The 57,671-nt window shown below is 43.2% G+C and carries 41 protein-coding genes (2 of these 41 cut by a window edge); 28 read left to right on the top strand and 13 right to left on the bottom strand.

Annotated features, from left to right (window positions below):
* From KXD93_RS23890 to KXD93_RS23870, 5 genes are all read left to right on the top strand, one after another.
* Window positions 1-492 carry the 3' end of a hypothetical protein gene (locus KXD93_RS23890; protein ID WP_258139922.1) on the top strand. It extends 1,014 nt beyond the left edge of the window, so the window shows 492 of its 1,506 coding nt (coding positions 1,015-1,506); its start codon lies off the left edge, out of view; the stop codon is at window positions 490-492.
* Between the two features lie 142 nt (window positions 493-634).
* Entirely contained in the window at window positions 635-1,087 is a 453-nt protein-coding gene (locus KXD93_RS23885; RefSeq protein ID WP_258139921.1) for a 3-oxoacyl-ACP synthase, read from the top strand.
* Window positions 1,088-1,217: 130 nt separating this feature from the next.
* Window positions 1,218-1,619: an RNA-binding regulator gene (rbp, locus tag KXD93_RS23880; protein ID WP_258139920.1), complete on the top strand. Its 402-nt coding sequence runs from the start codon at window positions 1,218-1,220 to the stop codon at window positions 1,617-1,619.
* A 431-nt stretch (window positions 1,620-2,050) separates the two neighbouring features.
* A complete protein-coding gene (locus KXD93_RS23875) occupies window positions 2,051-3,223 on the top strand; it encodes a DUF5009 domain-containing protein (RefSeq protein WP_258139913.1) in 1,173 nt (390 codons plus the stop codon).
* A 507-nt stretch (window positions 3,224-3,730) separates the two neighbouring features.
* On the top strand, window positions 3,731-5,902 hold the full coding sequence (locus tag KXD93_RS23870; RefSeq protein WP_258139912.1) for a carbohydrate binding family 9 domain-containing protein: 2,172 nt from the start codon (window positions 3,731-3,733) through the stop codon (window positions 5,900-5,902).
* 181 nt (window positions 5,903-6,083) lie between these two features.
* Here KXD93_RS23870 and KXD93_RS23865 read toward each other — a convergent pair whose 3' ends face one another.
* Window positions 6,084-6,926 carry a ThuA domain-containing protein gene (locus KXD93_RS23865; RefSeq protein ID WP_258139911.1) on the bottom strand — a complete coding sequence of 281 codons (843 nt, stop codon included), beginning with the start codon at window positions 6,924-6,926 and terminating at the stop codon, window positions 6,084-6,086.
* A gap of 380 nt (window positions 6,927-7,306) precedes the next feature.
* Here KXD93_RS23865 and KXD93_RS23860 point away from each other — a divergent pair, with 380 nt between their 5' ends.
* The 11 genes from KXD93_RS23860 (at window position 7,307) to KXD93_RS23810 (ending at window position 28,571) form a co-directional block, all read left to right on the top strand.
* Window positions 7,307-10,030: a TonB-dependent receptor gene (locus KXD93_RS23860; RefSeq protein WP_258139910.1), complete on the top strand. Its 2,724-nt coding sequence runs from the start codon at window positions 7,307-7,309 to the stop codon at window positions 10,028-10,030.
* A 13-nt stretch (window positions 10,031-10,043) separates the two neighbouring features.
* On the top strand, window positions 10,044-11,252 hold the full coding sequence (locus tag KXD93_RS23855) for a right-handed parallel beta-helix repeat-containing protein (protein ID WP_258139909.1): 1,209 nt from the start codon (window positions 10,044-10,046) through the stop codon (window positions 11,250-11,252).
* Window positions 11,253-11,352: 100 nt separating this feature from the next.
* Window positions 11,353-14,070 (top strand): bifunctional YncE family protein/alkaline phosphatase family protein, encoded by a 2,718-nt coding sequence (locus KXD93_RS23850; protein ID WP_258139908.1) that lies wholly within the window; start codon window positions 11,353-11,355, stop codon window positions 14,068-14,070.
* Window positions 14,071-14,119: 49 nt separating this feature from the next.
* On the top strand, window positions 14,120-15,130 hold the full coding sequence (locus KXD93_RS23845; protein WP_258139907.1) for a YncE family protein: 1,011 nt from the start codon (window positions 14,120-14,122) through the stop codon (window positions 15,128-15,130).
* A gap of 315 nt (window positions 15,131-15,445) precedes the next feature.
* Window positions 15,446-17,617, top strand: a complete 2,172-nt coding sequence (locus tag KXD93_RS23840; protein ID WP_258139906.1) for a DUF5703 domain-containing protein — start codon at window positions 15,446-15,448, stop codon at window positions 17,615-17,617.
* Complete coding sequence (locus tag KXD93_RS23835; RefSeq protein WP_258139905.1) at window positions 17,614-19,002, top strand: GDSL-type esterase/lipase family protein; 1,389 nt, start codon at window positions 17,614-17,616, stop codon at window positions 19,000-19,002. The genes KXD93_RS23840 and KXD93_RS23835 overlap by 4 nt, the downstream gene beginning before the upstream one ends.
* A gap of 328 nt (window positions 19,003-19,330) precedes the next feature.
* Window positions 19,331-21,886, top strand: a complete 2,556-nt coding sequence (locus KXD93_RS23830) for a Kelch repeat-containing protein (RefSeq protein ID WP_258139904.1) — start codon at window positions 19,331-19,333, stop codon at window positions 21,884-21,886.
* A 104-nt stretch (window positions 21,887-21,990) separates the two neighbouring features.
* Complete coding sequence (locus KXD93_RS23825) at window positions 21,991-24,237, top strand: GH92 family glycosyl hydrolase (RefSeq protein WP_258139903.1); 2,247 nt, start codon at window positions 21,991-21,993, stop codon at window positions 24,235-24,237.
* A 37-nt stretch (window positions 24,238-24,274) separates the two neighbouring features.
* Entirely contained in the window at window positions 24,275-25,540 is a 1,266-nt protein-coding gene (locus KXD93_RS23820) for a glycoside hydrolase family 99 protein (protein WP_258139902.1), read from the top strand.
* Window positions 25,537-26,106: a DUF5110 domain-containing protein gene (locus tag KXD93_RS23815; RefSeq protein WP_308726306.1), complete on the top strand. Its 570-nt coding sequence runs from the start codon at window positions 25,537-25,539 to the stop codon at window positions 26,104-26,106. Before KXD93_RS23820 ends, KXD93_RS23815 begins: the two co-directional genes overlap by 4 nt.
* Before the next feature lie 203 nt (window positions 26,107-26,309).
* On the top strand, window positions 26,310-28,571 hold the full coding sequence (locus KXD93_RS23810) for a glycoside hydrolase family 3 N-terminal domain-containing protein (protein ID WP_258139901.1): 2,262 nt from the start codon (window positions 26,310-26,312) through the stop codon (window positions 28,569-28,571).
* 528 nt (window positions 28,572-29,099) lie between these two features.
* Here the strand turns inward: KXD93_RS23810 and KXD93_RS23805 are convergent.
* From KXD93_RS23805 to KXD93_RS23775, 7 genes are all read right to left on the bottom strand, one after another.
* Entirely contained in the window at window positions 29,100-30,401 is a 1,302-nt protein-coding gene (locus tag KXD93_RS23805) for a glycoside hydrolase family 99 protein (protein ID WP_258139900.1), read from the bottom strand.
* Window positions 30,402-30,462: 61 nt separating this feature from the next.
* Complete coding sequence (locus KXD93_RS23800) at window positions 30,463-31,461, bottom strand: family 43 glycosylhydrolase (protein ID WP_258139899.1); 999 nt, start codon at window positions 31,459-31,461, stop codon at window positions 30,463-30,465.
* A gap of 21 nt (window positions 31,462-31,482) precedes the next feature.
* A complete protein-coding gene (locus tag KXD93_RS23795; protein ID WP_258139898.1) occupies window positions 31,483-32,490 on the bottom strand; it encodes a family 43 glycosylhydrolase in 1,008 nt (335 codons plus the stop codon).
* Window positions 32,491-32,573: 83 nt separating this feature from the next.
* Complete coding sequence (locus KXD93_RS23790; protein ID WP_258139897.1) at window positions 32,574-33,722, bottom strand: hypothetical protein; 1,149 nt, start codon at window positions 33,720-33,722, stop codon at window positions 32,574-32,576.
* A gap of 20 nt (window positions 33,723-33,742) precedes the next feature.
* Entirely contained in the window at window positions 33,743-34,447 is a 705-nt protein-coding gene (locus KXD93_RS23785; RefSeq protein WP_258139896.1) for a DUF3823 domain-containing protein, read from the bottom strand.
* Window positions 34,448-34,474: 27 nt separating this feature from the next.
* Window positions 34,475-36,325 (bottom strand): RagB/SusD family nutrient uptake outer membrane protein, encoded by a 1,851-nt coding sequence (locus KXD93_RS23780; protein WP_258139894.1) that lies wholly within the window; start codon window positions 36,323-36,325, stop codon window positions 34,475-34,477.
* A gap of 11 nt (window positions 36,326-36,336) precedes the next feature.
* Window positions 36,337-39,471 (bottom strand): SusC/RagA family TonB-linked outer membrane protein, encoded by a 3,135-nt coding sequence (locus tag KXD93_RS23775; protein WP_258139893.1) that lies wholly within the window; start codon window positions 39,469-39,471, stop codon window positions 36,337-36,339.
* Between the two features lie 662 nt (window positions 39,472-40,133).
* On the opposite strand from KXD93_RS23775, the gene KXD93_RS23770 reads away from it, so the two are divergent.
* The gene (locus tag KXD93_RS23770; RefSeq protein WP_258139892.1) at window positions 40,134-41,369 is read left to right on the top strand and encodes a dicarboxylate/amino acid:cation symporter; all 1,236 of its coding nucleotides are present in this window, start codon (window positions 40,134-40,136) and stop codon (window positions 41,367-41,369) included.
* A 72-nt stretch (window positions 41,370-41,441) separates the two neighbouring features.
* Here the strand turns inward: KXD93_RS23770 and KXD93_RS23765 are convergent, their stop codons facing one another.
* Both KXD93_RS23765 and KXD93_RS23760 read right to left on the bottom strand, forming a co-directional pair.
* On the bottom strand, window positions 41,442-42,965 hold the full coding sequence (locus KXD93_RS23765; RefSeq protein ID WP_258139891.1) for an IPT/TIG domain-containing protein: 1,524 nt from the start codon (window positions 42,963-42,965) through the stop codon (window positions 41,442-41,444).
* Window positions 42,966-43,066: 101 nt separating this feature from the next.
* Window positions 43,067-43,420 (bottom strand): hypothetical protein, encoded by a 354-nt coding sequence (locus KXD93_RS23760; protein WP_258139890.1) that lies wholly within the window; start codon window positions 43,418-43,420, stop codon window positions 43,067-43,069.
* Window positions 43,421-43,718: 298 nt separating this feature from the next.
* Here KXD93_RS23760 and KXD93_RS23755 point away from each other — a divergent pair, with 298 nt between their 5' ends.
* The 6 genes from KXD93_RS23755 to KXD93_RS23730 all read left to right on the top strand — a co-directional run bounded on the left by KXD93_RS23755 (window position 43,719) and on the right by KXD93_RS23730 (window position 47,815).
* Complete coding sequence (locus tag KXD93_RS23755) at window positions 43,719-44,150, top strand: QcrA and Rieske domain-containing protein (RefSeq protein WP_258139889.1); 432 nt, start codon at window positions 43,719-43,721, stop codon at window positions 44,148-44,150.
* A gap of 20 nt (window positions 44,151-44,170) precedes the next feature.
* The gene (locus KXD93_RS23750) at window positions 44,171-44,608 is read left to right on the top strand and encodes a thioredoxin family protein (RefSeq protein ID WP_258139888.1); all 438 of its coding nucleotides are present in this window, start codon (window positions 44,171-44,173) and stop codon (window positions 44,606-44,608) included.
* Complete coding sequence (locus KXD93_RS23745; RefSeq protein WP_258139887.1) at window positions 44,595-45,551, top strand: FAD:protein FMN transferase; 957 nt, start codon at window positions 44,595-44,597, stop codon at window positions 45,549-45,551. Before KXD93_RS23750 ends, KXD93_RS23745 begins: the two co-directional genes overlap by 14 nt.
* Window positions 45,552-45,555: 4 nt before the next feature.
* On the top strand, window positions 45,556-45,783 hold the full coding sequence (locus KXD93_RS23740; protein ID WP_258139886.1) for a DUF4266 domain-containing protein: 228 nt from the start codon (window positions 45,556-45,558) through the stop codon (window positions 45,781-45,783).
* An 18-nt stretch (window positions 45,784-45,801) separates the two neighbouring features.
* Window positions 45,802-47,022: a DUF3570 domain-containing protein gene (locus tag KXD93_RS23735; protein WP_258139885.1), complete on the top strand. Its 1,221-nt coding sequence runs from the start codon at window positions 45,802-45,804 to the stop codon at window positions 47,020-47,022.
* Between the two features lie 103 nt (window positions 47,023-47,125).
* On the top strand, window positions 47,126-47,815 hold the full coding sequence (locus tag KXD93_RS23730) for a VIT1/CCC1 transporter family protein (protein WP_258139884.1): 690 nt from the start codon (window positions 47,126-47,128) through the stop codon (window positions 47,813-47,815).
* 30 nt (window positions 47,816-47,845) lie between these two features.
* Here KXD93_RS23730 and KXD93_RS23725 read toward each other — a convergent pair whose 3' ends face one another.
* The 3 genes from KXD93_RS23725 to KXD93_RS23715 are packed head-to-tail and all read right to left on the bottom strand — an operon-like array spanning window position 47,846 to window position 49,785.
* Window positions 47,846-48,625, bottom strand: coding sequence for a hypothetical protein (locus KXD93_RS23725; RefSeq protein ID WP_258139883.1), 780 nt, complete (start codon window positions 48,623-48,625; stop codon window positions 47,846-47,848).
* A complete protein-coding gene (locus tag KXD93_RS23720) occupies window positions 48,612-49,289 on the bottom strand; it encodes a cytochrome b/b6 domain-containing protein (RefSeq protein WP_258139882.1) in 678 nt (225 codons plus the stop codon). Before KXD93_RS23720 ends, KXD93_RS23725 begins: the two co-directional genes overlap by 14 nt.
* 10 nt (window positions 49,290-49,299) lie before the next feature.
* Window positions 49,300-49,785 (bottom strand): VIT1/CCC1 transporter family protein, encoded by a 486-nt coding sequence (locus tag KXD93_RS23715; protein WP_258139881.1) that lies wholly within the window; start codon window positions 49,783-49,785, stop codon window positions 49,300-49,302.
* 123 nt (window positions 49,786-49,908) lie between these two features.
* Between KXD93_RS23715 and KXD93_RS23710 the strand changes: the two genes are divergently transcribed.
* From KXD93_RS23710 to KXD93_RS23690, 5 genes are all read left to right on the top strand, one after another.
* Entirely contained in the window at window positions 49,909-50,586 is a 678-nt protein-coding gene (locus KXD93_RS23710; protein WP_258139879.1) for a response regulator transcription factor, read from the top strand.
* Entirely contained in the window at window positions 50,583-51,830 is a 1,248-nt protein-coding gene (locus tag KXD93_RS23705; RefSeq protein WP_258139878.1) for a sensor histidine kinase, read from the top strand. The genes KXD93_RS23710 and KXD93_RS23705 overlap by 4 nt, the downstream gene beginning before the upstream one ends.
* A 404-nt stretch (window positions 51,831-52,234) precedes the next feature.
* A complete protein-coding gene (locus KXD93_RS23700; protein WP_258139877.1) occupies window positions 52,235-52,825 on the top strand; it encodes an RNA polymerase sigma factor in 591 nt (196 codons plus the stop codon).
* Window positions 52,826-53,073: 248 nt separating this feature from the next.
* A complete protein-coding gene (locus tag KXD93_RS23695) occupies window positions 53,074-54,210 on the top strand; it encodes a FecR family protein (RefSeq protein WP_258139876.1) in 1,137 nt (378 codons plus the stop codon).
* A 197-nt stretch (window positions 54,211-54,407) separates the two neighbouring features.
* On the top strand, window positions 54,408-57,671 hold the 5' portion of the coding sequence (locus KXD93_RS23690; protein ID WP_258139875.1) for a TonB-dependent receptor. 42 nt of this gene lie beyond the right edge of the window; only the first 3,264 of its 3,306 coding nucleotides appear in the window; it begins with the start codon at window positions 54,408-54,410; its stop codon lies beyond the right edge, outside the window.

Below are 57,671 nucleotides of genomic sequence, written 5' to 3'. Positions count from 1 at the left end.
TCTAAGCCGGAGGACGTCGAGGATTTACGAATATGCCTGGCAATGTTTTTAGCCTTGTGCAATGAGCGGGGAAGTTTAAAACAGCTGACTTTACTGACGCGCACCGATGCCTGGTATGAAAAAAAAATGGGCATGTTATGGACCATTCGAAAGAACTTGATGGAAATTTTGGTCCACGCACAGTTCTCTAACATCGAGCTTGCCATGTCCCGACTAAACAGCTTCCGACGCAGGTATAAGAAGTATCTGCTGAAAACTTCCGAAGAACGCGTGCTGTTGTTTTTGAGGATGGTTGAAAAATACCTGTTGAAACCCGATGTGGTTTTTGAAACGGCGTATAGAAAAGCGGTTTTAAACCTGGCAGGCAGGGACGAGAATAACGATATCTTCACTTTGAGTTTTATTGCCTGGCTGATAGCACGCTGGGAGAAAAAAACCGCTTATAAAGTCGTGCTAACACTCATACATGATGACAGCTATGCGCTGCAATAACTCACAATAGTTTTGGGGACAATATGCTTGCAATTCTTCGAACGCTGCCTGTAACTGAAGAGCACCGTGTTGCAGTGACTTTTCGTCTAAAACAGCTATCTTTCGCACTTTACTGACTTTTCCGACTTTCGGACCCCATCAAATGATCGAACTAAAAAAAGAATTATACAACCAGTGCCTTAACTACGTGCAAAAAAGCATGGAGGCGGCGCAGCTGGCCATTAACGAGGCCCAAAAGGCATCTACTGATGATACCAAGAGCAGCGCCGGTGATAAATACGAAACCGGCCGCGAAATGATGCAGCAGGAAACCGACCGGAATATGAAGCAATTAAATGAAGCCAATAAATTAAAAGTTGCGCTAAACAAAATAAGTCCCAATACTGTTGCTGATAATGTTGATACCGGGAGTGTGGTTATAACCAACAGCGGTAACTTTTATGTTGCTGTTAGCGCAGGAATTTTAACTGTTAAGGATGAGAAGTATTTTGCAATATCGCCGGGTTCGCCAATTGGAATTAAGCTTATGGGACAGAAAGCCGGTGCTGAAGTTAAGTTGAACGACAAATTATATCACATAAAAGCTGTAATTTAATGTATTTTTAAAAATAAGTTTCGTGTATTTGTAAATAGTTGCATTAAGTATAAAATATCTATTACTATATTTGATGTCAATAATAAGGTGGTGAGCAAAAGTAGACTTGCCCGTAATAAATTAAATTTTGATGAACATATTCGTAGGAAGTCTTCCTTTCTCATTAGAGGAAGCCGATTTAAGAGAGCTTTTCGAAGCCTATGGTGAAGTTAGCACCGTAAAATTAATTAGTGACAGAGAAACCGGCAGAAGCAAGGGTTTCGGCTTTGTAGAAATGTCAGATGATGAGGCCGCTCAAAAAGCGATCACAGGCTTAAACGGCGCTGATGTTAAAGGCAGATCAATTGCGGTTAGCCAGGCAGAAGAAAAGAAACGTGACGACCGCAGAAGCGGCGGCGGCGGTGGTTATGGCGGCAACCGCGGTGGCGGTGGTGGCTATGGCGGCGGCGGAAGCCGTGGTGGAAGTGGCGGCGGTGGCGGCTACTCTCGCGACAACAACCGTGGCGGTGGCGGCGGTGGCAGCCGTTGGTAATATAAAATATTGTAAAAGGCCTTACCTGCATGGTAAGGCCTTTTGCACTTGATCTATTATCTACCCTTGTAAAAACGCAAACCCAGGTTTGCAGCGCTTTTAGTCCGATAGGCCTTTCAGTGGCTTGCCCATGATTTTTGCGTACTTATCTATCGCCAGTAATTCTACCGGGATGTTTTTTCCTTTAATATTATCGGGTACATTTATCAACCTGTATGCCAAATTGGTAATTAGCCGGTAACTCTCGCTTTGTGCATCGCGTATCCCGCACTACAAATCCACTACTTGAATTTCCTGTTTACCTGATACTTCGGTAATGTTTTTTAAAAAGATCTCCATCTTTTGCAATTATAACATAAACGATACATAAATATTTGAATCATACCGCTTATATTTAAATCACTATTTTAAAGCTGATTAAAACCTGAGCAATGTTCCAAATAAAACGTCTTCATTCAATTGATGTGCTGCGCGCCATTAATATGTTCTTCATGATTTTTGTGAACGATCTTAGCGGCGTTAGCCATGTGCCCAAATGGATCGATCACGTAAAGGCCAATGAAGACGGAATGCACTTTGCTGATACCGTATTTCCATTATTTCTTTTTATAGCAGGCTTGTCAATCCCGCTGGCTATCGGCAGGCGCATTGATAAGGGAAATTCCTTTAAGTCAATTGCGGTTTATATATTGTTGCGGTCGTTCGCATTAATAGTAATGGGCTTTTTCCATGTAAACATGGAAGATTACAGCAAGGAGGCACTGCTGCCTCTGCCGGTTTGGGAATTGCTGCTGACAATCAGCTTCTTTTTAATATGGCTTGATTACCCCGAAACTATGGCTAAAACAAAACGCTACGTGTTGATGGGCATCGGCATTGTAACCCTGATCGTTCTCGGGATTTTATACAAAGGCAACGCCGAAGAGGGTGGAACGCGCTGGCTGGATCCGGCATGGTGGGGCATTCTCGGCCTAATAGGTTGGGCATACCTGGTATGTGCGGGAATATACCTGTTGGTAAAGGGCAATTTTACAGGTCTTGTTATTGCACTGGTTTTGCTGGTAGCCATAAATCTTATCGTTCATGGCAGGGTATTCCATCTGCGGATCCCGATAATTAAGGATGGGTCATGTGCGTCCTTAATGATGTTTGGGGTGGTAGTATCATTGCTGTATGCGAAAATAATAGCTAAGGGAAGTTATAAATGGCTGTGGCAGGTATTTACTGTGGCCGGCATTGCTTTAATTGGCCTTGGTTTTTTTGTACGCCCATATACCCAGGGGATCTCCAAAATTCATTCGACGCCTGCATGGATCTTTATATGTGCAGGTATCGGCATTTTATTATTTGAACTGCTGATATGGCTGGTTGATGTGAAAGGAAAGGAAAGCTGGTTTAAAATTATTAAACCGGCAGGCACCAGCACATTGACCTGTTATTTGATACCGTATTTAATGGTTGGCTTCTTTTCGCTAATCAACTTTAATTACCCGGATTTCTTTAACACAGGCGCTGGCGGTATTTTCCGGTCGATCGCTATTGCGTTTATAACCATTTTTATTACGGGCTTCCTTGAGAGGCGGCGGCTCAGGCTTAAGATATAACACATCCGTTATACATCAGGATTTACGATACAATACGTGATTTAAAATTTAAGGGTTTACAAAGCGCCTCCTGATAAGGGGCTTTTTGTGGTAGCGACGTAGACTGCCGCAGAGAGCTTCTACGTACAGAAAAAAAAGGCTATAAAACAAAAAAAGAGGAAGCGGGCGCTCTCTCTTTTTTGTAGTAACTGACCTCATTATTTATCATAAAGAACTAGTTGGTTAGAACGAAAATAATAATTACACAAATATATATTCTATGGGAATACAAGACTAATTTTTTAACACATTTTAACACGTTTTTTTCAAAAAAAGTTCAATAAATACCAACATAGGCTTATTTGTTAACATTTTAGACATTTTCGGGGCGATTTTAGGGTTTTTTGACCCCTTATTGTACCAGAATAAAGGGCGAATAACCAATTTTAATCCAAAGTAATCCAAACATAGATTATATTAGAACAAAAATAAGCGCAAACAGCGCCATAATTATTAAAACCACCGGCTTTGAAGTTTAGACCTTTACTTGCAATTTGTTTATTATTTTGCCTGAATCTTTTAGCTCAAAAGAAAAACAGCCAGTTTAAATATCATATTCACAGGTTAACTTCTGCTGTTAAAATAGACGGGATTATGGATGAACCTGCATGGCAGGATGTAGAGGTTGCCGGCAACTTTAGGATGGTGCTGCCGATGGATACGAGTTTTGCGAAAGTTAAAACAGAAGTGAGGATGGCTTATGACGATAAGAACGTTTATATCCTTGCCATATGTTATAAAGCCTTTCCCGGCCAGAGTATGGTAGAATCGCTAAAACGGGATTTTTCTTTTCTAAAGAATGACAACTTCATTTTCTTTATGGACACCTATAATGACCAAACGAATGGCTATTCATTTGGTTCGAATGCTGTAGGAGCGGAGTGGGATGGCACCATGTACGAGGGAGGCAAGGTTGATCTTAGCTGGACTAACAAATGGGTTTCGGCGGTAAAGGACTATCCTGATAAATATATTTTTGAGGCATCTATTCCCTTTAAATCCATCAGGTATAAAAAGGGGATTTCGGAATGGGGTATAAATTTCAGCAGGAATGATCTGCGTACCACCGAAAAATCAAGCTGGACGCCTGTGCCACGGCAATTCCCTACGGCATCATTAGCTTATACAGGTACGTTGGTTTGGGATACGCCACCGCCCGATCCCGGGCCGAATATTGCTATCGTACCATACTTGCTAACAGGGGTGACCAAAGATTACGCGAATCATAAAAATGCCGTCTTCCACGTTGAAGCAGGAGGCGACGCCAAGATAGCCATCTCGTCAGCCCTGAACCTCGATCTTACCGTGCATCCGGATTTTTCGCAGGTAGATGCCGATAAGCAGGTAACTAATTTAAGTCGTTATGAGTTGTTCTATCCGGAAACCCGGCAGTTCTTCCTGGAGAACGGCGACCAGTTCAATAACTTCGGTTATGCATCCATCAGGCCATTTTTTTCACGGCGGATAGGTTTAACATCCACGATTATTGGCGGGGCAAGATTAAGCGGGAAGCTTGATCAAAACTGGCGTATTAGCATAATGGACATGCAAACCAACAGTAACCAGGAAACAGGTGTCCCTGCTCAAAACTTCACCATGATTGCCTTACAGCGAAAAATCTTCGCCCGTTCCAATATTGGTTTCCTGTTTGTGAATAAACAATCCTTTAATTACCCGCCATCAGCGTCGGCAACTCCGGCAGATACCAAATACAACAGCAACTTTGGATTGGAGTATAACATCGCCTCGTCCGACAATTTATTAACGGGTAAGGTGCTGGCGCTAAAGTCATTCAGTCCTGATAAAAAGGGGCACGACTTTACACAAGCTGGCAACCTGCAATTCGCCAATAAGTACTGGGCCGTTGGGGGGCAGTATGAGGTGGTGGGTGCAAACTATAACGCTGGCGTTGGCTATGTGCCGCGGCAAGGGTATATCAAGCTTAATCCATACATCGGGTACCTGTTTTTTCCTACCCATGGCGCTATCCTGAGCCATGGTCCGCAGCTTAACCTTACTGATTATTATGATGGCTCGTTTAACCCAACAGACAACCGGGCCTTCCTTTCGTACCTGATAACGTTCAGGAACAAAAGCACTTTAACCGGCCTTGTGGAGCGCGATTATGTAAAGCTGCTGCAGCCTTACGATCCTACTAATTACACCGGGAGCCTGTTACCCGTAGGATTACAGAGTACCTGGCACAATGTCGAAATATCATACTTCTCAATCCCTCAAAGATTGTTTACCTATGATTTTACGCTTGATTATGGCGGTTATTACGACAATGGCAAAAAAATAAGTGTGGCAAATGATGTTGGTTATCGTTTTCAGCCCTATGTAAATATCCAGGTAAATACCACCTATAACAACCTGCAGTTGCCGCAGCCATGGGGAAATAAAGCGTTCTGGCTGGTTGGCCCCCGGGTTGATGTTACAATGACCAATAAGTTTTTCCTGACCGGCTTTTTCCAATATAACCAGCAAGGCAAAAACATTAACATAAATACCCGCCTGCAATGGCGCTACCGCCCCGCATCCGATTTCTTTATTGTTTACACCGATAACTACCTGCCGCGCCCGCTCTTCGTCAAAAACAGGGGATTAGTGTTCAAGTTTACCTATTGGCTGAATAACTGAAGTTAGTTGATTAGAGACTAGTTAATTAGAGACCAGAGATTAGTTGACCGGAACTTAATAAAGAAAAACACTTCCCCCCGGGCTGTGTCCTCACAGCACGCCGCTGAAAGGTAAACGACTAATAAAGTTCTAATATAGCGCGCCAGCTTCCGAAGCTAACTAATCTCTGATTAACTGATCTCTAATCTCTAACCCCACCCAACCACATCAGCGCATCCAAAACCATCTTTGCTTCCATAGGGCTGCTGAAGGTATAAGAGAGGGTTTTGTCGGTATTGTCGTATTTGTGCTCATAGTCCATATCGTTATGGCCCATGTTGAAGTATACCATTTTGTATTTGGTATTGGTCCACACAACGGGATAATAGCCACTGTGCCAGATCTCACTTTGCTTTGGTCCGGTGCCAAGCGGGTAACTGGCAGAATCTATTGAGGCCAGGATCCTGATATCCGGATTTTTGCGCAGGTCATATTCCCAGCGGTACCATTCGTTTGGCGAGGTTTTGAATGTTTTGGGCAGATGCTTTGTTGCCGGGAATTTTGTGTCGACATCCAAAATAGCAGGCGATGGCCGCCAGATGTTGCTTACATACTGACCTGAGCCAAGGAATTCCTTATGATACCAGTCCCAATCCTGGTTATACTTTGAAGGCGTAAGCGCAAAGGCCGAGAAATGGAAGCCCATCCAGGCGCCGCCATTTTTCATGTAATTTTCAAATGCCTTTCGTTGAGCCGGGTCATCGGGCCTGGTATCTAAAAACAGGACCACCTGGTAATGCGATAAAAACTCCGGGTTCAGGTTGCTCCAGTTTTTGGTGGAATCATAAGCGAAATTATACTTAGTGGCCATCTTCGGGAACCAGGCATTAGCTTCGTGCACAAAGCTGATGTGTGCCTTATCTTCCTGGGCCGTGTAAAAGGCTATTACTTTGAATTTAGGCTTGGTGCTTTGGGCACACAGGCTGGTAACGCAAAGTAATATTGAACATATAGAAACGAATGAAGCGGTTATCCTGCGGTTCATAAGTAATGGTTTTTTATTTGGTTTATATTGATCAGCTTAAAATTAGAAACAAAATTTGTTAATAAAACGCCTGGTAGCTACTCATCGCTTGAATATGCTGGGATGTAGAGCGTTTGTAGTGATCCCGCAAGCCTGATTGCGCGTGAAAAAGAGTGTAGTTTTAAAGACAGACAAAAAATGCCCCAATAAAAATTCTGAAAATCTCTTTTCCGTCCGTTAAGTTATTGTTGCATAAATATGTAATTAAGCTTGTGTATTAGGGGGGTAAAAAGCTGTATTGTTAAGTTTTAATTATCAATGAGTTAACAATTATTTTATTCTTATTTTATTCAGTATTTCTCCAATATTGACATGATGCTTTGTGAAAAATCACATGTTATATGAGCATTAAAAATTACTTATTTATACTCTTTATCTTCCTTTCGTCCGTTGCCGCGGCTCAAACCGCGACCCTGAAGGGACAGATCATAGATGGGCAAACCAAGGAACCATTAAGCGGCGCGTTTGTCCATTTTGATGGTAAGAATGGTGGCTCCGTAACAGATGCCTTTGGCCACTATTCAATATCCGGCATCGCCCCCGGAACATACAAGCTTAAGGTAAAGTATGTGGGATTTACTGAATACGAGGGAAAAATAACCTTTACCGCAGGCCAGTCTGCAATGCTAAACGTTAGCCTGCTCGAAAAAACTGAATCGCTTAAAGCCGTAAAGGTTTATGGAGCAGCCAATGCCGAATCGGAGGCATCGTCCCGTAAATCGGAAAAGAATGCGGATAATATCACCAACGTGTTATCTGCACAGGCAATGCAGCGTTCACCGGACATCAATGCTGCGAATGCTTTGGCGCGGGTTTCTGCAATAACCATTCAACGTAATAGCGGCTCGGATGAAGCGTACGCTATTATAAGAGGGCTTGAGCCGCGTTATAACAATACATTGGTTAACGGGGTTAAGGTTACCAGTCCAGATCCTGTATCAAGGTTTATCTCGCTTAGCATTGTTCCGTCCGACTTATTAGAACGGGTAGAAGTAAGCAAAACCCTTACTCCCGAAATGGAAGGTGATGCGATTGGCGGAACGGTAAACCTTGTTTTTAAGGATGCACCGGAATATGAATATTTTAAAGCCAATGGCTCAATAGGTTATAGTGCTATATTTTTTAACCGCAAGTTTGATGATTTTCAACAGGGAGCAGTGCAAAGTAAGAGCCCAACCCAACGGTTCGGCCCCAACTATGTTGCTACCCCAGGCTATTTTTCACGATCGAACCTGGACTTTACTAAAAAAAATGCACCGCCCACCTCGCTTTTAGGTTTTACTTATGGCCGCAGGTTTTTAAACAATAAATTGGGTTTTATTATTGCTGATAGTTACCAAAACCAGTTTTATGGTACAAACTCCCAGTTCAATGTAGCGGAGCCGGATATTCATGTAAGCAATTTTCAACCGGTCATATCAGATGTTGCTAACCGCGCCTATTCTACACAGCAGTTAAATAACGGGTTATCCGGTCACTTGGATTATAAGATCGACGAAAATAACAAGATCAGTCTTGATAACGTGTTTCTTTATACCCGGTTGGCGCAAACCCGCCTAAGCATCGACACTTCTATTTTAGGTGGTAACGGGGGCAGAAAAGGCCCGGGCACGGGAACTGTTTATAATGATGACCGATCATTTATCCAAAACCAGTATTTAGAGAACCTGAAGCTAAACGGCAAACATGTTATTATTGACAAACATTTACTTTTTGATTGGTCGGGTGTTTATTCAAACGCTATGCAGCAAGCTCCGGACAGGGCCGATCTTTCTATCAACCACTTGATCAATCCTGACTTTACCAGGACGGTGGATTACTACGATAATATCACCAGGATCTGGGAAAAAAGCGGCAACAAAGACTTGAGCGCCATGGCAAACCTGGGATACAAAACCGGCCTGGGCGACAATAGTTCACTGGAGATTAAAGCAGGTGGCCTGTACAGGCACAGTACCCGTTATAACCATCAGAACGAATACATATTAAAAGCCGCGCCAACGGCCAACGGTGGGAAAAGCGCCTTCACCGATATTTATTCAAGTGATTTTATAGTATATAACCAAACCGGTACCGACCAAAGCGACGCCACCAACTACACTGCGTATGAAAATATAACAGCGGGTTATGGTGAATTTAAACTCACCGTAGACAAACTGGACGTTGTAGGCGGTGTGCGTGTTGAAGGCACGGAACAAGGCTATCATACCAACCCGGTGGTGTTAAGTATTTATAGCGATGCCAAAAAAACTTATACCGATCTGTTACCAAGCTTGCAGCTGAAATATAAGCTGACAGAAAAATCAAACTTGAGAGCATCTTATTTTAAGTCGATAGCGCGTCCTGCCTTATTTGAGTTGGTGCCTACGCCAACCTTCGGGCAAAGTACGGATGTTACCGGTAATCCAAATGTGCAACATACCGAAGCCAATAACTACGATTTACGTTACGAGTTATATCCTGAAAAGGAAGAACAAATATTTGTAGGTGCCTTTTATAAAGACATCAAAAACCCGATCGAGTTTGCCTTAAATGATTCGAACAACGGGCAATTGAATACCTCGCCCCAGAATTTTGGCACAGCAAAGGTAGCAGGTGCCGAAATTGTTTACAGCAAATATTTCGGAAACCTGGGCGTATCTGGTAACTATACTTACACTTATTCGAATATTAAATCGCCAAAGGATGTACCTGAAGCGGGTTCGGTAGATGGTAAACCGGTAATTAAATACCAAAGCCGGCCATTGCAGGGACAAACCGGGGATGTGTTTAACCTGTCACTCTTGTACAAAAATGATAAACAAAAGGCCTTTGTACAGTTAGCCTATACTTATACCAGCAAAACGTTATCGCTTGTTTATCCAAACTATGGTTATGACTACTACACGCAGCCGCAATCGTTCTTAGCGCTTTCGGCCGAAAAGCAGGTAACCAAACATTTTGTGCTTACCACCAAGGTTAATAATATTTTAAATACGCCAACAACTGTTAAGATCAATAACCTTATACAGTCGAAGGATCTTTATAACGTCAGCTTCAATTTGGGTTTCCGTTATTCACTATAATAAATTTAAAAAGATGAAAGCAAAATATATTTATATACTATTAGCGGGTTCGTTGTTAGCGCTGACACTCAATTCCTGTAAGAAGGGTGAACTTACCACGTTCGATAAAATAAAGATCCCCACAGCAAATCCGCTTGCTGCCGGCAATATCAGCGGGTTTGTAAAGGGTACCTTGTTAAGCGGTAAAACCTATACCGTGACTGCAGACCTTACCGTAAAGAAGGGTGATACCTTGTCATCGCAGCCTGGCGCAATTGTAATGGTTAAAAACAACGCACAGATAACTGTACAAGGCGTGCTGCAGCTAATAGGTACAAAGGATCAGCCGGTTTATTTTAATTCAGACAGCAACAAACCGGGTACCTGGGGCGGTTTTCAATGTGATACGGCCCAGGCAATTACCATAAAGTGGACGCATGTAGATAACACAGGCGGTCCTGACAAATCAGGTAGCGCAAGGGGAACACTGAAGGTAAAAAAGGCAATTAATGTTGATATTGAGGACTCATGGTTTACCAACGGCCAGGACGACTTGATGGCGCTGGGTAATGGCGCCAAAGTGACAATTTTAAGAAATACCATCAGTTCATCAGGTAGTACCGATGGCGAAGGGATCAACCTTAAAACAGGTGTAACGGGTACCGTTGCCTATAACGTAGTGTTTAGCCAGGCAGGATCAGGTATAAAGCTGGAGACAAGCTCAAGTATCCCATTTCCGCAAACTGAAGTTTATGTTTATAACAATACCCTTGTTTCTAATGGATGGAGAAGAGGTTCTGCCGAGCCCGGCCGCGGTGTTTCGGTAGGTGTGAACGCAATTGGGCACATCTATAATAACATTTTCGTTAATGATTATCATGGGATAGAGTTATTTGACGATGGCGACCTGGTGCATACCACCTATGGAAATAACCTTTTTTATGCTACCGTTGATACCTATGCAGATTTGGTGGATCCTAATTTGAAAATTGATATCAGGAGTAACTTTTACCCCGCATCAGGGTTAGGTAAACCACAGCCTACCGATCTTATTTCGACAAAAATAGGTAACTATGATCCGCTTTTTGTCCAGTTCGACGGTACCGTTGCTGCACCCAATGGCTTTCCAAATACTAATAACTTCAGGTTGCAAAGCGGATCGCCGGCTTTTGGTACCGGAAATGCCAAATATAACCAGGATATCGGCGCTTACACTACCGACGGAAAAGGTAATCAACATTGAGCATCAGCAAATAAATAACATTTAATTGTTACCTGAATATGCTTCATTATTAACAAGCAGTTTAATGATGAAGCATATATTTGGCAAATAATTATTGCCCATGTATAAAAGCACAAAACTTCCCTTCTTTTTTATCGCATTAAACATTATGGCATTAGCTGCCTGCCATACTGCCAAAAACAATAAGGCTGATACGGATAACGAACAGCTAAACATGCATAGCGCTTATGACGACAGCACCCTGAATAATAAAATTTTGCCGGTATTAATGCCATATAACAGGGTAATAGACCCGGTTGGTAAAGTAATAACATTTGGTGATCCTGCTGATGAAAACCATAGCATGGATGTTAAACTGATTCCCGGGACAACATCAATAGCTGTAGAAGACAGGTTTGGTATTGCTATAATAGATACGGTAAAACAAAAGGTAGCCGCACGATGGGCTTATAACAGCGATGCTAAGTACAGCGGGTTAATGAGCACCTACTCAGGGCTGAAAGTTTTAAAATCAGATCAAAAGACTTATATTTTTTGGAGCGCGGCAATAGCAAAAGGGCGTCAGTCTCATTCATACGTGTTCCAGGCGGCGCTGAATGGCGAAAAATTGAACATCATAAACGCTTTTGAATTTAAACCGGAAAGCCCGGCCCCGCTGGCCCTGCCAAACGAAGTTGCAATAAATAATGAACACGGCATCGATTATTTATATGTTGTTTTAAATGGTAATAACCAGCTGGTTAAGATTAACCTTAGCGATGGTAAAACAGTTTGGACAAAGCAAACAGGTGTTGCGCCATATGGGATAACCATAGTTAAAGACAAAATTTTTGTAACCAATTGGGCCGGCAAGCAACCCAAAGACACTTTAACCCGCGAAACCGCTGGTGTGCCTTATGGCAGCACATATATTGATCCAAAAACCGGCGCTACCGCATCAGGAACGGTGTCTGTTTATGGTTTGGATGGTTGGGTGATTAAAGAAATACCGGTGGGACTGCATCCCAACGCCATTATAAACAGTGCGGACGAACAATTTGTATATGTAGCCAATGGCAATAGCGATATGGTTTCGGTTATTTCAACCGGCAGCCTGCAAAACGTTGATGCCATTTCTGTTAAACTGATGCCGGGCAAAAAAAGCTTTATTGGCGATACACCAAATGCGCTGGCAATTAATAATACAGGAACAACATTGTATGTTGCCAACGGTCTTGATAATGCGGTAGCTGTTGTAAAATTAGGATCAAAAGCAGCGGCAAAAGGTTTTGGGAAAAGCGAGGTGCAAGGATTTATCCCAACCGAAGCCTATCCTGGTGGTTTAGCGTTGGACGGCAATACCCTTTTTGTTACCAATTTGGAAGGCGAAGGATCGCGGGTTAGCAGTAAAGAGCTTAAAAAGGGTGATGAGTCTTTTAAAGGCGATGTTGACGCCTATAACTCACACCATCAAAAGGCAACAGTTTCTATTATTCAAATACCGGATGGTAAAGGATTACAGGAATATACCGACCGGGTAAAAAAACTAAATCTAACCTTCAGGCAGGAGATTGCACAATTACTGCCGCGTAAAAACATTGCGCCAAAACCAATGCCCGAACGGATAGGGGAGCCGTCGGTATTTAATCACGTACTTTATATTATAAAGGAAAACCGCACTTACGATCAGGTTTTAGGTGATATGCCCGAAGGCAACGGCATGAAATCGCTTTGTATTTATGGCGACAGTATTACGCCAAACCAACATAGCTTAGCCCGCAACTTTTTGTTGCTTGATAACTATTATGCCTCAGGTAAATGTTCGGCCGAAGGGCACCAATGGACCGATGCCGCCATGGTTACTGATTATGTTGAAAAGAGTGTGAGGGCATGGTTCCGCAGTTACCCGCACGTACAGGAAGACGCGCTGGTTTATGACAGCAATGGCTTTATATGGAACAATGCTGCCGATCATGGCAAGACGGTGAGGATTTATGGAGAAGCCTGTATACCACACTTTGATGATAAATTAACATGGACGGATATTTACAATAATTACAAAGCAGGCAAGCCGTTTAGTTTTACCAACACCAGCACCATATCAAGGGTGCGCCCAATGCTTTCGCAAAACTTTCCGGGATCCGACGAGCACCGCATTACGGAGCAAGTGCGGGCAAGTGCGTTTATTAATGAGCTGAAGGAATATGAAGATAAGCCAGGGGATCAGTTGCCGCAATTAATGGTGATGGCCTTATCCGCCGATCATACAGTGGGCACCCGGCCTGGTTTTCCAAGCCCAAATGCGATGGTAGCTGATAATGACCTTGCGCTTGGCCGTATTGTTGAAGCCGTCAGCAAAAGCCGTTTCTGGAAAAACACAGTGATCTTTGTTACCGAGGACGACTCGCAGGCTGGTTGGGACCATGTTTCGGCTTATCGCACTACAGGCTTTATAATAAGTCCGTACAGTGTATTAAAAAGAAATGTAAGTACTAATTATAACCAAACCTGCGTTGTTCGGTCAATTGAACAAATATTGGGGATCCCGCCTATGAACATTATGGATGCTACAGCATTGCCGATGTTTAGTTGTTTCACCAATAAACCATCCGCCCAAACCTACAGCGCCTTAAATAATCGGGTTCCGATTAATGACGTTAACCCCAAATTATCATCACTAAAGGGGGCAGCCTTACATTATGCCAAGCTTTCATTAAGGCCCGAATATGACCATATAGATGGCGGCAATGATGATGTAATGAACCGGATCCTCTGGTTTGCCGCAAAAGGGAAAAAGAAGTATCCGGCTAATTTGGCTGGTAAGGATACTGATGACTAAACTAATTATAAAACCACTTTAAATAACACACTACTAAATTTATAAACACATGAAAAAGACTTTTTTTGCATTGACGGGTATTATTGCCTTGTTAAGCTTAACTGCTGTTAAGCTATTGGCCCAGGGCAACCAATATGTAATAGATAAAACTATTCCGCTGCCCGGCGAGGGCGGCTACGATTATGCCTTTATCGACCAGGTAAATCATGTGCTTTACGCATCGCATGGTACCGCAGTTAACGTGGTTGATCTGCAAACCGAAAAGGTTATTGGCACCATCAGCGGCATGAAGGGCGTTCACGGCATTGCGGTTGTTAATGATCTTAACCGCGGTTTTATCAGCGACGGTAAGGGAAACGCCGCTGTGGCCTTTGACATTAAAACTTTAAAGGTGATTAAAACAATACCAATAACGGGAACAGATGCTGACGGCATTATCTATGATCCGTTTTCTAAAAAGATCTTTGTTTTTGAAGGAGATGGCCATGCAGTTGTAATTGTTGATCCGAGGGAATTGAAACAAGTAAATAAAATAGAATTAGGAGGAGCCCCGGAATTTGCGGTTGCGGACGGGAACGGCTTAGTTTATAACAACCTGGAAGATAAGAGCAGCCTGAATGTGATTGATTCTAAGGCTATGAAAGTGATTAAAAATTACCCGCTTACACCTTGCGGGGGGCCAACAGGCTTGGCACTCGACAAAAAGAACAATCGCTTATTTACGGTTTGCCGTGAAAATAAGGGTATGAGTGTGGTTGATATCAACACCGGCAAGGTTGTACAAACCTTACCAATTGGAGCTGGGGTTGATGCTGTAATTTACGATGCGGCAAATAAAATAGTTATAGCTTCGAACGGTGACGGTACTGCCAGTATATTTAAACAAGATACCCCTGACACTTATAGTCTGCTGCAAACTTTAACTACCCAATATCGCGCAAAAACTATGGCGATGGATCAATCAACCCATAAGCTGTATTTCCCGGTTGCCGACTTTCAAAAGGGAACCAAAACTCAAATTGCCGGAACTTTTAAATTATTGGTTTACAAGCCGGAGTAATTCATAACTAAAATAATATTAAACGGAGTGTTTTTGCTGGGGATACTGAATTGCAAAGGCGAAGTGTTGTACGAAAACGAGCTCACAAAATAACTGGCGGGTGGTTAAACGCCGAACCTGCTAACATCTGATAAAAAGCCATCTCAATAGGATGGCTTTTTGTGTATACGCTTTAGATTATTCGAACAGTACCATTTAATATTTTTGACAATGCTTTGGTTAACTATTTTTTAATGAATTATTAAGCAAAGTGGGTTTATTTGTGCTACCAATAGATGGTATCGCTACATTCGAACAACCATCTGCATAAACTAAATGAAAAGAAAAAACTTCCAATTATCAGGCTTTCTGTTGCTTTTAATAGTAGCATCTTCGGGCTACGCGCAGCAGTCTGTCAAGCCAAAACTTCAATCCAATACCCCCCTTGACGCATATAATGTAACCTGGGATACTCCCGGCCCTAGCTCAGCACAATCCATGCCTTTGGGAAATGGCGATATCGGCCTTAATGTTTGGGTTGAGAAAAATGGCGACCTGGTTTTCTACATAAGTAAAACCGATGCCTGGGGCGGTGAACCTGAATCGCAGAAAGACCCTTGGATGAAACAAGGCGGCATCCTGATGAAGCTGGGTGCGGTGCGGATTTCGGTAGATAAAAATCCGTTGATTACAAGCACTGTCTTTAAACAAGAACTCAAACTCAGCAATGGCGAAATAAAAGTACAGGAGGGGGAGGGACTCGATGCAGTTAGTTTTCGTGTTTGGGTCGACGCTAATCATCCCGTCATTCGTGTGGAAACCAAAAGCGCAAATGCAAAAAAAATAAGCGTAAAACTTGAAAATTGGCGGGCAGGTTTAGAGGATACAATATTGGCCAATCAAAAAGCACAGATAGCCTGGTATCATCATAATGCTTCTACCGCAGATCCCCACTTGGCAAACCTCACTTTCGGTGCAATTATAAAGGGCGGTGGATTGGTGAATAAGGATAAATCAACATTGCAATCAGTTAAGGGCGTTACCTCACAGCTGATTTCTATTTATCCCTTAACCAAAGTTTCAGCAAACGGGAAGGAGTGGCTCTCAAAATTGGAACCACGGGTTAATAAAATTGAAAAAATCAAACTGGAACAAACCCGCCTTGCGCATCAGCAATGGTGGCGACAATTCTGGCGACGCAGCCGCGTATTTGTATCTGGCGATGAACAGGCAAAACGAGTTACCCAAGGCTACCTGTTACAACGCTTTGTTACAGCGTGTGCAGGGCGGGGTGCATATCCAATTAAATTCAACGGGTCCATTTTTGTAATCGATAATCCTGCAAAAAATGAAAATGCCGATTTCAGAGCCTGGGGCGGGCAGTACTGGTTCCAGAACACCCGCGCCATGTATTGGCCGCGACTTATGGCCGGCGATTTTGATATGATGTTGCCGATGTTTAACATGTACGCTAAAATCCTGCCTGCAAATGAGGCGCAGGTTCAGCAGTTTTATCACCATGGCGGCGCTTATTTTGCCGAGACCGCACCGTTTTGGGGTGGGCTTAATTACATGGGACCGGAGGTTAAACAAAACTATACTAACCACTACTTTACCCCAATACTGGAGTTAAGTATGATGATGCTCGACTATTATGAGTACACCGGCAATGCTTCATTTGCCAAGAAAACCCTGGTACCGGTAGCCACAGCCGGGTTACAGTTTTTCGATCAGCATTTTAAACGTGACGATACAGGGAAGCTTTTGCTTGATCCTGATAACGCTATCGAAATGTTTTGGAAGGTGCATAACCCCGCACCTGATATCGCCGGTTTACATGCTGTGCTTAGCCGGATGCTAAAATTGCCCGCAAGCCTGGTTGATGAAAAAACAAGATCCGGCTGGCAAAAGTTTTATAACGAGTTGCCGCCTTTGCCGATGGCGGATAATAATGGTAAAACGGTACTTTTACCGTATACCGGTCCGCAAACTGCGAAATCATTCAATAGCGAAAACCCGGAATTGTACGCGATCTATCCATTCCGCCTGTACGGTTTGGGCAAACCAAACCTGGAGGTGGCCATCAATACTTTTAATGCCAGGAAACAGCGTTCGAAGGGTTGCTGGGTACAAGATCCCATCCAGGCGGCTATGATAGGTGATGCTAATACAACAAAAGAATACGTTAGCTATACACTCACCCGTAAAGACCCTAATTTAAAATTCCCTGCATTTTGGGACAAGGGAAATGATTATGCGCCCGATGAAGACAATGGCGGCAACGGCGAAAATGGCCTGCAGCAAATGCTGATGCAGGTTGATGGCAAAAAAATAATGCTTTTACCGGCCTGGCCCGCGGGTTGGGATGCTGATTTTAAACTTAATGCCCCTTATAACACAACTGTAGAAGGTAAGGTTGAAAAGGGAAAGCTTCTCAACCTGAAAGTGACACCCGCCAGCCGCATGGCTGATGTTGTAAATCTGACTAAAAATAATCAAGCCAAATGAAGCTCATTTTAAGTGTAATTCTAAGTTTATGTATTGCCATACCTGTAAATGCTGTAACCAGGATAACCTGTATTGGAGCAAGTATAACCTACGGCGCTACACTTAATGATCCGGCAACGCAATCATACCCGGCGCAGCTGCAAAAGTTGTTGGGTAAAAATTATGTGGTTAGTAATTTTGGTGTGAGCAGCGCCACCATGTTGCGCAAGGGTGATCTGAGCTATTGGAATACACAAGCCTATCAGCAGGCATTACAAAGCCGCCCTGATGTTGTGTTTATTGATCTTGGAGGTAACGACAGCAAGTTGATAAACCGGGTTCATTTAAATGAATATGAGCGGGACTATCATGATATGATCCGGTCTTTTGCACAATTACCATCGCACCCGCGGATAGTATTACTGTTGCCTATCCCGGCATTTTTAACTGATACCAGCCAGATCAATGATAAAGTAATTGTTAATGATATTATCCCCCGCGTAAGGCAGGTAGCCTATGACGAGCACCTGGAGGTTATTGATATGCATTCCATGTTTGTTAATCACCAGGCATGGATGCCGGATAACATTCATCCTGATCTGCAGGGAACTACGATGACCGCTAAAAGATTACATGATGTTATTGTTCAGCCCAGAGATACTGCATTTGATATTTTCAGTAAGATAAAACAACCTTTTAAAACGAGTTCCTTTTATGGCTACCCATGCGCTGAATTTGCATTTGATGGCAGGGATTGTAAGGTGGTAAAACCTAAGTGGAGCGTAAAGGGACATCCATGGGTATGGCGGGCGCGTTTTTGGGGGCATGAGCCGCAAGCGGATATCGCCCTCCTGGAGCGCGGCTTTCACATTGTTTATTGTGATGTTGCCGAATTGCTGGGTAACGATGAAGCCATAGGCCATTGGAACAGCTTTTATAAGATGCTTAACAATGCCGGTTTAGGTAAAAAAGCTGTGCTAGAAGGAATGAGCAGGGGAGGGATCTATATTTATAACTGGGCAGCAGTTAACCCGGATAAGGTAGCCTGTATTTATGCAGATAACGCCCTGATGGATTTAAAATATTGGCCCGATTCGGTAGTTTTAAAACAGGATTTTCATTTGAAAAACCTCGGCGACTTTGCTGCATTAAAAGCGAGCCCTATAGATAAAGTACCCCAAATTGTTAAGGGCGGCTACCCTATGCTGCACCTGATGGCTGAGCAGGATGAGGCAGTTGATCCCGAAAAGAATACGCTTTTGTTCGAGCAAAAGGTAAAAGCGCTTAACGGATCCATATTGGTTATCCATAAGCCCGGCTTTAAACACCATCCGCATAGCTTTCCAAATCCGGCGCCAATAGTTGAGTTTATTTTGAAGGCCACCTGTGTCGATTATTTGGAATAGCCCCGGTTTCACATCCCGAAATTATTACTTGCCCAATGTTATGACGTTCAGAATGCTGCACAGTTTTTGATGGTGCAATCATGGTGGTTTAAAAGAGACCCACTCAATCGGGTTAAATTAATATTACTATTTGCTAAATTAATACAGTTTCCATTTATTCTGCATTAATGGCATACAACGTCTTATCTCACATATTATCTTTGAATGTAACCTGTTTTATTGTAATTTAGCCATCATATCGCCTAAAAACGATTGTTGTTTTTTACCTAATTATAAACTATACAGTTCGGGGTACTTAAGTTTTAATGCTTAGTGTGTACTTATCAACATGAGATTCTTTTTATCCAGGATAGCCGCGGTTATTTTATTAAATATCCAGTTCATATTGCCTGCCAATGCGCAATCATACGGGCTTGGATTTTATAGCCACGAAGTTGTACAGGATAAACGCACCACCCTTGATCTTAGTCTCAACAATGTTGCCCAAAAGGATAACCTTGAGCTGTCATTCGATTTATCATTCATTCCTAATCACGAAATCTATTTCGGCTATATCTTCAGGCTTATTGGCGATGATAAACAAAATATCGACCTGGTATATGACAACCAGGCTAATACTAAGCACTTCAAGATAATTATAGGAGAGAGCCTTTCAAAAGTATCGTTCAACATTGATGATAAACGTTTGTTCAATGACTGGAACAAACTGCGGTTACTCATTGACTATAAAAAAGATAAGATCACCGTGATTTCAGGTCGGGAATCGTTTTCTGAATCGGGGGTTCACCTGCAACAAAGCAAGAATTATAAATTGCTTTTCGGCGCAAACTCGTATCGTCAGTATCAAACAACCGATCTTCCTCCTTTGAAAATAAGGGATGTAAATATATTGCAAAATGGTAGTTTGTTGGCTAACTGGCCCTTAAACGAATGGGATGGTAACGTTGCCAACGAAACTGTAAGTCAAAATAACGGAACGGTAACCAACCCGTTATGGATAAAATCGCGCCATCGCAACTGGCAATTGGAACGGGAGTTTACCGTGCCCGGCGATGTGAGTGTGGCGTTTGATGCAGCAAACGAAGTGGTTTACATTGTCTCCCAAGATTCGTTGGTAACCTTTTTAGTGAATAAAAAACCGCAGTTAAAAAGCGTGGCCTATAATTCAGGCAGGCAAACCTTAGTGCCCGGCGACCAGGCATTGTTCAACAGTAATAAGCTCTACTATATTTACATAGATCAAAAGGCTATTGCTACTTATGATATTACCGGCGGCAGATGGGACAAGGCTTTTAAAAATCCCTCTACTGACAACGGCCACCTGAACAAGTTTTTCAGCAAGGCCGATAGTTCCATTTATACCATAGGTGGTTATGGACAATTGGTATATAAAGATAGTGTTAAACGTTATGACGTTGCCACCGGTACCTGGCAAAAGGTAAAGGTTAAGGGCGATACCTTTACCCCGCGTTACCTCGCAGGCTTAGGCACAACCGCAACAGGAGATACCGCTTACATCATTGGTGGTTACGGCAGCGCATCCGGTCAGCAAATAGTGAATCCGCGAAATATTTACGATATGATGCGGTTTACAGTTAAGGATAAATCGTTTAAAAAACTGTTTACCATAAATACGACCAGTGAGGATTTTGTATTTGCTAATTCTATAGTGATCAATCAAAAGCAAAAATCATACTATGGCCTTATTTTTCCGCAGCATAAATTTAATTCGAGCCTGCAGCTTATAGAGGGTTCGCTGAATAAGTCTGATTATCATTTGGTAGGAGATACCATCCCCTATAAATTTCATGACATTCATTCGTTTGCCGATATGTGTTACTTCCCACATAGCAAGAAATTCCTGGCGGTTACGCTGTTCAGGGAAAATGAGCAAACCAGGATAAAGATCTACTCGTTGTTAAGTCCGCCTGAACCGTTGACAAGCAAGATATTTGAGAACGCGCCCGCCAATATCCTTGTATGGATAATGATTATTTGCATTGTCGCATTATTAATTGCATTGTATTTCCTTCTTTATCGTCGCCATAAAAAGGCAAAAACAGCCGGGCAATTTATTAAGCTGGGTGAAGAATTGCAAACTACGACTCACTACGATGTTACGCAGGCAGGGGATCAGGAGGGCGATCATACCAAACATAACAATAAGAACACCATATTTTTATTTGGTGATCTGCAATTATTCACGCCAGAGGGAAATGAAATCACCAAATATTTTACACCGTTATTGAGGGAGCTTTTCCTGGTAATTGTATTGTACTCGATAAAGCTGGACAGGGGAGTAAGCTCCGAGAAGCTGAACGAGATCCTTTGGTTTGATAAGTCGGAGAAGAGTGCCCGCAACAACCGTTCGGTAAATATTGCTAAGTTAAAATCGCTGCTTGATAAAATGGGTGGTTGTCATTTATCAAAGGATACCGGCTATTGGAAGATTGAGATCGATTACAACAGCATCTTTGTCGATTACCATACCTACCTCAATATCGTATCGAACAAAAATAAACTGAATAAGCAAAAAATTATCCAGCTTACCCATATCACACAAAGGGGTAACTTTTTATCGAATATCGAGTACGAATGGCTGGACGCCTTTAAGTCTGAGGTATCGAACGAGATCATCGATTCCTATATTCAATTTGCAAACAGTGTTGAAATAGCTGAAGACCCGGAATTTTTGATCAAACTGGCCAATGATATTTTCTACTTCGACCCGGTTAACGAAGAGGCGATGATCATAAAATGCAAAGCGCTATCGCATATAGGCAAACACTCGCTGGCAAAAAACACATTTGAAAGCTTTAACAAGGAGTATAAAGTGATTTACGGCGAGGCGTTTAACCGCGATTTCAATTCAATTCTTGAATAAATCTGTTACAAACGTTATTTTTCTTCCCTGTTAATCAAATATTAATAGTTCATTAAGGTTTGTGGGCAAATTTGAGGCTATAAACCAATTATAAAACTTAACAGATGGTTATGAACATTACCCGGTTAATAAGGCCGGTTATTTTATCGGCTTTTTGCGGTATTACTGCAATAAATGCCTGTTATGCCCAGGCCGACACAAGCAACCTGCAATATATTGATCCGCGCATCGGTAACGTTGGGCAATTGCTGGAGCCCACCCGGCCAACCATGCACCTGCCTAACCAAATGGTCAGGATGTATCCAAAACGGGCTGATTATATTGACGACCAGATCTCCAGCTTTCCGCTCAATATGGTATCGCACAGGCTGGGGGAAGTTTTCGCCATAAAACCGGACGATAAGCCCGTTGCTCCTGATTCATGGAAAAAGAAGATGCCGTATGATAACGATCTGGAGATTACCCGGCCATGGTATTACTCAACCTATTTAATTGATAAGGATATTACCGTTGAGTTTGCTCCCGGCAAAAAGGTGGGCGACTATAAATTCTCATTCCCCGCTAAAACGGCTACCAAAAGCATACTTTTTAGTGTTTATAACGATGGTGACGCCAAATGGAACTTTACCGGTGGTAATGCGCTTACCGGTATGGAAACCTACCATGATGATATTAAAATTTACGTTTACGGGCAGTTTAATGCAAAGGGAACTGCCGGTGTAATTAAGGATGGCGCATTATCTACCCAAACATCGGTTGAAGGTAAAGGCGTGCACTCATTTATCACATTTTCTGCAGATGCGCCGGATAATATCGAGTTTAAATACGCTATCTCGTATGTAAGCCCAGAGCAAGCCAAACAAAACTTTAAGGACGAGTTTACAGGTGTTGATTTTACCGCTTTAACTCAGGCCGGAAAAGCTGCCTGGGAGAAAGTTGTAAACCAGATAAAGATTGAAGGCGGTACCGAGGCACAACGCCGCTCATTTTATACCGCTTTGTACCGCAGTAACGAGCGAATGGTAAACATTAATGAAGACGGGCATTATTATAGCGGTTACGATAAAAAGATCCATGACAGCACAAGGCCGTTTTATGTTGATGATTGGGTTTGGGATACTTATTTAGCCCTGCACCCGCTGAGATCAATATTAAACCCCGCTATGGAATCGGACATGCTGAATTCTTATGTGAATATGTATGAGCAAAGTGGCTGGATGCCAACGTTCCCGGTTTTATTTGGCGATAATCCTTGTATGAACGGCTTTCACTCCACCGTTATGTTTTTGGATGATTACCGCAAGGGCATCCGGGGCTTTGATGTAGATAAGGCCTATAAAGGGATCCTGAAAAATGCTACGCAGGCCACCATGCTGCCATGGGAGAATGGCCCGAAGTGCGAACTGGATGATTTTTACTATAAAAATGGCTTTTTCCCAGCCCTGCAAAAAGGCGAAAAGGAAACGGTGAGCCTGGTGCATTCGTTCGAGAAAAGACAAGCTGTAGCTGTAACACTTGGCGGCAGCTATGACGATTGGGCTGTTGGTCAATTGGCGGAAGAATTGAAGAAGTCAGCCGATGCGGCAACATTTGCCAAACGAGGGGCCAATTACAAAAACCTTTGGAACCCGGATAGAAAAATGTTCATTCCCAAGGATAAGGACGGCAACTGGATCAACATCGACCCCAAATTTGACGGAGGCATGGGCGGTCGCGATTATTACGATGAAAACAACGGCTGGACCTACCTATGGCAGGTGCAGGAGGATATCCCGGGGCTGATCAATTTAATGGGTGGTAACGACGGCTTACAGGCAAAACTTGATCAAACATTCCGCGAGAGTCTTGACCGCAGCAAATATGAATTCTGGGCCAAATTTCCTGATGCTACCGGTTTGGTTGGTCAATACTCCATGGGTAACGAGCCAAGCTTCCATATCCCTTACCTTTATAACTACGCAGGTGCACCGTGGAAAACCCAAAAACGTATCCGCTTTTTGTTAGATGTTTGGTACAAGGATACCATCTTTGGCATTCCGGGTGATGAAGATGGCGGAGGTATGTCGGCCTTTGTGGTGTTCTCTTCCATGGGTTTTTACCCGATTACGCCAGGCAAGCCTGTTTATACGATCGGCAGCCCGGTATTTAGCAAGGTTACCATCAACCTGCCAAATGGTAAACAGTTTAAGCTGATAGCCAACAATTGTTCGGTAGTTAACAAATACATCCAGAGCGCAAAATTTAACGGGCAGGTTTTAAATAAACCATGGTTTACACATGAGCAATTGGTGTCCGGAGGTTTGCTCGAACTGGAAATGGGCCCAAAACCTAATAAAAGCTGGGGAATCTGATCTAACCAAAAAACAAAGCACACATAAATTTATCCTGATGAAAAAACAAGTTTTTAGCATCTTGCTGCTACTGCTATGCGCTGTTGCATACGGTCAGCGTAAGCACAGCAAAACGTCTGCGTTTAAAAGTTATAAGGGATTGGTAATGGCGGGTTACCAGGGCTGGTTCAATGCGCCGGATGATGGCGCAGGCAGAGGATGGAATCATTACCTGTCGCACGGCAGGTTTGAACCGGGCAGCACCAACGTCGATATCTGGCCTGATGTGAGCGAATATAAAAAGACCTATAAATCGCCATTTAAACTGGCAGACGGCAGTGACGCCTTGCTATACAGTTCATACGACGCTTCATCAACTGACCTTCACTTTAAATGGATGCAGCAATACGGCATCGATGGCGTATTTGTACAGCGCTTTATTGGCGATGTGCAGCGCGGGCACGGTCGTCTTCACAACGACGCGGTTTTGGGTAATGCGCTAAAATCGGCACAAAAGTACCACAGGGCCATTTCATTGATGTATGACCTTTCCGGTATGGGTGCAGGTGGTGATTCGCTGGTTATTAAGGACTGGAAGCATTTGATTGACAGTATGAAGTTAACAAATCGTGGTAACAAACAAACCTGGCTGTATCACCGTGGCAAACCATTAGTTGCGGTATGGGGAGTTGGGTTTAACGACCACCGTAAATACGGCCTCGCCGAAGCGGAAAGAATAATCGATTTTTTAAAGAACGACCCGGTTTATGGCGGCTGTGCTGTATTGCTTGGCGTACCAACCTACTGGCGCGATTTCGGGAGTGACACTGAAAAGGACCCGCACCTGCTTGATCTTTTAAAGAAGGTAGATATAATTCACCCATGGTTTGTAGGGCGGTTTGATGAAACAAGATACCCTGCGTTCCAGGAAAGGATAGGCGACGATATAGCTTGGTGTAAAGATTATAAAGTTGATTATGTGCCAACAGTTTTCCCCGGCTTCAGCTGGCATAACATGAATCCGCGTGCCCCGCAAAACCAAATCCCGCGTAACCGCGGCCATTTCTATTGGAAACAAATTGCAGGCGCTATAAAGGCAGGTGCAGATATGTTGTACGTAGCAATGTTTGATGAGGTTGATGAGGGTACAGCTATTCTTAAGGCTTCAAAAAATCCGCCGGTAGGTTTAAGTCATTTTGTTACTTATGAGGATGATATTCCCAACGACTATTATTTGTATCTAACCGGATGTGCGGGTAAAATGCTGAGGAAACAGGTTCCCTTTACGGAAACTGTACCTGCTCCAATTAATCATACCAAATAAAGAAGTGTTCAAAGGCTTTAATTGGGGGAGTATACGAGCACCAGCGCGAAACAGCTGTGGATAAACGCGTATTTATACTGACACGATCTGCCTTTGCCGGGCAACAACGGAATGCGACAACTGTTTGGTCGGGCGATATTGTTTCTGATAAAATAAAAGGCGGGCAGTTTATTAAAAAGGAAAGCCCTGTTGATATTATGCCCTTATACGTAAAGGCAGGCGCTATAATTCCGATGGGGCCTTTTCAGCAATATACCGGTGAAAAAGATCTGAAAAACATTGAATTGAGAGTATACCCGGGCGCTGATGGAACATTTACGCTTCACGAGGACGAAAATGATAATTATAACTACGAAAAAGGTGTTTATTCGACCACCAAATTTACCTGGAATGATAAAGCGAGAACACTCACCATCGATTCCCGTAAGGGAAAGTATCCCGATATGTTAACCAGCCGGACGTTTAACGTAGTACTGGTTAATTCAAATCATGGTGTTGGCGGGGAGATAGCAAAAGCTGACAAAATAATCAGTTATAACGGATTGAAAAAGGCAGTGCAATTTTAATAGATCTAACTCAATTGTGCAGTAATTTCTCAGCATTAACCATTAAAAAAGCAATTAAAAGCTCCTTTTTATATAGATTTTAAGAGATTAATGTTTTATTAATCTCTTATTAGTTATCCCGTATAGTTTAGCCCTATAAACAATTATAGCCTGGTGCCGGGTCGGCTGGCACCGCATTAAATTAACTTATCATATTAAATTGTATGCAGAAAAAGAACGCCTCAATTTTGGCTCTCTTAACAATATCGTTTTGTTCATTTAACAACCCGAAACCACCTGTAAAACTTCCTTATAAGGATGCTAAACTGCCCATAGAAAAACGTGTCGCCGACCTTTTAAGCAGGATGACTGTTGAGGAAAAGATCAGGCAGCTGGATATGTATTGGGGCCACGAAGTCGCCAATATGCGCGGACACGAGGCGGAGTCAATGTCTGACAGCGCAAAAATTAACATCGGCAAGCACGGCATCGGCTCGGTGCATGATCTTTATCCATTGACTGCGGCAATCACCAACCAGATCCAGCGATACGCCCTCGAAAAAACGCGTCTTGGTATCCCGGTATTATTTATTGAAGAGGGCCTGCATGGTTATGAGGGGCTGGGCAGCACTACATTTCCTACACCGATGGCATTAGCCGGCGCGTGGGACACTACTATTGTGCACAAGGCTGGTAGGATAGCTGCAACCGAAGTGCGCGCACACGGCGTTAATATGATCTTAGGCCCGGTGCTTTGCTTACCCCGCGACCCACGCTGGGGACGCGTAGAGGAAACGTATGGCGAGGACCCTTACCTGGCCGCCGCCAATGGCGTAGCAATGGTAAAGGGTATGCAAGGCAACAAACTAAGTGACCCTGATGCGGTATTGGCCGAACCCAAGCACTTCGCTGTTCATGGTATTCCCGAAGCAGGCAGCAATATGGCCCCTGTAAATATGGGTGTAAGGGAAGCGCGTTCATCATTTTTATATGTGTTTGAAAAGGCTGTTAAAGAGGGCGGAGCAATGGGGATGATGGCCGCCTACAGCGAAATTGACGGTATTCCATGTGTAGACAATCATTGGTTGCTTACGGATGTGCTGCGTAAGGAGTGGGGTTTTAAGGGTTTCGTTTTGTCTGATTTAGGCGCAATAAAGATGTCCCTGAATAGTCATCGCGTAGCATCAGACCCCGTTGACGCTCTTGCACAAACTATTAATGCAGGGCTGGATATGCAGTTCTATGATTTTCCGCATCCGCAGTTTTTAACGGCTATGACCACGGCTCTAAAAAGTAAACAACTATCATTAGCCAGTCTTAATAGGGCAGTGTCAGACGTGTTGAGGGTTAAGTTTATGCTGGGCTTGTTTGATCACCCGTATATAGAGGAAGGCCTTCTAAAAAAGGTAAACCGTACCGATGCAAGTCGCGCAGTTGCGTTACAGGCCGCCCAGGAGGGGATCAGTTTGTTGAAAAACGAAAATTCAGTTCTACCGTTGGGGCCGAATGTACACAAAGTTGCCGTAATCGGTCCGTTAGCGCAAAGCACGTATTTGGGTGGATATGCTAATAAACAGGGCAGGGGAGTTGCTATAGTTGATGCCCTTAAACAAAGGGCAGGCGATAAGCTGGATGTTAAATTTGAAACAGGCTATTCATCAGATACATCCTCATCCGCACAATCGGAGAATCTTCAAAAAGCTGTCAATACAGTTAATGGTTCAGACGTTGCCATAGTTGTTTTAGGCGAGGATATCAATGAAGTGGGCGAAGGAAAAGATCGTTCCAGTCTCGACCTTAATGCGCAGCAAATACGTCTCATCCAGGCGGTGTACAAAACGGGTAAACCTACGGTAGTGGTACTGTTTAATGGCAGACCCCTGTGCATAAACTGGGTAGCCAAAAAAATCCCTGCTATTGTGGAGTCGTGGTTTTTGGGCGATATGGGCGGCCTGGCTGTTGCCGATGTATTGCTGGGAAACGTTAACCCGTCCGGCAAGCTGCCGATGACTTTTCCGAGGTCAGTTGGGCAGTTACCATACTATTATAACCATAAACCCACCTCAAGACACGTATACGTGGATCAGGATACATCTGCACTCTTCCCGTTCGGGCATGGCTTAAGCTATACCACGTTTCAGTATTCGGGTTTAAATATCAGTCCGGCAAATATCCCTGTTAACGGCTCCGTTAATGTGAGCGTAAGCATAAAGAACACCGGCAAGGTCGAGGGTACCGAAGTAGTTCAGCTTTACCTGCGCGATGTTATCTCCAGCGTTACAACCCCGGTAAAATCGTTAAAGGGATTTAAACGCATCAGCCTTAAACCAGGTGAAAGCGGGATAGTAAACTTTAAGCTTGATAATAAGGAATTAATGCTTTGGAACCGCCAAATGAAGGAGGTTGTTGAACCCGGTGAGTTTAAAGTTATGGTGGGTAGCTCGTCCGAAGATATAAGGGCGAGAGGGAGTTTTTACGTGAAATAATTTTGATGTGCGGATGCGTGAATATGCGGATGTGCGTATTGAAGACGTTGAAAATATCCAGGTGTAAATAAGTTGATCTGGTTTTTAGTTAATGTTATCGATTGCAGATAACTTTGTATGTCCGGGATGAGATCCGGACATACTTTTTTGTTGTTATTTACAAAATTGTCATTGCGAGCGTAGCGCGGCAACCTCGTCGCGAGCAGGGCGGATATGCAAGGCTACCAGGTTGCTTCGTCGTTCCTCTCCGCAATGACAAGTTTATATAAATGTATGATGGGATCTCACCCTGAGCCTGTCGAACGGCGAGCTGCGCAGAGGCCTATTCGCGTGCCAAGCATGGAGCAGAGGCCTTTGCCCGCATACTTCGAGTACCTCAGTATGACATCCCGCCCTTGTCATTTCACCCTTGCAATCCAGCGGATTTTATAACTCTCAATAACAATATTTGAGTAGGGGTTAAACAAAGAAGCGGATTGATCTCCCGATCAACCCGCTTCTTAAATGTATAAGGGTTTGATTTGTTGTTTATAGCGTTGGTTTTGTCGGCCTTGTAGCTGTAAGCGGGATTATACCCTTAAACATTTTAGCACCATCGCCGGTCAATCTCAAATAATAATCGGACGAGCAAGCTGTGCCATCTTCATCAAGTGACATGAAATTTGGGCCAGGTACTCCGTCTGTTATAATTCTTGGTCCTGATGGTACAAATGCCTGGCTTTCGGCTGTTTTAACTATTTGATTACCCTCGTTAAATTCATCATACATAGAGATATAAAGGCCTTGGGCGCCTGCCTTGGTCATGTTGTAAAATTGCCGCCACATAAAATCGCCATGTGCCCTTTGGCGGGCACTCAGGTCGCCTGGTAATATACAGGGTTGATAGTCAATGCCATAACTGCGGCAATATGATTCATCGGCCTTATTTGTATTTGTATAATAGCCATCAGACTCATTGGCATTGCCAATTCTCCCCACCATCCATGGCGAAAGCATGTCAAAAGTTTTATATGTGGTTAAGAAATCGGGTCTTGAATCACTATTCTGATCGCGCCAATGTGTTGGCACACCACCGATAACATAACATCCTTTGCTTTGAAACCATTTGATCACAGCGGTACAAGTTTCGGAAGTGAAATTGTGGTTATCATCGCTAAAACCAAAGCCCCAGATACATACTACCGGTTTACCATTTTGTTTGGCATACTGCGCAGATGAAGTAAGCGCCGACATTTTGCTTGTCCAGTCAGCTTCCATTTCGGTAGCCATGTTTGCCCAGCCGCTTACATCGTACATAATGTAAAATTTAACACTATTTTTTTCGGCGGCTATTTTTACTTTAGCAGCCATAGCGTCTCGTATAGGGCCTTCCAGGCCGCTGGGATTAAAGCGTTGCAGGGCAGCGCCGTCAATGCCATAATCCTTCATCCATTTAAACTGAATATCAACGGTTTGATCGCTAAATGACGAAAATACAGTTGCCGGCTGCCCGTTATTTAAATTGGGATATTTTGTTGGGAAAGTGCTGGTATACTCGCGGACATCGGGCCACGCGCTAATTCCGGTATTAGTTGGCGACGGCTGCTGCTCCCAGGTTTGGGTCCAATGCCAATACAGGTTAATCGGCGATCCGTCACCTATTGCTGCAAACCAGCCCTGGTAACCAACTATCACCTTGCCAACCACATCACCAACCGGCGACTGCTTGCGAACCACCACGGTATCTGTCTTGGTCGGCGCAGGGTTAGGATTACTTTTCTTTGAACAACTGCTCATCACTCCGGGGAGCAGCGCTATTAGTAACAACGCATTCATCTTTCTTATTCTCATGGTCTTTGGTATTGCAATGCTAATGTTTAATCTGTTTATTTATATGTTTTTATGGTGATTTTTATTTCTTTTGGCCGATAAGATCTGTCTGGATAATTTTCCTGATGGTGCCGTCAGCATTATAATAAAGCTTGTTTACGCAGATGGAGCGCAGCCAATCGTTATGTGAAAGCGAACTGTTATGATAAAATGCATACCATTGGCCCTTAAATTCAACTATTGAGCCATGGTCGGTTGCGCTGTCAGTCGGATCGATATATACGCCCTGGTAAGTCCAGGGGCCCAGGGGGCTTTTGCTGGTAGCGTACTTCATGCGATTGCCCTTGCCCGCTTCGTTAAAATTGTCGGCGTACGACAGGTAGTAAATGCCATTCCGTTTGTGTACCCAGGTAGCTTCATGAAAATCATTGAGGCCCTGCATGGTTTGCATCGCTCCGTCAATTTCCATCATATTATCCTTTAGCTTGCCGCCTTTGCAGATGTTGCCACCGCCGTAATAGAAGTAAGCCTGCCCGTCGTCATCAACAAATACGCAGGGATCAATTAATGATTCCAGACCCGGGATGTATCCCTGTGATTTAAAGCCGCTTGCAGGGCTCTTGCTGGTTGCCACGCCTATCTTCCAGGTATTGTTCCAATCGGTTCCGCTTGGGTGAGGGAAATAGAAATAGTAGGTGCCGTTTTTATAAGCACAATCGGGCGCCCACATAAAACCGCCTTCAATTCTTCCCCATGATACGTCGCTGGCTTGCAAAATCTGGCCTTCATCCCGCCAGGTTACCATATCATCAGTCGAGTAAACATGGTATTTGTCCATCAGGTCGCAGCCGCGGGGTGGGTCTACGTCGTGTGATGGGTATACATACAAGCGTCCATCGGCCCAAACATGCGCCGATGGATCTGCTGTATAGATCTGCGAAACAAAGGGGTTTTTAAACCCGTCGCCGTTGGCGTTCTCAATAACCGGGGTAGGGGTATTGGTACTGCCACTCTTTTTTGAGCACCCGGTAACAGCAATTAAGGCAGTAATGAGCGTGATATTAATAATTAGTTTGTTCATAAGCAGATAGGGGTAATTGGCCTAGTTATTTTTTATAAATCCGCTTGGAACAACCTTTTTAATGGTTCCGTCGGCATTGTAGTATAACTTATCAAAACAAATGGATCTTAACCAATCCTGGTTTGATAGTGCGCTGTTGTGGTAAAATGCATACCACTGCCCTTTGAATTTTACGATGGAGCCGTGGTTGGTATAGCTGTCTGTAGGATCCATGTAGATACCTTTATAGGTCCATGGGCCCAGCGGGCTTGTGCTGGTTGCATAGCGCATTTGATTGTGCTTGCCGTTAACGTCATGGTTGTCTGAATACGACAGGTAGTAAACGCCATTTCGCTTGTGTACCCAGCTGGCTTCGTGAAAGTCTTCCAGGCCTTCCATTTTCTTCATTTCGCCATCAATCTCAACCATATTATCCTTTAGCTTGCCGCCTTTGCAGGTGCCGCCGCCGCCATAATAAAAGTAAGCCTGGCCGTCATCGTCAACAAAAACACAAGGATCTATTAGTGATTCCAGCCCTTTGATATATCCCTGCGATTTAAAGCCGCTTGCCGGGCTCTTGCTCGTAGCAACGCCAATTTTCCAGGTGCTGTTCCATGCAGTTCCGCTTGGGTGGGGGAAGTAGAAATAATAGGTGCCGTTTTTGTAGGCACAATCAGGCGCCCACATAAAACCGCCTTCGGGGCGGCCCCATTCAACCTGGCTGGCACGCAATATTTCGCCTTCGTCTTTCCAGTGTACCATGTCGTCGGTTGAGTAAACGTGGTATTGGTCCATCAGGTCGCAGCCGCGTGGCGGGGCAACATCATGGGATGGATAAACATAAAGCCGCCCATCCTTCCAAACGTGCGCCGACGGGTCGGCAGTGTATATATCCCTTACAAAGGGATTGCCAACGGGTGCATCTTCAACCGGTTTATCCTGAGCGAAGCTTGCCGTTACAGATAGTATACCTAAGCATGCTCCCGCTGCACGCAGATATACCAGCATTCTTTTACCGGTTAATATTTTTAACAAATCATATATGTTCATTATTCAGTTTTTAGTGTAAAATGGCAGAGAGACTTGCTCTCCGCCATTTTGATTGTTTAAATTAATAGGGTTAAGGGAAAAAATTATTTCACAGCAACTTCCAAATCATCAATGCCATAGGTTTGAGTTGCCGTTGTCTTGGTGACGTTGTAGAAGATCCTCATAAAATTCATCTTTCTTAAATTAATTTGATCATTATCGGTGTATCCGTATGCATCGGTCATTTTCAGCTTTAAGTGGTTCCAGCCATTGTGAACTGTTGGGAGAATGCCATCCAGGCCCCAGCCCAGGTGGAAATCATCCGGATTGTTGGCACTGCTAATTTGTATCTGGCCGCCTGCTGATATCAGCGTAACATCCTGAATAAACCACCAGAATTCTAAATAGCCGACATCTTTTGTTGCCTTTGTATCAACAAAAGCAGGGGTAGCAGTGGCTGGGATGGAATATTGAAACTGCATAAAGTCTCCCCCCGCATTAACTGTCCCCTGGATATAGCCGGTACCTTGTTTTGGGGCAGTTGCTACTAACGACCCTCCGTTTACAACGTTCCAGTTATCTAATTTATCGCAGCTACTAATCATAACAGGAGCCGCCACATCAACCCTCATATCATCAATGCCATAGGTTTGAGCTGAAGTTACGTTAGCTTTGGTGTTGTAGAAGATCCTCATATAATTTATAGCCTTTAAATTAACGAGATTTGCATCTGTCAACCCGTATGCATCTATAAATCTCAGCTGCATGTGGTTCCAGCCAGCGTGCACTGTGTCGAGAATTGAAGACAACCCCCAACCAAGACGGAAATTATCCGGATTGTTGTCACTGCTCATTTGTATCTGGCCACCCGGGTCTATCTGGGAAACATCCTGAATATACCACCAGAATTTTAATTCGCCGGTTCCTAAGGCCTGTTTTGTGTCAACAGGGGTAGTGAGCGCGAGCTGAAACTGCATAAAATTTCCCCCCACTGCAATGGTTCCCTGAACATAGCCCTTTCCTTCCTTAGCGGCGGTTGTAATTTCTGTTCCTCCATTTACTATGTTCCAGCCATCTAACTGATCAGCATTACTGAGCACGGCCGAAGTATCAATTATCGGTTTAGTTGTATCCGGAGGCGGTGGTTTCAGCATGGAGGTATCTCTGGACTTATATTGCACTTTTTTACAGCTAAAAACTGTTATTGCTATTATGAAGATGGAACAAGCCATCATTATTTTAATGAATTTCATTTCCTTTTATTTAAGATTAATTACTTAGGAACATCTATCTCTATTATGTCCGAAAAATTGGAGCTGTTGTAACTATCGCTTAAACGTACCCCAACGCGTACAAAAAATGTACGGCCCGGTATAAGATTAGGCACCGTTAAGGTCCTCGATTTTTCGGATGCGCTCATATCAATAAAGTCTTTATTAATGGTTACCGCGTTTACATCAGAGAAATCCCTTATAGAAGCGCCTGCACCTACCAGTTTGGTTGTATTAACATAAGGCTGCGTATCCTTAATAGTAGGTAAACCTGCTACTATCGGTGCATCAATATCATACGTCAGGTTTAGCGTTGTGCCGGTTAAAGTGGCGGTAAAGTTTTTGATCACGATATAAGGCGTTACGGTAAAATCATGCTTGGTACCCTGAGCGATGTTTACAGTTATCGTATCATAAATCGGCCAAAAAGCGCCTCCTGTAGGTATAACCCTGTAGCCTCCTTTAAACAGCTTGGTATCCTCAAAAGTCCCGTCGAATTTACTTGGGATGGTTTGTGGAGAAGTCCAGCCAATTTGTTGAAGCTTTATCTGGGTACTGCCTGATGACGTAGGTAAATTGCCACCTGCAGTTGAAATTATATTCCCCTGGAAAGAGGCATTTGGTCCATCATAATTATCTGTTTTTGTACAGGCAGAAATTGCCAGTATAGCCATGCCCGCCAAAATTATGCTAATCAGTTTTTTCATATCTTTAATTTTTATTTTTTTAAATTCTTAATAACCAGGATTATTAGGCAGCAAGTTGGGGTTTTTTGAAATTTCTCCACCCGGAATTGGTTCGTAATAACTTTGTTTCGAGAAAGTATATTCACGGTTAAACAGTTCGGGTTCGGCAAGGAAAATGTATTTATTCTCATCAAATACATAATATGGCATCAATCCTTTAAAATGCGCTTTGTCCAATACCTGATCTGCGGTGCGCCATCTCTTTATATCCCAGTAATACTGGTTTTCAAAGGCAAGTTCCATGCGTCTTTCATTTCTAACTTTAGTTAGGTCGATAGAACCGTAAAGTGTAGCTCCGGCCCTGTCCCTTATCAGGTTGATATCGGCCAGTGCATCGCCGGTATTGCCTAATTCAACAGCAGCTTCGGCACGGTTCAACAATACTTCCGCATAACGAAGGTCTATCCAGGGCTGTACGCTCGAGTTCAGACCAACTGTAGCCTGTACTCTGTTGTAATCAACATACTTGCGTACATAAAAGCCTGTACGCGTTAATTCATCACCGCCGGTCCAGGGGCCTGTAAAGCCAATAACCTGCTTACCCTGGTACAAGGTTTTTGTATCACCTGAAAGTATGTATGAACGCGAATTAGGTTGTTTTGCTACTTCAGCAGCGGCAGTTCCGCTAAATGACGGATAGATACCTCTTTGCATATCAAAAGTAAGCCCTCTTAAAGTTGCGCCGGGGAAATAAATGGTAGCCAGTAACCTTGGCTCCAGCCCCTGCTGTATGTCTGCACGGTTATCAAATCGCTTAGGTGTACCATCGGAGTTGGTTACCTGTAAATTACCCCAAAGCTGTACCAAATCTAAAGTTGGGTATGAACGCGAAAGTGCATCAGCTGTAAAGTAGCGCGGCGACATGGTAGCATCCCAGCTGTGGGCTGTGTTGTTAGCTTTAGAATACTGTTTTATAAATATATTCTCAGGGCTGCCGGGTTTCAGGAACAGGTCAACATAATTCTGTACCTTATCTCCCGGAGTTGCATTATAAAGCGAGTACACACCATCGAGTAATTTTGCAGCGTCATAAGCTGCCTGGAAGTATCCTGTGGCTGCTGAGGCGGGGATGCCTGCAAAACCTGATGAACGTGCTTCTCCGTCAACAAAATTTGCTGAACCATATTTGGCAACACACGCAGCATATAACATTGCCCGCGATTTTAACGCCGCTGCAACATACTTGTTAGCCCTGCCAGCATCGCTGGTTGCCGGCATCATTTTGTAACCCAGGTCAAGCTCAGCGCCGATAAAATCCCATACCGCCTGTTCCTTATCGCGATGTACCTGCAATGTTGCCAATGGTGCGCCGGGATCCTGCGGAACAGTTATAATGGGTACGCCCCCATAACGCTTGGCCATTCCAAAATAATAGTATGCCCTTAAAAAGTGGGCCTCGCCCAAAAGAGCATCTACACCTGTTTGGGTTAGCTGTGTAGTATGCTTAGGTAGCTCGGCTATCATTATGTTAACATTCCTGATATCGCCGTATGGCCAGAAGCCAAAGCCTCCGCCAATATTAAAACCACTCCAGGGGCCAACCTCTTCACCTATAGCGCCGGCTTCGTTAAAAAACTCCGTCCAATCATTGCCTCCGTGTAAAAAGCCATAACCACCACCTGAACCAGAACCGTCAGCGCTGCTGGGTAAGTATTTAAAATCCTCAATGGGTAAATCCTGGTACAGCGTTGCTAAAAACGATTGGATGCCCGCCTGGCTGTTAAATATAACATCAGACGTGAAGATATTCTTTGGCGGAACATTCAACTTTTGGCAGGAGGTTATAGAAACTCCTGCTGTGAGCGATATTGCTATAATTAATTTATGTATACTTTTCATATGTCAATAATTTAAAAGGAAACGTTAGCTCCCAGGTTAAAGGTCCTGTTTTCAGGGTATGTGTAGCCTGCGAAGGCAGTACTAAAATTGCTATTATCTGAATTGGTCCCCTGGTGTTCAGGGTCGTAGTTCTTCAGCCCGGTGAATGTTAACAGGTTGTAGCTGCTTACATATACCCTGAATTTTTTAACGCCTATATGTTTTAAAACTGAAGGGGATAAAGAATAACCTAATTCAAGTGTTTTTACACGCAGGTAACTGGCATTCTGGATAGCTTTTGTGCCTTGCGCGTCTGGCGAGCCCATTGCAGGGTAAAATCCCGGTACCCATTGGGTGTTGGGGTCAAAAACATTGGCGGCAGGATCTACGGTATGCCAGCTGTCAAGGAAACGGGTTAACGCGCTTCTGCCATACATCAACGGCGATGCAAATTGTTCGCCGTATTGTACGTAAACACCGGCTGCGCCTTGTAAAAGCATGTTCATGTCAAACCTTTTATAACTTAAGGCAATGGTGAAGCCATAGTTATACAACGGAATATCGGTAGTTGCAATAGGGTGGCTATCCTTTGAATCTATTACCCCATCACCGTTCCAGTCCTTATAGTAATAATCACCGGGGATCACATTGTTATTGCCTCCGCCTGTGTTTACACCATAGTTATATATTTGCTTGTAGCTGGTAAATTGCCCGGCGTATTCAGGACCCCACCAAATGTTCGAATACCTGTTATTTTGATTGTTTACCCAGTTTTCGTATTCGTTGCCTGCACGGCCGCTAAGAACCTTCAAGTTTTTCAATCGGGTTGTGCCTATGTTACCGGTAAGGTTTACGCCCAGTTGGCCAAATGTGTTCCTGTAAGATAAGCTGAAGTCCAGGCCTTGCACCCTGTCGCTGTTATAGTTGATCTGTGGCGTAGGAGCACCCACAGTGCCTGGTAGAACTGTGGATGGCGTGGCTACCAACCCTGTCCTGTCGTTTCTGAAAACCTCAACAGTTCCGTCTAATTTTCCATTAAACAGGCCGAAATCAAGGGCTATATTTTTTATGGTACTTACCGGCCATGTTAAACCCGGGTTGCCAAGTTTTGGTGCTGAGCCGTTCACAGGAGCAGTCCCGAAAATATAAGAGTTTACCGGGTAGGTATAGCCGGTAACATAATTAAATGCATTACCAGCCTCGTCCCCAAGCTGACCATAAGAAGCCCTGATCTTTAGGTTGGAGAGGATACCTGGAGAGATCAGGTTGCTGAAAAATTTTTCTTTGGTTAAAACCCAGCCTATTGATGCACCCGGGAAAAAGCCAAATTGATCGGGACCCGGCTGATACAGATTAGTGCCATCACGGCGAAAGCTGAATTCAGCAAGATACTTTCCTTTATAATCGTAGTTCAATCGTCCAATAATACTCCTGTGCGCAACATCCCCTAAGCCATTAGGATCCTGACCACCAAACATATTTGCATTTTGCAGGCCTCCAAATAAATAGTCTATAGGTATATTAGTGTCGCGGTAAGCATTGAAATTATCAGAGGTTTCATGGCTTTGCTCATAGGTAACCATGGCAGTTACGTTATGATCCTGGAAAAAAGTATGTGCGTAATTTAATGTTACCTGGCTATTAGTGTTAAAATGCGTGGCATATTGACGCGTTATACCCGAAGGTGAATTTACCGGACTTGGGATATACGTATCGTCGGCTGCGCTGTAAGTGTATAAATTATAGGTGCTTTTTACCTGATTATAGTCATAAACCCCGTAATCAATATTAAACAAAGCCCTGGCAGTTAGTCCGGGTACCCCGGGTATGTCATATGTTAGGTTTAACTGGCTTGTAAAGCTTTTATTCTTGGCCACCTTAAACCCTACCTTACTGTCATCAGTGATGATAGCAGGGTTCATGTTATCGGGCATTACATTAGGGTATAATGGATTGTTATTAGCATAGATCTGGTTTATAGGGATCTGGTTCCAGGTGTACTTATAGACTGTCCACTCGTCGGTATAAGGCTGGTTTTTCTGATCCATCCAGCCCGATGTTAATACCTGAGCTTTTAACCCTTTGACTATGTTAACTGTAACGTTCGAGCGGAAATTATACTTATTGTAGTTTAAATCGCCGGTTTTAAAAACGCCGTCCTGTTTCTGGTAACCAAAGTTGAAGAAATAGCTGATTTTTTCATTTCCGCCATCAATATTTAAATTATGGCTGATTTGATCGGCTGTTTTCCTGAAAACAAGACCTATCCAATCGGCAGATTTGTTAGTTCCTTTGAGCCATGGCAGCATGTCTGCATAAGAATATACCGGGGTTATGTTGCTAACAAAATTATTTTGGAAATCGCGTTTAGCCTTCTCATTAGTCAGCAGCATATAATCTACAGCGCCTACGCCCTGGGGCATTCCCAAAAATGTTTGCACCGCATCGTTAACTGAATAATTGATATTAACTTGTCCGTTTTTTGATCCTTTTTTAGTTGTTACCAAAATGGCGCCGCCGGCAGCCCTTATACCGTATATGGCTGCTGCGCCATCTTTCAACACAGAGATACTTTCAATTTCATTTGGATCCATCCTGCCTAATGTTGACTGGTCTCCGCCAATTATGCCATCAATTACAATTGCCGGCGCGGTTTGAAAACCTCTTACATTCAAGTCATTGGCATAAGATCCCGGTTCGGCAGTTGTTTGAACAATACGGATACCCGGTATTTTACCGGTTAGCATGTTTACAACGCTTTCGTTTTTCGTTGTAACGATCTCTTTATTTTGCAGCGTTGCTATAGAGCCGGTTACAGTTGCCCTTTTTTGCACACCATAACCCACAACTACTACCTCCTCAAGGCCTTTACTTGAAGGCTTTAAGGCAATTGTGCCCCCTTTTATGTCTTTAACGGCAATTTCACGGGTTTCAAAACTCAGGTACGATATCTGCAAAATAGCGTTGGGACCGGGTACTATAAGCTGAAATTTTCCGCTTATGTCTGTAATGACACCGGTGGTTGTGCCTTTAATTTTTACACTTACCCCCGGAAGTGTTGACCCATCGGTTAAGTCTATTACTTTTCCGCTGATCGGAGTTTGTTGGGCTAACAAACTAAGCGGGAAAAGAAAGAAAAGTACAAGTAAGTATTTTATTTTTTTCATATTGTCTTTCTGTTAATTTTTGAGTTTAATTGGTTTGGTTTACCATGTTAGGATAATAAATAGCGCGTGCAGCAGCATACTTACGGCGGGTTAGGATCGTAATTGTTCATGACCATGTTTTGAATGATTTAAAAAATAGCCTGGTGATTAATAAGGGTCAACAGGAGTTATAATTGGTTTATAATAATGACACAAAAGAAGAGTCGTTCATTAATAAAAAATAAATAATAGATTAATTTTAGCTGTAAAAACGCCAAAAAAGGCCACTTTTCAATTATTTCTGCAATCGATTGCAGATTTCTTCAAAAACAGCAAAAATTGTTGCCCGAAAAGAGGGCAAGGGGAAGACCTCTTTTTAAAACTGATTTTAATGGCGTCTTTTAAAAAGTGGTGCGCAGTTTATTAAATAGCAGTGGCTATGTACGGATCGAAATCGGACTAATAACATGGTTGCTTGTAGTAAGGGTTTTTGTTTGGGCTAAAATATAAAAATGAAGGGTATGTTGGGTAGTGGTCAAAAAGACGCATATGAGGTTTCCGGATAAGTTATTTGAGTGGCCAGGCCTGGTTCGTGCCATCGGCGTGTATTATTGGCAGAAAAGTAGTATAACCTGCCGATATTTTTCCGTCAATATAACTATCTTACCGGCGGAGACTAACAAATGAATAGCTGGTTAAAAAATTATAGCGGGATGATCTGGCTGATAACCGGGATCATAATAGGCAGTATTGCTGGCATTGTATTTGGCAAACGAGCCGAAGTGCTTAAGCCAATAGGCGATATTTTTCTCAACCTGCTGTTTGTAGCCGTAATTCCGCTGGTTTTTTTCGCTATATCCTCGGCAATAGCCAACCTTCATGGCGAGCAGAAGCTCAGCAGGATCATGACCATTTTATCGCTTGTGTTTTTATCAACCGTAATTATTGCGGCTTTGGTTACAATTGTTGCATTCTGGTTATTCCCGGTGCATCAGCAAATTGTATTATCAAGCGAAGTAATTGATCAGCAGGTAAATAAAAGTCTTTCGGGAGATCAAATAACCCAGCTGTTTACCACCGGAGAGTTCTACCAACTGCTTTCGCGCAAGAACATGCTGGCCATGATCATATTTGCCATCCTTACCGGTTTTGGCGCTTTGCGGGCTGGGGAAAAAGGGGTAGCATTCAGCAGCTTCCTGAATTCAGGGAATGAAGTGTTTAAAAATGTATTTGTACTGATCATGAAGCTTGGGCCGGTTGGCCTGGGGGCCTATTTTGCCTACCAGGTTGCCGTATTTGGTCCATCGTTATTCGGCACGTATGCCCATACCATGGGGATCGGTTACGGGGTGAGCATTTTTTACTATGCTGTATTTTTTAGCATTTACGCGTTTATAGCCGGAGGAATTAAAGGTGTAAGGAAATATTGGAGAAATAATATTGTACCGTCATTCACGGCGGTGGGGACTTGCAGCAGTATTGCAACCATACCTGCAAACCTTGAGGCTGCAAAGGCAATGGGCATTTCTGCAACAATCGCAGGCATTGCCATTCCGCTCGGCGGCACCCTGCATAAGGATGGTTCGAGCATTTCATCTATCCTGAAAATGGCCGTGGTGTTTTCTATGTTCGGCAAAAGCTTTAATAGTCCCGAAGTTATCTTGCTTGCTCTCGGCATGACGGTGCTGGTAAGCGTAGTGGAGGGGGGCATCCCCAACGGAGGTTACGTAGGTGAGCTGCTGTTTATCTCTGCCTACGGCTTCCCGCCCGAGGCGCTGCCTCCTGCGATAATTATTGGTACACTAATAGATCCTGTGGCAACGCTGCTAAATGCAACGGGTGATACCGTTGCTGCTATGTTAATTAATAGGTTTGCTGATAGGGAGGGGTGGAATAATGGACGTGAGGCTTTAGGTTGATTTATCCATTTTTCGAGCGTGCATATGCCAAATAGCTTCTGCCCGCCGTTGACTCTCGGACCAGTTGAGTTATTATTGTAAAACAATTTTTCTAACAGCTACACCATCAGCTACATATAGTACATTCCTTTTCGGATCCATACATATCCCTAAGGGATGATTAAATTGTGCTAATTTCCCAACACCATTTTCGCTGCCCTGCGTACTTCCTGCAAATGTGTAAACTCGTGCATAATCAGTTGTAACTTTTCGTATCAGGTAGTTATTAGAATCGGCAATATAAATATTACCACGATTATCGGGCACCATCCCTGTAGGAAAGTTAAATCGCCCTGATGCGCCAATGCCATCAGAATATCCTGCTTGTCCACCGGCAAACAATGTGCAATAACCGTCAGTGGCGGCAATTTGAGCAATCATATTGTTCCCGTTATCCGCTACATACACTACGCCCTGGGCATCAACGCAAACAGCTTGCGGATGATTAAACTGAGTAGTTCCCGGACTTGTATACAAAAGACCCTGGATTGAACCCGAATAGGTGTTGACTAAGCCGGCTGGAGTGATTTTTCGAATCTTGTTATTGCCCTGGTCTGCCACAAATAAGTTATTGCTATTATCGATGGCTATTCCTACCGGATTATTAAACGAAGCTGCGTTACCCGTTCCGTTTACGGATCCGGCTACGCCTGCCGCACCGGCAAAGGTACTAACAACACCGTCTGGAGTTATTTTACGGATAATATTATTACCACCATCAGCAACATATAAATTATTATCAGCGTCAATACAAATACCTTCGGGATGATTAAACTGAGCAATTGTTCCTTTCCCATCGGCACTTCCCTGCGTGCTTCCGGCAAAAACGGAAGATATGCCACTTGGGGTAATTTTAAATACCAGGTTGTTGCCCTTGTCTGTAACATATACATTGCCCAATGTATCCGCGCAAATTCCGGTTGCTTCTTTATATGTTGCTGATAAAGTTGTTACCGCTCCTACATAGTTATATGAAAACTTAGGTCCCGAAACTTTTAAACCCTTTACAGATAATGTAACGATGCCGTCACCTGCACCAATTGGAACAATAACATCTATATAGTATTGTGATATGTTGACTACTTTTGCCGCTACTCCATTTATTGTTACAACATTATCAGTAAGTGTCGTAGAAAATTTTGAGCAATAAATGCTTAAAACTTCGCCACCTGCAGCTTCTTTTGGTAAAATGTAATTAATTTCGGGAGTATCACTATATACATATACTGGCCCAAGAGTTTCCATGTTTTTTACCGAAACTGCCACCACTCCTGAGCTGCCTGTTGCAGGAACCGTAACTGTTAGTTGAGTTTTAGTTGCAGTTAACACTGTAGCAGGTTCGCCATTAAATGTTACTACATCTTCAGACACCGTTGTTGAAAATCCCTGGCCGGTTATTGTAACAACAGAACCGGCTTTCCCGATTGCAGGTTTTATAGAGGCTACGTAAGGAGCATGAGGCACGTCCTCCGTTGGGGGAGCGGGTGTTTTACTTTTACTGCAAGCTATAAGGGTTAACAGTAAGGAGTAGCAAAGAAATTTTACGAAGTTGCGCACGCAATAGGTTTAAACGCTAAATGTAACTTTAAAATTCAACATCTATGATAAAATTACCCCGTAATGTTAGCTTACCGTTGTAGATAAATTAAAAGCAACAATTATACTGATCTCAGCCTATCCACAAACTCAGTCGCAATAGTCACAATATAATGTTCGTCATGCTTGCCGGGGTTGTAGGGTGCAGTTATAATAACGTCCCATGCGGTTTCTGGAGATAGGGGCAAAGTGGCAGCAAACGCTAAGGTGAATCGGTACTCTGTATCTTCCCAGGTTAAACGCAGCGCATTTTTATTACTTAGCCAGGTGATGGATCGGCTGGAAGGCGATTCATCACCTGGTTGCTGATAAACGATTTTATAACCTTGTTGTTTTAACTTTTGATTCAATGCAACTTCAATTTGTTCAAATGCATGCGTTATCGCATTGTTGGGGGAGCTGTTATTCGTATTCATAGTTCTAAGTTAGGACAATAATTTTACATACTCCGCCAGGTCGAGCGTGCACATCCAATTGCATAAAATATTGAGCGCGTATGTTCATATTTATGCAATCTTCTGTTAAAATTTGTTAAAGCCCCTTTAATTTCATTTCAACTACAGATTTGCCAACTACTATTGTGTAACTGGAAATTTACAATGAATTGTTAATGGCAGAATGCCGTTTGTCGATACATCTCTTTCGCTCATCCATACAAATGAGTTTATATAACAGGGGCTGGATATATTTGATAAGCTAAAATAGGAGGTGATAATGGACAGAAAAGAATTTCTTTCGGCAATAGGAGTTAGTGCTGCAGCGTTTACCATCATGAACTGTATGGCTTGCTCAAAGGGATCTGACGCGAGTTCTTCCGGTAATTCCGTTACCGGGCCTACAGGTGTTGATTTTACTTTGGATCTAACAGCTTCGGCTAATGCAGCCTTACTAACCAACGGTGGTTATTTATCGCAAAATGGTGTTATAGTGGGGCGTACAACAGCCGGTGCTTACATTGCTGTGCAACAGTCTTGTACACATGAAAGCTATCCGCTGGTTTACCAGGCATCTGCCAGCCAGTTTTATTGTAATAATCATGGTTCTGCCTTTACAGAAGCAGGGGTTGTAAAAAATTCGCCTGCCAACCATAACCTTACAGTTTACAAAACAACATTAACAAACAGTTCGTTAAGGATTTACTCTTAAATTTAAAAATACCCCATAATATGAAATTATTAATTGCATTTTTTTTAATAGGATTAATTTCACCGGTTACCTGGCTTGGTAACTTTAGCGAGGCCACAACTGAGGCGGCCAAAACACATAAGCTCATCCTGGTAAATTTTTCAGGGTCCGACTGGTGTGGTCCATGTATAAGGGAACGTAAGGAAATCCTGGAAACAGCAACTTTTGAAAGCTTTGCATCTGATCACCTGGTACTGGTTCGGGCTGACTTCCCGCGCCAAAAGAAAAACCTGCTGAGCAAAGAACAAACTAAGCTGAATGAGCAGCTTGCCGATAAATATAATCCCGACGGCAAGTTTCCCTATACCCTGCTGATTGATGAAAATGGAAAGGTGCTGAAGGATTGGGATGGTTTTCCGAATGAATCGCCTGAGAAATTTGTGCAGGAGATAACCGAATTTACACATGCCGGAAACTGAAGCGGTGCAGGGGGGGACTACCGTTCATAAGCGCGTACTGCGCTTAATGGGAAACCGCTTTGAAATAAGTGTGGTAACCGACGACGAGAATTTTGCCCACAAATGTATTGATAGCGCCGTTGCCGAAATTAGCCGCATTGAAAAGCTGCTGACAACATTTAGCGACGATAGCCAGACCAATGAAATTAACCGACAGGCTGGTATTGAGCCGGTAAAGGTTGACAGAGAGGTTTTTGACCTGGTAGCACGGTCGATAAAAATATCAGGGCTTACGCAGGGAGCATTTGACATCAGCTATGGGTCGATAGACAAAAGCCTCTGGAACTTCGATCTGAATATGAAAGCGCTACCTGATCCTGAAGTTGCCCGTAATTCAGTAAAGCTGATAAACTATAATAATGTAATTCTTGACGAAGACGCCTGTACCATATTTTTAAAGGAACAGGGGATGAGAATTGGCTTCGGCGGCATTGGGAAGGGTTATGCGGCGGATAAGGCCCGGCACGTTTTGCAGGGCATGGGTGTTAAAAGCGGGATAGTTAATGCGGCAGGCGACCTGGTAACCTGGGGTACACAACCCAATGGCAAACCGTGGACCATCGCAATTGCCGACCCGGATCACAGGGTTAGCCCCTTTAGCACACTTAATATTAGCAATATGGCTATTGCTACATCGGGAAATTATGAAAAATACGTTATAATAAACGGGCGGAAATATTCGCACACCATCGACCCTAAAACCGGCCTACCAGTTACAGGGATAAAAAGCGTAAGTATAGTAAGCCCAAGCGCTGAACTGGCCGATGCAATGGCAACCCCTGTTATGGTAATGGGGGTAAAGGTGGGGCTCGATCTGATCAACCAGCTAAAACAAATAGCTTGTATTATAATAGATGATAATAACCAGGTACACTGTTCAAATAACATAAATATTAAAAACTGATACAATGAGGAAAATACCCCTGTTAATCATTTCAATTACAAGCATCGGCCTTGTTTGCAGCATGGCGTCATGCAGTTCGGTGAAATCTTATCAGAAAAACCGGCTGAATGACTCAGAAATGGAACTTTCCGCACGCAAGTCCCAAAAGTTCGAACAAAGCTTTCAACTCTACCGCGAAGGCGGATCGGGAGCCAATGGTGGTAAAAGTGGCGGTGGCTGCGGGTGTAATTAATAATCAGATCAACTGTAAATGAGAAAAATATATTTAGGGGTATTAGCCCTGTACCTGGGCATTCTTTCTTCACACGCCCAAACTACACAACCCGTTAAGGATACAACCAATTACGAAACACGCAAGCTAAAACTTGATGAAGTAAATTTTGTATCGGGTTATTATCACCAAAACGGTAACAACTCGGCGGTAACCGGTGGTATAGGCACGGAGAACTTAACCGATTTTGCCAATACGCTTGATATACAAATGTCGAAGGTAGGCCGGAACGGCCGTAAAAACACCTTTACGTTTGAGCTGGGGATCGATCATTATACTTCTGCATCATCAGATAAGATTGACCCGTACAGCATTTCATCCGCATCAAGGCAGGATACCCGGGTATACCCATCGTTAAACTGGACAAGTTCGAACGAAAAAACGGGTAATGCATTTGGTTTTACCGGCTCTTATTCGCACGAGTTTGACTACCAGTCACGTGGGTTAGGGTTTAATCTTACCCGCGTTTCAAAGGATAAAAACACACAATTTGACTTTAAGCTGCAGGCGTTTTTAGACACATGGAAGGTTATCTTGCCGGTTGAGTTACGACCGCCGGGCTACGGATCCGGGTCGGGCCATGATGATAACCGGCCGGTAGATTATAAACCGCGAAACTCATTTAGCGCCTCATTTTCTCTATCGCAGGTGTTAAGCACACGATTGCAGGCTTTGTTTATAGTTGAGCCATCATATCAGAAGGGCTTGCTGGCAACAAAGTACCAAAGAGATTATTTTACCGACGGATCTGAACGGGTTGAGAACTTGCCCGACGGTAGGTATAAGCTACCCATAGGTGTGCGTTTCAATTATTTCCTTGACGATCATTTTGTGATCCGTACTTTTTACCGGTACTATATGGATAACTGGGGTATAAGGGCACATACCGCCGAAATTGAAGTGCCAATTAAATTTAGCTCCTTTGTATCTGTAAGTCCTTTTTACCGCTATAATACACAGGTGGGTACGCGTTACTTTGCCCCATACGGTCAGCACGATCCCACTGCCGTTTATTATACCAGTGACTACGACCTTTCGAGCATGCACAGTAATTTTGTTGGCGCAAATTTACGCCTGTCGCCGCCTAACGGCGTGTTTGGCTGGCAGCATTTGAATACGCTGGAGTTGCGTTACGGCCATTATATGCGCTCAACAGGGCTAAACTCTGATATAGTGACGCTGGCTTTAAAATTTAAGTAGATTGACCGAATATAAAAAGACAATAATCGAGTGCTATCTAAGCAGATATAAATATCTTTATGCATTGGTAATTGGGGAAACAAATTAAACCACACTTATTTTTATGCACAAGGAACAGCATGTTAACGGTTCGGAAACTATCAGGGATATAGTTATCGGCATGTCCGACGGTTTAACTGTGCCGTTTGCCCTGGCAGCGGGGTTAAGCGGAGCGGTAAGTTCATCAACGCTGGTAGTAACCGCTGGGATTGCCGAAATTGTTGCTGGCTCAATAGCTATGGGCTTGGGAGGCTTCCTGGCCGGCCGCACCGAACTGGATCACTACAACTCTGAACTGAGACGCGAATACGAAGAGGTAAAGCGCGTACCCGAACAGGAAAAGATGGAAGTAAAGGAAGTTTTTGCTGATTTTGGCTTATCCCCCGCACTGCAGGATCAAATTGCCGATGAAATGGCCCGGGATGAAGATAAATGGGTTGACTTTATGATGCGGTATGAGCTGGGCCTTGAAAAGCCACAGCCAAACAGGGCAACAAAAAGTGCCATAACTATCGGAGTCTCCTACATTGTCGGCGGTATTATTCCCTTGTCTCCCTATTTTATGATCGATAATTCACAGCTAGCGCTTTACTACTCATGCGGAGTAACGCTCATTTGCCTGTTTGTTTTCGGTTACTTTAAAAGCAAGTTTACCGGGCAGCCAGAAATTAGCGGTGCATTAAAGGTAGTAGTAATAGGCGCCCTTGCAGCCGGAGCAGCCTTCGTTATGGCGAAGCTAATAAGCGGTAAATAATAGCATTCAAGCTTTAAACCTTCGCTAGAGTTAAAATCTCCGCCCGACAATTATTTTAAAAATAGCTTTATCCGTTCCCCGGGTAAAGCCATAACCAGCGCCGCCGTTAAATTCCCAATCGACGTTATAATTCAGATCGGTGGCTACAAATAACTGCTGCTGTTGTTGCTGAAAGGGATCATAATGAAAAAATGGACCCGTGCTGCCATAATATTCCAGGCCCAATGCCACAACTTTGCTCACATCGTAGCTGCCTTTAACATTCGGTGAAAATATAAATCCCCGGTCCTTATCAGGACCGGCAAAGCTTTTGTCGAGCGTTGGGTTTACGGAGACATAAAGCTTGTTCCATTTTTTATCCACTATCGGCCTTATTTCCAGCGTACAGGTATTAGCGGAGAATGCGCTCTTTTGGAATCCAAACTCGGTAGAAATACTTACACCAACGGGCCATTTCCATTCAACGGGCGCGGCGACCCTGGGCCTGATGTGTGAGCCTACATAAGCTGTCCGGCCGGCGTCGCCTATCGAATTGAAGATGTAAAAACCGGTTTCGAACCATGGCGTCCAGCCATGAGTGATCTCTATAGTTTCATGAACTACATGATTGTCTGGTAATTCACCATTTTCGCCCTCTTTAAATCCGTCGGCAGTATAGTTGCTGTGCAACTCAACCATGGTACGGCCCTTTTCAACCGTTTCTGACCCATAAACCTGAATCTCGTAATTATCCTGGGCTTTTGCGGCGCTTGCATATAAGAAAAGTACCAGGCAAATGGAAGTGATGGCAAAGTTTTTAAGCGTGTTCATTTCCCCCATTTATCATATCCGAAACTATACCTTTTGAATTTTTTCGTTCCGCGAGGAACACCCCGGCTAAATGCACTACAATAAATCCAAGCACCAGATACATACAAAAACTATGAACCTCCTTTACGCTATGCCTTATAGATTTGTACGCTGCAAGTGCATCTTCAAAAGCCAGGAACAACCCGGTTAAAACCATAATTACCAGCAATACATAAAATATGGAATAAATAACTTTCACCGTAAGTTCGTGCCGGGCAACTTCCCGTTCCTTTTTCACGACGTTGAACTTCTTGTAGGCGCTTTTTAATCCTCGTATAAATTTTTGATCAACAAGCTGAAAAAATTCAAGTATCAGCCTGAATACCAGCAAGCCGGCTAAACAATAACCAAAATAAACATGCACATCCCAAACGCTGTCGCTAAGGGCATGCGCCGCAGAGCGCGCCTGGTCGTCAGTTACTGATGCGCCCGATTTTTGAAGTTCGGTTTTTAATAAGGCCGAAGTTGTATGGTCATCTGTTATGGTCGAATTGATCAGCACAGTTATTAACGACCCGCTTATAATGATCATGTTTAACCAATGCCACAATCTTAAGGCAGGGGAGTAGCTTTTAACTTTATGCGGATTGGTCACATCCATCCTGACAGGTTCAATTTTTGTCATATTTAATTTTTTAACTTGTTGCGTTGCCTAAATAAATGCCCAGTAAAAACACAATTCCTCCACCCACAATCACCTGTAAGATAGTCTTTATTAAAGGCGTCTTCATAAAACGGTATCTTATAAAGGCAATCAGTAATAGTTCACATATTACTACTATATAAGCGAGGTGCAAGGCACTGTGCAGGTTTTGAATTAGAAAAGGAAGCGTGTGCAGCATGCCGCCAAGCGCAGTAGCAAAGGCGGTAATTGAACCGCGAATAATGGGGCTTCCGCGCCCTGTCACCGTGCCATCGTCAGAAAGCGCCTCGGCTAAGCCCATACTGATACCCGCGCCAAGAGAGGCAGCCAGGCCCACATAGAAAGCCTTTATGGGCTGTCCTGTTAAGCCTGCAGTAGCAAATATTGGAGCCAGTGTTGAAACAGAACCGTCCATAAGCCCAAGCAGGCCTGGCTGAACTTTCTGGATAACGAACGTGGCAGTTTTACTGTTGGCCATTGATTAACGATAATGCTTTAAAAGTAATTAGATAATTTGGAGCAAATCTGAAGTTATCTGAAGTTATGAAAATAACTACAGATTTGCTTCAATATTCTTGACTACCTTTGATAAAAAGACCGATTGAAACTCCTAATCGTAGAAGATGAAGATACGCTTCGTGATAATATAGCCAGCTATTTTACCGAGGAGGGAAACGTATGCGAAAGCTGCGGCACGCTCGATACCGCAATTGAAAAGCTATCTGGCTATAATTACGACTGTATTTTGCTGGATATTGGTTTACCAGACGGCGATGGTTTTACCGTTTTGGATTACCTGAGAGAGAATAATAAGAATGAAGCTGTGCTGATTATATCTGCCAGAAACTCGCTGGATGATAAAATTAACGGCTTAAATGTTGGCGCCGACGATTACATTACAAAACCCTTTCATCTCGCTGAGCTTAAGGCAAGAGTAGCTGCAACTTATCGGCGCAAAACGTTCAACACAAACAATAAGCTTATATTTAACGAAATAATAATAAACCTGCCCGGAAGAACGGTAAATATTAACGATACCCGGATAGTACTTACCAGGAAGGAGTTTGATATGCTGTTGTATTTTATAGCCAATAAAGGCAAGGTTATTTCAAAAAACGCTATAGCTGAGCACATGTGGGGCGATGAGATGGATATGCACGATAACTTTGATTTTATTTATACCCACATCAAGAATCTTCGCAAGAAATTGATTGATGCAGGCTGCGCTGATTACCTGAAATCGGTTTATGGAATAGGCTATAAATTTTCAGCAGAATGAAGCTTTCCTCACATTATAATAAAGCAAGCATTATCGTTTCGGTATTGGTGTTGTTTGCTGCGGCAATAATATATTATTTTGCCATTCATAAAATTGCACGTAATCAGCTTGATAGCGAGCTTTCTGAAGAGATTGGCGAACGGATAGATTACGTTAACCGCTATGGGAAGATCCCTAAAAAAGATTTTGATGAGAGTTTGACTGAATATTCAAAAATCCCCACTGCTGATTTCCCCACCCGCTTTTTTGACACGGTTTATTATAACACGCGCGAAAAAACCAATGAAAATGGCCGGGCCATCGCTGCGCTTATAAAACTAAACGGAGAAAACTATAAAGTAATCATTACCGAATCGTACGCAAGCATTGATGACCTGACCCAGGTAATAACCCTTATTACATTGGTGCTCACCATCATTTTACTGTTCGTGCTGTTTATTACCAATAAATACGTATTGAAAGGTCTGTGGCGGCCATTTTACCACACATTGCACGAATTGAAAACCTTTAATATTTCGGTTCCGGGAAATATCAAAACCCAAACCAATAAGGTAGACGAATTCAATGAGCTGAACGCTGCAGTGCAATTAATGTCGGCAAGGGTTAAAAAAGATTATGAGCATTTAAAGCATTTTACCGAAAACGCTTCGCACGAAATGATGACGCCTCTTGCAGTGATAACAGCTAAACTGGATACGCTGATCCAGGATGAATCGTTAAAGCCGGAGCATTATGATCAGATCAATGATATTTATTCAGCAACAGGTAAACTGTCCCGCTTAAACCAGTCGATGTTGTTATTGGTGAAAATTGAAAATAATTTAATAAACGATGGTGAGTCGATCAACCTGCATTCGGCGATCGCACAAAAGCTGCGCCAGTTCCAGGAGTTGTTATTGGCCAGGAATATTACGGTTGCTGAAGATTTGCAGGATAAGAACATTTTTGCCAGCAGGTCGCTTATCGACGTGCTTTTGAATAACCTGTTCAGTAATGCCATAAGGCACAATATACAAAACGGCAAAATCACCATTACCTTAACTAACGATAAACTTATTTTTCAAAATTCCGGCGCCGCAAAACCCCTTGACGAATCTTTGTTATTTGAACGGTTTCAAAAGGGGCAAAAATCAGACGGTACGGGTTTGGGATTAACAATTGTAAAAAATATTTGCGCGCTGTATAATTGGCAAGTTTCCTATACCCATACAGGGTTATTACACAACTTTGAAATTGCGTTTTAATTGCCCCGACTTTCCTATCGCTATTGTCTCCAATTCTGTATTTATGTTGCTACTCACCAATACAAAGACTTCGTTTCTTCCGATCTAACTAATTTTGTGTCCAAAAATCAAATTGACCACGCGGGAGGCCTGTTTACCATCATGACAGTAAAGGATGGTTATTCAGAATGGAAAAAATACTTTCGTTATAACCAATTATAATAGCCATTAAACCATGGACGTAGTAGTCGTACACTTTTTGGTTTTTGCTGTGTTTTAAGATACAACAATGTTCATAGGCATTTTACGTAATTAGGTATTCGCAAGTATTTCTATGAAATAACGGCGGTTTGATAAAAAGGAATAAGATAGTCAGGTCAATACAACCAACATAATATGGTATAATAATTTTACCCCTTACAAGCATGATATCTTCTAATGTATTTTCCGATCAGGAATTGATAACCCTTTTACAGGAAGGCGATCACGCGGCATTTACTGAAATTTACACAAGGTACTGGGAGAAAATGGTGTTAATAGCCTGGAATCATACCAGGGATAAGTGTGCGGCCGAAGATATAGTTCACGAAGTTTTTATTTCACTTTGGAAGGAAAAAAACAATCTCCAGATCCTGAATGTTGGTGGTTTCCTTGCTACTAAAATCAAATTCGCCGTATTTAAAAACTACCGTAAGGAACAGCGGAGAACTAAACTGGCCGAAATGAATTTTGATTTCAACGATGTGAGCCTGGATGAGGAAAAATTGGATGCGCTTTTTTTACAGGAATACATCAATGGAATAGTTGAGGATCTGCCCGAAAAATGCAGGCTGGTATTCAAATACAGCCGCCAATTGGGTATGAAGAATGCTGATATTGCATCTCAAATGAACATCTCCGAAAAAGGTGTTGAAGCTAACCTAACCCGCGCTCTGAAGATCATCAGGAATAATCTTGAAACCACGGGTATTTTGCTGGTCATTTCGAATGAGCTTTTAAAGTTTTATAAGCTGTAGTGCTGTTGGCAGCATTATCATAATCTTCTCCTTGAATTAAATCCCAAATCTGTTTTTATCAAATTAAACCCTGCTGAACTTTTCCTGAAGTTAATTTCTTGTTATCTATAAACACTTGCTGCCCTGTTGGATTCTGGTAAGATCAGAAACTACCTTATCATAGCGCTAATAAATAAATGTGAACCAGCATATAGGGTAAAGGATATTTCGTGGTAACATGTAGTTATAAACCAATTATTAGCTACATCGTGGATAAGCCAAGAATTAACTATTTACTGCAAAAATATATAGATGGTTCCGTTAGTGACAGCGAAAAGCAGGAACTATTGGATTTGTATAAAAGCACAAACCTGGATGACGCGGTGTATTCCGACGACAGGGAAAGTGTAAGCGAACGCATATTGTTACGCCTTAATAAGGAAATTGAACAGGAAAAAAGAAAAAACACTTTTTTTAAACCCTGGATAATAGGCTCTGCGGCAGCTGTTATTCTTGTGGTTTTTGGTATTTATATAATTAACCGCCAGGTTGTTGATCCTAAGATAATTGCTAAGCAGCCAGCTGAAAAGGAAGTAATAGTTCCGGGAACTAACGTGGCGGTATTAACACTTGGCAACGGTAAAAAAATAGCGCTTACCGGCACCACCACCGGAAAACTGGCTGTTCAGGGAGGTACTATTATAACAAGGAATGCAGCCGGGCAAATCTCCTACAAGGTTATTGCTGATTCGAAGGATAACGAAATTACATTTAATACCATTACTACGCCGATGGGAGGGCAGTTTAGGGTAACGCTGCCCGATGGCAGTAATGTGTGGCTCAACGCGGCATCGTCATTGAAATACCCAAGCAGGTTTGAAGGCAGCGAAAGGCATGTTGAATTACATGGGGAAGCGTACTTCGAGATCTTTAAAAATAAAAATTCGCCATTTACAGTTACAGCAGAAAATACAAATATTAAAGTGCTGGGTACACATTTTAACGTAATGGCTTATAAAGATGAGCCCGCTGTTGCAACTACCTTATTAGAGGGTTCTGTTTCTTTATCCTCAAAAAGCACTCACGTAATGCTAGCGCCCGGTCAACAAGCCGTTGCGTATTTCAATTCGGAAAATATTATACTTCATGAGGTTAACGTTGAGGACGCAGTGGCCTGGAAAAACGGTTACTTCTCTTTCAGAAAGCAAAACATCAGGGCGGCTATGAACAAGATAGCAAGATGGTATAATGTAGATGTGGAATATAGCGGGAACGTAAATGATAAGTTTTTGGGTGGTACTGTATCCCGTTCTGAAAATATAACTGAACTATTGAATTATGTGGAATTAACAGGAATCGCAAAGTTTAAAATTGAAGGAAGGAGGATAAAAGTAATATGTAAATAAAATTACCTAATGACATCTGATAAAACCAGGAACGTTGCACCGCCCCTGGTTTAACAGCAATGAGAGCTGTATCAGGTGAATTGAAAGATCGCTTTAAACAATCAATTACCAATAAACCTAACATTCAAATGTATAAAAATTTTACAAAATTTTTTTGTAGGGCCCTTTCCTGCATTAAACCTAATATAATCTTAAAAATGAAACTAACGTTTGTTTTTTGTATGTGTGCATTATTGCAGGCTACAGCAGCTACTTACGGACAGAATATAACGTTGAAGGTTAAGAACGTTTCATTTGAGCAGTTGCTTGAAGACTTAAGCCACCAGAGTGGCTACCATTTTCTTTACGATGAACAATTGATAAACCAGGCTAACCCGGTAACTATCGACGTGAAAAATAAGCCATTGGCCAAAGTGCTGATTGAATGTTTTGCCAGTCAGCCGTTTACCTATGTGGTGAAGAATGATAATGTAATTATTACAGGCAAAAATAAAGTAACCTCCGGCACTATACAAGCTCCATTTGTCATCACCGTTACTGGACAGGTTAATGATGAAAAAGGTCTGCCGTTGCCCGGTGTGAGCATTAGGGTAAAAGGCACAACCCTGGGAACAGTAACCGGAACGGATGGGAAATATACCATTTCGGGTGTAAACACCGATGCAGTGCTGGTTTTTAGCTTTATCGGTTATGCCAGCAAGGAAATACCGGTTGCCGGGCAAACCTCAATAAATGTGGCACTAACTCCCCAGGCCGGAACGCTTAACGATGTGGTGGTAGTGGGCTACGGCACGCAAAAGAAAGCAACACTTACCGGTTCGGTATCCGCGGTTAAAGGAGAAGAGCTAACGGCGGCTCCTGTTGCCAGTACCATAAATACCCTTGCTGGAAGACTGCCCGGGTTGGTGTCACTGCAATCAAGCGGGCAACCGGGGGCAGACCAGGCTGCAATTAGCATCCGTGGTTTTGGCCAGGCACTGTGGATTGTGGATGGTGTTGAATCAAACTTTAATAACATCGATCCAAACCAGATCGAATCTTTAAGTATCCTTAAAGACGGTGCAGCTTCGATATATGGCGCCCGCGCCGGTAACGGTGTTATATTGGTAACAACCAAACATGGTAAAGAAGGAAAACCCGATATTACGTTTAATTCATCGTATACCTTGCAAGGTAATACGCTAATGGCAAAACCGGTTAATTCGGCCCAGTATGCCGACATAACCAACCTGTTTTATACCAACCAGGGGAAACCCGCGCCATATACGCCGGAGCAAATCCAGAAATTTTCTGCAGGCGGTGATCCTGCTTACCCAAATACAGATTGGCAAAAAGTTGCAACACGCAACTGGGCTCCGCAAACACAGCAAAATTTATCAGTACGCGGTGGAACTGATCAAATCAAATATTTCGGGTTTTTCGGCTATGTGAACCAGGACCCCATGTGGAAGAAAAATGGTGGCGATTATAACAGGTATAATCTCCAATCCAATTTAGATGCCAAGGTAAATAATAATTTGTCTATCCAATTGCTGCTTTCGGCGGTGAGCGAGTCAAACTCTCAACCAGTACGAGGCCAGGGCGCGGGTATCAATACATTATGGCAGGATTTATGGAACTCTTTACCTATCTATCCCGCCACACTGCCTGATCCAACGAAATACTCTTATGCCAACGGACAGGGAGTGGGCAGTATCGCACTCGTATCAAACGAAGACATTGCCGGTTACGACAAGGTTAATACCCAGAATATGAAGGGGACTTTTATTGCCGTTTACAAAATACCTGCTATTGACGGATTAAGTGCCAAGGCATTTGTAAATTATGACAAGACTTACGTCACTGACAAAAACTTCTCAAAACCTTATAGTTTTTATACTTACGACTATTCAACTCAAGCCTACACCCTGGCCGGGTCGCTTGGATCACAGGCAAAACTAACCTACCAGGAAACGCAGTCGCGCAACGTAACCGGGCAGTTTTCATTGAATTACGATCATGTATTTCACAACGACCATCATATTTCGGCACTTGCCCTTTATGAAGTTATCGATTACAATACCAACTATTTGCTTGCCGGACGGGATAATTTTTTAACACCGGCTATTGAAGAACTATATGCAGGCTCTGTGACAACAGCTATAGCTAACAGTTCGGCGTCTGAAATGGGACGTGCGAGTTATGTCGGCAGGTTCAACTATTCATATAAGGATAAATATCTCCTGGAAACAACACTCAGGGCAGATGCTTCTGCAAAATTCGAGTCGGACAAGCGCTGGGGATACTTTCCAAGTGTTTCACTAGGTTGGCGAATGGACCAGGAAAATTTCATCAAGAACATAAAAAGTATTGACGAGTTGAAGCTTAGGGCAAGTTACGGTAGTTCGGGGATCGACAACGTAGGGGACTTTCAATACCTTACCGGCTACCAATTCGCCGGGCAATGGCTTATAGGCAATAATACGCAAGCCGGTATTCAGTCAACAGGTCTGGCTAATCCTAACCTTACCTGGGAGCGAATAAATATTTATAACCTTGGCGCTGATTTTTCGTTCCTTAACAGGAAGCTGTTTGGTACTGCGGAGGTATTTTACCGCACCCTTTCGGGAATTCCTGCTACAAGGGTATTATCTCTTCCAAATACCTTCGGAGCTGTGCTGCCTTCTGAAAACCTGAACAGCCAGAATAACCGCGGGTTTGAATTTAGTTTGGGAACCGCAGGAAGCGTAGGCGAATTAAGCTACCAGGTAAGTGCCAATGTATCATGGACACGCGCAAAATGGAATCACTACGAGCAACAGGATTTTACCGATCCTGATCAAAAGAGGCTTTATCAACTGTCCGGACAATGGACCGATCGTACTTTTGGCTACGTGGCTAGCGGCTTATTTACCAGTCAACAACAAATTGATAACCTGAAATTTACTTATCCGGGTGGCAATGCTGCATTAAGGCCGGGTGATATTGAATTTGTTGATGAGAATGGTGATGGAAAGTTAGATTACAAAGATCAAAAGCAAATAGGTACAGGCACCGTGCCGGAATGGATAACCGGTGCTACGATTAACCTTAAGTTCAAAAACTTCGACCTGCAATCGCTTTTACAGGGAGCATTTAACTATTACACCACCGTTACTTTATACCATGGCGGGTTAAATTATTCCAATGCATTTTATAAAAATATGTGGACTGAGCAGAATAATTCGGCCGATGCAAGCCCGCGTATTTCGGGAGCCAGCACCAATAGTTTGTTTAATAATTTGTACTTTAAAAAGGCAAGCTATATGCGCTTAAAGAGCCTAGCCATAGGTTACAACCTGCCAAAGAACATGCTTGGGAAAGCGAATATCCGCAACGCCAGGATTTACCTTGCAGGCACTAATTTATTGACCATTAATCCGCTTCGGAAATATGAAGTTGATCCTGAAGCTCCGGATGGCCAGGCTGGGTACTATTATCCG

Source organism: Mucilaginibacter phenanthrenivorans (assembly GCF_024721155.1).
In the GTDB taxonomy this organism is placed as follows: Bacteria; Bacteroidota; Bacteroidia; order Sphingobacteriales; family Sphingobacteriaceae; genus Mucilaginibacter; species Mucilaginibacter phenanthrenivorans.
This window is presented reverse-complemented; position numbering and strand designations above follow the sequence as displayed.

Excerpts from the sequence above, each read along its gene's own strand:
- KXD93_RS23720 (WP_258139882.1), bottom strand. The coding sequence starts at position 49,289 with ATGACAAAAATTGAACCTGTCAGGATGGATGTGACCAATCCGCATAAA.
- KXD93_RS23865 (WP_258139911.1), bottom strand. The coding sequence starts at position 6,926 with ATGAACCGCAGGATAACCGCTTCATTCGTTTCTATATGTTCAATATTA.
- KXD93_RS23775 (WP_258139893.1), bottom strand. The coding sequence starts at position 39,471 with ATGAAAAAAATAAAATACTTACTTGTACTTTTCTTTCTTTTCCCGCTT.
- KXD93_RS23820 (WP_258139902.1), top strand. The coding sequence starts at position 24,275 with ATGAAAAAACAAGTTTTTAGCATCTTGCTGCTACTGCTATGCGCTGTT.
- KXD93_RS23840 (WP_258139906.1), top strand. The coding sequence starts at position 15,446 with ATGAAAAGAAAAAACTTCCAATTATCAGGCTTTCTGTTGCTTTTAATA.
- KXD93_RS23740 (WP_258139886.1), top strand. The coding sequence starts at position 45,556 with ATGAGGAAAATACCCCTGTTAATCATTTCAATTACAAGCATCGGCCTT.
- KXD93_RS23730 (WP_258139884.1), top strand. The coding sequence starts at position 47,126 with ATGCACAAGGAACAGCATGTTAACGGTTCGGAAACTATCAGGGATATA.
- KXD93_RS23795 (WP_258139898.1), bottom strand. The coding sequence starts at position 32,490 with ATGAACATATATGATTTGTTAAAAATATTAACCGGTAAAAGAATGCTG.
- KXD93_RS23725 (WP_258139883.1), bottom strand. The coding sequence starts at position 48,625 with ATGAACACGCTTAAAAACTTTGCCATCACTTCCATTTGCCTGGTACTT.
- KXD93_RS23700 (WP_258139877.1), top strand. The coding sequence starts at position 52,235 with ATGATATCTTCTAATGTATTTTCCGATCAGGAATTGATAACCCTTTTA.
- KXD93_RS23750 (WP_258139888.1), top strand. The coding sequence starts at position 44,171 with ATGAAATTATTAATTGCATTTTTTTTAATAGGATTAATTTCACCGGTT.
- KXD93_RS23745 (WP_258139887.1), top strand. The coding sequence starts at position 44,595 with ATGCCGGAAACTGAAGCGGTGCAGGGGGGGACTACCGTTCATAAGCGC.
- KXD93_RS23785 (WP_258139896.1), bottom strand. The coding sequence starts at position 34,447 with ATGAAAAAACTGATTAGCATAATTTTGGCGGGCATGGCTATACTGGCA.
- KXD93_RS23885 (WP_258139921.1), top strand. The coding sequence starts at position 635 with ATGATCGAACTAAAAAAAGAATTATACAACCAGTGCCTTAACTACGTG.
- KXD93_RS23760 (WP_258139890.1), bottom strand. The coding sequence starts at position 43,420 with ATGAATACGAATAACAGCTCCCCCAACAATGCGATAACGCATGCATTT.
- KXD93_RS23810 (WP_258139901.1), top strand. The coding sequence starts at position 26,310 with ATGCAGAAAAAGAACGCCTCAATTTTGGCTCTCTTAACAATATCGTTT.
- KXD93_RS23845 (WP_258139907.1), top strand. The coding sequence starts at position 14,120 with ATGAAAAAGACTTTTTTTGCATTGACGGGTATTATTGCCTTGTTAAGC.
- KXD93_RS23850 (WP_258139908.1), top strand. The coding sequence starts at position 11,353 with ATGTATAAAAGCACAAAACTTCCCTTCTTTTTTATCGCATTAAACATT.
- KXD93_RS23830 (WP_258139904.1), top strand. The coding sequence starts at position 19,331 with ATGAGATTCTTTTTATCCAGGATAGCCGCGGTTATTTTATTAAATATC.
- KXD93_RS23825 (WP_258139903.1), top strand. The coding sequence starts at position 21,991 with ATGGTTATGAACATTACCCGGTTAATAAGGCCGGTTATTTTATCGGCT.
- KXD93_RS23770 (WP_258139892.1), top strand. The coding sequence starts at position 40,134 with ATGAATAGCTGGTTAAAAAATTATAGCGGGATGATCTGGCTGATAACC.
- KXD93_RS23800 (WP_258139899.1), bottom strand. The coding sequence starts at position 31,461 with ATGAACAAACTAATTATTAATATCACGCTCATTACTGCCTTAATTGCT.
- KXD93_RS23805 (WP_258139900.1), bottom strand. The coding sequence starts at position 30,401 with ATGAGAATAAGAAAGATGAATGCGTTGTTACTAATAGCGCTGCTCCCC.
- KXD93_RS23855 (WP_258139909.1), top strand. The coding sequence starts at position 10,044 with ATGAAAGCAAAATATATTTATATACTATTAGCGGGTTCGTTGTTAGCG.
- KXD93_RS23735 (WP_258139885.1), top strand. The coding sequence starts at position 45,802 with ATGAGAAAAATATATTTAGGGGTATTAGCCCTGTACCTGGGCATTCTT.
- KXD93_RS23715 (WP_258139881.1), bottom strand. The coding sequence starts at position 49,785 with ATGGCCAACAGTAAAACTGCCACGTTCGTTATCCAGAAAGTTCAGCCA.
- KXD93_RS23875 (WP_258139913.1), top strand. The coding sequence starts at position 2,051 with ATGTTCCAAATAAAACGTCTTCATTCAATTGATGTGCTGCGCGCCATT.
- KXD93_RS23705 (WP_258139878.1), top strand. The coding sequence starts at position 50,583 with ATGAAGCTTTCCTCACATTATAATAAAGCAAGCATTATCGTTTCGGTA.
- rbp (WP_258139920.1), top strand. The coding sequence starts at position 1,218 with ATGAACATATTCGTAGGAAGTCTTCCTTTCTCATTAGAGGAAGCCGAT.
- KXD93_RS23755 (WP_258139889.1), top strand. The coding sequence starts at position 43,719 with ATGGACAGAAAAGAATTTCTTTCGGCAATAGGAGTTAGTGCTGCAGCG.
- KXD93_RS23780 (WP_258139894.1), bottom strand. The coding sequence starts at position 36,325 with ATGAAAAGTATACATAAATTAATTATAGCAATATCGCTCACAGCAGGA.
- KXD93_RS23835 (WP_258139905.1), top strand. The coding sequence starts at position 17,614 with ATGAAGCTCATTTTAAGTGTAATTCTAAGTTTATGTATTGCCATACCT.
- KXD93_RS23790 (WP_258139897.1), bottom strand. The coding sequence starts at position 33,722 with ATGAAATTCATTAAAATAATGATGGCTTGTTCCATCTTCATAATAGCA.
- KXD93_RS23860 (WP_258139910.1), top strand. The coding sequence starts at position 7,307 with ATGAGCATTAAAAATTACTTATTTATACTCTTTATCTTCCTTTCGTCC.